General features: G+C 71.5%; 53 protein-coding genes (1 of these 53 only partly in view). 26 read left to right on the top strand and 27 right to left on the bottom strand.

Annotation, left to right across the window (positions count from 1 at the left end):
* Positions 1-964: the 5' portion of a 3-isopropylmalate dehydrogenase gene (locus tag HNR73_RS12115; protein ID WP_184787500.1), read on the bottom strand. The gene continues 77 nt to the left of window position 1, outside the view; the window shows 964 of its 1041 coding nt (coding positions 1-964); its start codon is at positions 962-964; its stop codon lies beyond the left edge, outside the window.
* Positions 965-1201: 237 nt separating this feature from the next.
* Here HNR73_RS12115 and HNR73_RS12110 point away from each other — a divergent pair, with 237 nt between their 5' ends.
* The 5 genes from HNR73_RS12110 (at position 1202) to HNR73_RS12090 (ending at position 5394) form a co-directional block, all read left to right on the top strand.
* Entirely contained in the window at positions 1202-2110 is a 909-nt protein-coding gene (locus HNR73_RS12110; RefSeq protein WP_184787499.1) for a hypothetical protein, read from the top strand.
* Between the two features lie 10 nt (positions 2111-2120).
* On the top strand, positions 2121-2489 hold the full coding sequence (locus HNR73_RS12105) for a YrdB family protein (protein ID WP_184787498.1): 369 nt from the start codon (positions 2121-2123) through the stop codon (positions 2487-2489).
* Positions 2490-2747: 258 nt separating this feature from the next.
* Positions 2748-3152, top strand: coding sequence for a VOC family protein (locus HNR73_RS12100; RefSeq protein ID WP_203687034.1), 405 nt, complete (start codon positions 2748-2750; stop codon positions 3150-3152).
* The gene (locus HNR73_RS12095) at positions 3149-3685 is read left to right on the top strand and encodes a hypothetical protein (RefSeq protein WP_184787496.1); all 537 of its coding nucleotides are present in this window, start codon (positions 3149-3151) and stop codon (positions 3683-3685) included. Before HNR73_RS12100 ends, HNR73_RS12095 begins: the two co-directional genes overlap by 4 nt.
* Positions 3686-4158: 473 nt before the next feature.
* Positions 4159-5394, top strand: coding sequence for an amidohydrolase (locus HNR73_RS12090; protein WP_184787495.1), 1236 nt, complete (start codon positions 4159-4161; stop codon positions 5392-5394).
* A gap of 10 nt (positions 5395-5404) precedes the next feature.
* Here HNR73_RS12090 and HNR73_RS12085 read toward each other — a convergent pair whose 3' ends face one another.
* Positions 5405-7498 (bottom strand): RecQ family ATP-dependent DNA helicase, encoded by a 2094-nt coding sequence (locus HNR73_RS12085; protein WP_184787494.1) that lies wholly within the window; start codon positions 7496-7498, stop codon positions 5405-5407.
* A 77-nt stretch (positions 7499-7575) separates the two neighbouring features.
* On the bottom strand, positions 7576-8004 hold the full coding sequence (locus HNR73_RS12080; RefSeq protein WP_184787493.1) for a hypothetical protein: 429 nt from the start codon (positions 8002-8004) through the stop codon (positions 7576-7578).
* A gap of 73 nt (positions 8005-8077) precedes the next feature.
* On the opposite strand from HNR73_RS12080, the gene HNR73_RS12075 reads away from it, so the two are divergent.
* Positions 8078-8227: a hypothetical protein gene (locus HNR73_RS12075; RefSeq protein WP_184787492.1), complete on the top strand. Its 150-nt coding sequence runs from the start codon at positions 8078-8080 to the stop codon at positions 8225-8227.
* A gap of 34 nt (positions 8228-8261) precedes the next feature.
* Here HNR73_RS12075 and serA read toward each other — a convergent pair whose 3' ends face one another.
* Both serA and HNR73_RS12065 read right to left on the bottom strand, forming a co-directional pair.
* A complete protein-coding gene (gene serA / locus HNR73_RS12070; RefSeq protein WP_239122416.1) occupies positions 8262-9911 on the bottom strand; it encodes a phosphoglycerate dehydrogenase in 1650 nt (549 codons plus the stop codon).
* 199 nt (positions 9912-10110) lie between these two features.
* The gene (locus HNR73_RS12065; protein WP_184787490.1) at positions 10111-10797 is read right to left on the bottom strand and encodes an SDR family NAD(P)-dependent oxidoreductase; all 687 of its coding nucleotides are present in this window, start codon (positions 10795-10797) and stop codon (positions 10111-10113) included.
* Between the two features lie 43 nt (positions 10798-10840).
* Between HNR73_RS12065 and HNR73_RS12060 the strand changes: the two genes are divergently transcribed.
* Positions 10841-11281, top strand: a complete 441-nt coding sequence (locus tag HNR73_RS12060) for a hypothetical protein (protein ID WP_184787489.1) — start codon at positions 10841-10843, stop codon at positions 11279-11281.
* A 1-nt stretch (position 11282) separates the two neighbouring features.
* Here the strand turns inward: HNR73_RS12060 and HNR73_RS12055 are convergent, their stop codons facing one another.
* The gene (locus tag HNR73_RS12055) at positions 11283-12497 is read right to left on the bottom strand and encodes a cytochrome P450 (protein WP_184787488.1); all 1215 of its coding nucleotides are present in this window, start codon (positions 12495-12497) and stop codon (positions 11283-11285) included.
* A 116-nt stretch (positions 12498-12613) separates the two neighbouring features.
* The gene (locus HNR73_RS12050) at positions 12614-12982 is read right to left on the bottom strand and encodes a nuclear transport factor 2 family protein (RefSeq protein ID WP_184787487.1); all 369 of its coding nucleotides are present in this window, start codon (positions 12980-12982) and stop codon (positions 12614-12616) included.
* A gap of 98 nt (positions 12983-13080) precedes the next feature.
* On the opposite strand from HNR73_RS12050, the gene HNR73_RS12045 reads away from it, so the two are divergent.
* Positions 13081-13647, top strand: coding sequence for a TetR/AcrR family transcriptional regulator (locus HNR73_RS12045; RefSeq protein WP_184787486.1), 567 nt, complete (start codon positions 13081-13083; stop codon positions 13645-13647).
* On the opposite strand, the gene HNR73_RS12040 is transcribed toward HNR73_RS12045, so the two are convergent.
* Both HNR73_RS12040 and HNR73_RS12035 read right to left on the bottom strand, forming a co-directional pair.
* Positions 13641-15188 carry an MFS transporter gene (locus tag HNR73_RS12040; RefSeq protein ID WP_184787485.1) on the bottom strand — a complete coding sequence of 516 codons (1548 nt, stop codon included), beginning with the start codon at positions 15186-15188 and terminating at the stop codon, positions 13641-13643. The two genes, HNR73_RS12045 and HNR73_RS12040, sit on opposite strands and share 7 nt — an antisense overlap.
* Positions 15189-15226: 38 nt before the next feature.
* Positions 15227-15787 carry a TetR/AcrR family transcriptional regulator gene (locus HNR73_RS12035; protein ID WP_184787484.1) on the bottom strand — a complete coding sequence of 187 codons (561 nt, stop codon included), beginning with the start codon at positions 15785-15787 and terminating at the stop codon, positions 15227-15229.
* A gap of 160 nt (positions 15788-15947) precedes the next feature.
* Here HNR73_RS12035 and HNR73_RS12030 point away from each other — a divergent pair, with 160 nt between their 5' ends.
* The 6 genes from HNR73_RS12030 to HNR73_RS12005 all read left to right on the top strand — a co-directional run bounded on the left by HNR73_RS12030 (position 15948) and on the right by HNR73_RS12005 (position 18732).
* Positions 15948-16391, top strand: coding sequence for a YbaB/EbfC family DNA-binding protein (locus HNR73_RS12030; protein ID WP_239122417.1), 444 nt, complete (start codon positions 15948-15950; stop codon positions 16389-16391).
* Positions 16391-16720, top strand: a complete 330-nt coding sequence (locus HNR73_RS12025) for a hypothetical protein (RefSeq protein ID WP_239122418.1) — start codon at positions 16391-16393, stop codon at positions 16718-16720. The genes HNR73_RS12030 and HNR73_RS12025 overlap by 1 nt, the downstream gene beginning before the upstream one ends.
* A gap of 5 nt (positions 16721-16725) precedes the next feature.
* A complete protein-coding gene (locus HNR73_RS12020; RefSeq protein ID WP_184787483.1) occupies positions 16726-17220 on the top strand; it encodes a WXG100-like domain-containing protein in 495 nt (164 codons plus the stop codon).
* A 3-nt stretch (positions 17221-17223) separates the two neighbouring features.
* Entirely contained in the window at positions 17224-17760 is a 537-nt protein-coding gene (locus HNR73_RS12015) for an EndoU domain-containing protein (protein WP_239122419.1), read from the top strand.
* Positions 17761-17774: 14 nt separating this feature from the next.
* On the top strand, positions 17775-18233 hold the full coding sequence (locus tag HNR73_RS12010; RefSeq protein ID WP_184787482.1) for a hypothetical protein: 459 nt from the start codon (positions 17775-17777) through the stop codon (positions 18231-18233).
* 253 nt (positions 18234-18486) lie between these two features.
* Positions 18487-18732, top strand: a complete 246-nt coding sequence (locus tag HNR73_RS12005) for a hypothetical protein (protein ID WP_184787481.1) — start codon at positions 18487-18489, stop codon at positions 18730-18732.
* A 1-nt stretch (position 18733) separates the two neighbouring features.
* Here the strand turns inward: HNR73_RS12005 and HNR73_RS12000 are convergent, their stop codons facing one another.
* On the bottom strand, positions 18734-21142 hold the full coding sequence (locus HNR73_RS12000) for an ABC transporter permease (protein ID WP_184787480.1): 2409 nt from the start codon (positions 21140-21142) through the stop codon (positions 18734-18736).
* A 150-nt stretch (positions 21143-21292) separates the two neighbouring features.
* Here HNR73_RS12000 and HNR73_RS11995 point away from each other — a divergent pair, with 150 nt between their 5' ends.
* The 4 genes from HNR73_RS11995 to HNR73_RS11980 all read left to right on the top strand — a co-directional run bounded on the left by HNR73_RS11995 (position 21293) and on the right by HNR73_RS11980 (position 24787).
* Entirely contained in the window at positions 21293-22483 is a 1191-nt protein-coding gene (locus HNR73_RS11995; protein ID WP_184787479.1) for a sensor histidine kinase, read from the top strand.
* Positions 22483-23172 (top strand): response regulator, encoded by a 690-nt coding sequence (locus HNR73_RS11990; protein ID WP_184787478.1) that lies wholly within the window; start codon positions 22483-22485, stop codon positions 23170-23172. The genes HNR73_RS11995 and HNR73_RS11990 overlap by 1 nt, the downstream gene beginning before the upstream one ends.
* 378 nt (positions 23173-23550) lie before the next feature.
* Complete coding sequence (locus HNR73_RS11985) at positions 23551-24468, top strand: hypothetical protein (RefSeq protein WP_184787477.1); 918 nt, start codon at positions 23551-23553, stop codon at positions 24466-24468.
* 136 nt (positions 24469-24604) lie between these two features.
* Positions 24605-24787 carry a hypothetical protein gene (locus tag HNR73_RS11980; protein ID WP_184787476.1) on the top strand — a complete coding sequence of 61 codons (183 nt, stop codon included), beginning with the start codon at positions 24605-24607 and terminating at the stop codon, positions 24785-24787.
* 92 nt (positions 24788-24879) lie between these two features.
* Here the strand turns inward: HNR73_RS11980 and ilvC are convergent, their stop codons facing one another.
* From ilvC to HNR73_RS11925, 11 genes are all read right to left on the bottom strand, one after another.
* Positions 24880-26019, bottom strand: a complete 1140-nt coding sequence (gene ilvC, locus HNR73_RS11975; RefSeq protein ID WP_275414602.1) for a ketol-acid reductoisomerase — start codon at positions 26017-26019, stop codon at positions 24880-24882.
* Positions 25950-26465, bottom strand: a complete 516-nt coding sequence (gene ilvN, locus HNR73_RS11970; RefSeq protein ID WP_184787474.1) for an acetolactate synthase small subunit — start codon at positions 26463-26465, stop codon at positions 25950-25952. Before ilvN ends, ilvC begins: the two co-directional genes overlap by 70 nt.
* 3 nt (positions 26466-26468) lie before the next feature.
* Positions 26469-28319 (bottom strand): acetolactate synthase large subunit, encoded by a 1851-nt coding sequence (locus tag HNR73_RS11965; protein ID WP_239122420.1) that lies wholly within the window; start codon positions 28317-28319, stop codon positions 26469-26471.
* Between the two features lie 521 nt (positions 28320-28840).
* On the bottom strand, positions 28841-29041 hold the full coding sequence (locus HNR73_RS11960; RefSeq protein WP_184787472.1) for a hypothetical protein: 201 nt from the start codon (positions 29039-29041) through the stop codon (positions 28841-28843).
* An 82-nt stretch (positions 29042-29123) separates the two neighbouring features.
* Positions 29124-32321: an AfsR/SARP family transcriptional regulator gene (locus tag HNR73_RS11955; protein WP_184787471.1), complete on the bottom strand. Its 3198-nt coding sequence runs from the start codon at positions 32319-32321 to the stop codon at positions 29124-29126.
* A gap of 59 nt (positions 32322-32380) precedes the next feature.
* Positions 32381-34999: a putative bifunctional diguanylate cyclase/phosphodiesterase gene (locus tag HNR73_RS11950; protein WP_184787470.1), complete on the bottom strand. Its 2619-nt coding sequence runs from the start codon at positions 34997-34999 to the stop codon at positions 32381-32383.
* A gap of 263 nt (positions 35000-35262) precedes the next feature.
* Positions 35263-35448 carry a hypothetical protein gene (locus HNR73_RS11945; RefSeq protein WP_184787469.1) on the bottom strand — a complete coding sequence of 62 codons (186 nt, stop codon included), beginning with the start codon at positions 35446-35448 and terminating at the stop codon, positions 35263-35265.
* Between the two features lie 232 nt (positions 35449-35680).
* Positions 35681-37525 carry a dihydroxy-acid dehydratase gene (gene ilvD, locus HNR73_RS11940; protein WP_184787468.1) on the bottom strand — a complete coding sequence of 615 codons (1845 nt, stop codon included), beginning with the start codon at positions 37523-37525 and terminating at the stop codon, positions 35681-35683.
* A gap of 25 nt (positions 37526-37550) precedes the next feature.
* On the bottom strand, positions 37551-39029 hold the full coding sequence (locus HNR73_RS11935) for an amino acid permease (protein WP_184787467.1): 1479 nt from the start codon (positions 39027-39029) through the stop codon (positions 37551-37553).
* Positions 39030-39282: 253 nt separating this feature from the next.
* A complete protein-coding gene (locus HNR73_RS11930; RefSeq protein ID WP_184787466.1) occupies positions 39283-39567 on the bottom strand; it encodes a ubiquitin-like small modifier protein 1 in 285 nt (94 codons plus the stop codon).
* Positions 39568-39569: 2 nt separating this feature from the next.
* Entirely contained in the window at positions 39570-40649 is a 1080-nt protein-coding gene (locus tag HNR73_RS11925) for a WD40/YVTN/BNR-like repeat-containing protein (RefSeq protein ID WP_184787465.1), read from the bottom strand.
* A 110-nt stretch (positions 40650-40759) separates the two neighbouring features.
* Between HNR73_RS11925 and HNR73_RS11920 the strand changes: the two genes are divergently transcribed.
* The 5 genes from HNR73_RS11920 (at position 40760) to HNR73_RS11900 (ending at position 46052) form a co-directional block, all read left to right on the top strand.
* Positions 40760-41167 carry a PH domain-containing protein gene (locus HNR73_RS11920; protein ID WP_239122422.1) on the top strand — a complete coding sequence of 136 codons (408 nt, stop codon included), beginning with the start codon at positions 40760-40762 and terminating at the stop codon, positions 41165-41167.
* A gap of 62 nt (positions 41168-41229) precedes the next feature.
* On the top strand, positions 41230-42144 hold the full coding sequence (locus tag HNR73_RS11915; protein ID WP_184787464.1) for a 2-hydroxyacid dehydrogenase: 915 nt from the start codon (positions 41230-41232) through the stop codon (positions 42142-42144).
* A gap of 91 nt (positions 42145-42235) precedes the next feature.
* Positions 42236-43366 (top strand): PQQ-dependent sugar dehydrogenase, encoded by a 1131-nt coding sequence (locus HNR73_RS11910; protein WP_239122423.1) that lies wholly within the window; start codon positions 42236-42238, stop codon positions 43364-43366.
* Positions 43363-45126, top strand: coding sequence for a metallophosphoesterase family protein (locus tag HNR73_RS11905; RefSeq protein WP_184787463.1), 1764 nt, complete (start codon positions 43363-43365; stop codon positions 45124-45126). Before HNR73_RS11910 ends, HNR73_RS11905 begins: the two co-directional genes overlap by 4 nt.
* Before the next feature lie 11 nt (positions 45127-45137).
* Positions 45138-46052, top strand: coding sequence for a GNAT family N-acetyltransferase (locus HNR73_RS11900; protein ID WP_221330876.1), 915 nt, complete (start codon positions 45138-45140; stop codon positions 46050-46052).
* A gap of 64 nt (positions 46053-46116) precedes the next feature.
* Here the strand turns inward: HNR73_RS11900 and HNR73_RS11895 are convergent, their stop codons facing one another.
* The 3 genes from HNR73_RS11895 to HNR73_RS11885 form a co-directional block, all read right to left on the bottom strand.
* The gene (locus tag HNR73_RS11895; RefSeq protein WP_184787462.1) at positions 46117-46752 is read right to left on the bottom strand and encodes an NUDIX hydrolase N-terminal domain-containing protein; all 636 of its coding nucleotides are present in this window, start codon (positions 46750-46752) and stop codon (positions 46117-46119) included.
* 69 nt (positions 46753-46821) lie between these two features.
* Positions 46822-48327, bottom strand: a complete 1506-nt coding sequence (gatB, locus tag HNR73_RS11890) for an Asp-tRNA(Asn)/Glu-tRNA(Gln) amidotransferase subunit GatB (protein WP_184787461.1) — start codon at positions 48325-48327, stop codon at positions 46822-46824.
* A gap of 117 nt (positions 48328-48444) precedes the next feature.
* Positions 48445-48939: a MarR family winged helix-turn-helix transcriptional regulator gene (locus HNR73_RS11885; RefSeq protein ID WP_184787460.1), complete on the bottom strand. Its 495-nt coding sequence runs from the start codon at positions 48937-48939 to the stop codon at positions 48445-48447.
* 129 nt (positions 48940-49068) lie between these two features.
* Between HNR73_RS11885 and HNR73_RS11880 the strand changes: the two genes are divergently transcribed.
* The 3 genes from HNR73_RS11880 to HNR73_RS11870 all read left to right on the top strand — a co-directional run bounded on the left by HNR73_RS11880 (position 49069) and on the right by HNR73_RS11870 (position 52870).
* On the top strand, positions 49069-50886 hold the full coding sequence (locus tag HNR73_RS11880; RefSeq protein ID WP_184787459.1) for an ABC transporter ATP-binding protein: 1818 nt from the start codon (positions 49069-49071) through the stop codon (positions 50884-50886).
* 188 nt (positions 50887-51074) lie between these two features.
* A complete protein-coding gene (locus tag HNR73_RS11875; RefSeq protein WP_184787458.1) occupies positions 51075-51794 on the top strand; it encodes a dienelactone hydrolase family protein in 720 nt (239 codons plus the stop codon).
* 5 nt (positions 51795-51799) lie between these two features.
* On the top strand, positions 51800-52870 hold the full coding sequence (locus HNR73_RS11870) for an NADAR family protein (protein WP_184787457.1): 1071 nt from the start codon (positions 51800-51802) through the stop codon (positions 52868-52870).
* Here HNR73_RS11870 and HNR73_RS11865 read toward each other — a convergent pair.
* The 3 genes from HNR73_RS11865 to gatC form a co-directional block, all read right to left on the bottom strand.
* Complete coding sequence (locus HNR73_RS11865; RefSeq protein ID WP_184787456.1) at positions 52845-53741, bottom strand: DUF1444 domain-containing protein; 897 nt, start codon at positions 53739-53741, stop codon at positions 52845-52847. The two genes, HNR73_RS11870 and HNR73_RS11865, sit on opposite strands and share 26 nt — an antisense overlap.
* Before the next feature lie 80 nt (positions 53742-53821).
* On the bottom strand, positions 53822-55300 hold the full coding sequence (gene gatA, locus HNR73_RS11860) for an Asp-tRNA(Asn)/Glu-tRNA(Gln) amidotransferase subunit GatA (protein ID WP_184787455.1): 1479 nt from the start codon (positions 55298-55300) through the stop codon (positions 53822-53824).
* 6 nt (positions 55301-55306) lie between these two features.
* Positions 55307-55606 (bottom strand): Asp-tRNA(Asn)/Glu-tRNA(Gln) amidotransferase subunit GatC, encoded by a 300-nt coding sequence (gatC, locus tag HNR73_RS11855; protein WP_184787454.1) that lies wholly within the window; start codon positions 55604-55606, stop codon positions 55307-55309.
* Between the last annotated feature and the right edge of the window lie 848 nt (positions 55607-56454).

Below are 56454 nucleotides of genomic sequence, written 5' to 3'. Positions count from 1 at the left end.
GCTCGGCGAGGTCGGCGGCGACGGCCCGGGTCACCGCGGTCGCGGCTTCCCCGTGGCCGAGGTGTTCGAGGAGCAGTCCGGCCGACATGATCGCGGCGACGGGGTCGGCGACGCCCTTGCCCGCGATGTCGGGGGCCGACCCGTGCACCGGCTCGAACATCGAGGGGTGCGTGCGGTCGGGGTTGACGTTGCCGGAGGCGGCCAGGCCGATGCCCCCGGTGACGGCGGCGGCGATGTCGGTGAGGATGTCGCCGAAGAGGTTGTCGGTCACGATGACGTCGTAGGCCTGCGGCCTGGTCACGAGGAACATGGCGGCGGCGTCGACGTGCTGGTAGTCGGTGGCGACGTCGGGATAGTCGGCCGAGACGTCGGCGAAGGTCCGGCGCCACAGTCCGCCGGCATGGGTGAGCACGTTGGTCTTGTGGACGCAGGTGACGTGCTTGCGGTCGCGGCGGCGGGCGCGCTCGAAGGCGTCGCGGATGACGCGCTCGGTGCCGTAGCGGGTGTTCAGGCTCTCCTCGGTGGCAATCTCGGCCGAGGAGCCCTCGTGGAGGGTGCCGCCGGCGCCGGCGTAGAGGCCCTCGGTGCCCTCGCGGACGACGACGAGGTCGATCTCGCCGGGCTTGACGTCGGCGAGCGGGCTGACCGTGCCGGGCCACAGGCGCGACGGGCGCAGGTTGACGTACTGGTCGAAGTCGAAGCGGAGCTTGAGCAGCAGCCCGCGCTCCAGGACGCCCGGCGGGACGCTCGGATCGCCGATGGCGCCGAGGAGGATGGCGTCGTGCCCGTCGAGTTCGGTGACGACCGACTCGGGGAGGATCTCACCGGTGGCGTGGTACCGGCGGGCGCCGAGGTCGTATTCGGTGGCGGTGTATCCGGGCAGCGCGACGTCGAGGACCTTGCGCGCCTGCGCGACGACCTCCGTGCCGATGCCGTCGCCGGGGATGACCGCGATCGCTGTCACCGAATGACCTCCTCGTCGGGGTGCACCGTGATGGTGCGGAGTGCGCCGGGCGGCCGGGGCCGTCTTAACGCGGATTCAGGCGGCTGAATCTACTGCACCATATCGAGTCGTCCCGAATGGCGGCCATGCCGTCCCATGATGTGGTCGTCGATGGTGGGTGCTCGCCGCTCTGCTCACAATTCGGTCACGGCGGCCTGAACCCGGAACCGGTCCCGCGTGATCTCCGTCTGAAGCGGCATGAAGCGTGCCATCGTCCTCGTGCCCCTGCTGTTCGCCGCCGGTCTCCTCGCCGCGTGCGACGCCGGAACGCCGCCCTGCGGCGCGTCGGGAGCCGTCAACACCCTCTCCTGCGAGCCCCCGGCGGAGCGAAAGGTGAACGCCGAAGTCGCCGAGTTCGTGCCCGACACCGCCGAAGGTCCCTTCCCCGCCGCCCGCGACGACGTACCCATCGACGTCGCGCTCCTCCGGGGATGGAACACCGGATCGAGTGGCGGCGACACCGAACCCCGCGACCCCGCCACCGCGTTCACCATGGAGGACACGCCCGCCGTCGACTACGTCGCCGTCTCGGCGAACACCGGCTGCCGCCTGGCCGAAGGCGCCGAACTGTACCTGCGCGGGAGCGACCTGAGGGTCCGCTTCACCGGTGGCCTGGACCGTCCCGAATGCGCGCGCTCCTACACCGCCTACGCCCAGTTCGCCGTGCCCGCCACCGAGATCGCCGCGGTGTCCACGATCGAGGGCGAGGACCCCGCCAACACCGCCGGACCCGGCACGCTGACCGACTTCGTCGCCATCGGCGTGCTCGACGGCGACACCGGCGGCCTCGCCCCGGTCCGCCTCGGCGACGGCCGCGGCGCCGAGCTGTACGAGGAGCTGATCGCCGCCGGCGCGGGCGAGTCCCCCAAGCTGCGCGAGGCCCTGCGCGACGAGTCGCCCGACGGCACGACGGCGGTCGCCTTCGTCTTGAGCGGCTGCGCCGAGGACGGCGCGAAACTCGTGGTCACCCCGGCCGTCGTGAGCGCCGAACTGACCGGCGGTGAGCGGACCGCCTGCGAGTCGGAGTCGTGGTTCGCGGCCACCTTCGCCGTCGGGAACGCGTATCTGCCGGGGGACGCCCGCCTGGCGGTGTTCGGCCGGGAGTAGCTTCTCGATCATGTCGCTGAACCCCGTCATGCTCGGCGTGCGCCTCGTCCTTGAGTTGTGCGCGCTGGCCTCCTTCGCCGCCTACGGCTGGCGCGAGTTCCCCTCGCCGTGGCGGTGGGGCCTGGTCGTGCTGCTACCGGCGATCGCCGGGGCCCTGTGGGGCACCTTCGCGGTGCCCGACGACCCCAGCCGCAACGGCAAGGCGCCCGTCCCGGTGGCGGGGTGGGTGCGGTTCGGGGTCGAGTTCGTGGTGCTGTGGGGAGGCGCGGCGGCGCTGTGGTTCGGCGGGCTGCCGAAACTCGCGCTGGTGTCGGCGGCGGTGCTGGCGGTGTACTACGTGCTGGCGTGGGACCGGATCGGGTGGCTGTTCTCGCGCTGACCGGCGGGTGCCCCGCCAAGGCGGACCGCCACGGCGAGCGGCCGGAACGCGACGGCCCACGACGTGGCGACCGGCATCGCCGACCGCGACGGCGAGCGGAACCCGTCGGCCGTCGGCACCGTTTCCCGGCCGACCGTCCGGCTTCCTCAAATGGCGGCGAGGTCACTGATCCGCCCTCCCGCCCACGGGGCTTCGAGGGCCATGATCGCCGGAGTAAGGTTTCGCACGTTTCGGCCGACGCCGCGAGTAGGAGTCCACATGGGCGGTTTCCATCACGTTGAACTCTGGGTCCCCGACCTCGCCGCCTCGCGCGAGAGCTGGGGCTGGCTCCTCGGCGAACTGGGCTGGTCGCCCTACCAGGACTGGAAAGGCGGCTGCTCCTGGCGCTTCGGCGAGAGCTACCTCGTGATGGAGTGCTCGGTCGCCATGACCGACTGCGGCCACAACCGGCTGCGGCCGGGCCTCAACCACCTCGCCTTCCACGCCGAGGACACCGCGACCGTCGACCGTCTCGTCGAGGAGGCCCCCGCGAAGGGCTGGGAGCTGCTCTACCCCGAGCGCCACCCCTACGCCGGCGGCCCGGAGCACTACGCGGCCTACATCGCCGACCGGCACGGCTTCGAGGCCGAACTGGTCGCGGGCACGAGTCTCGAACCGGCGTGACCGCGCTCCTCCCCCGCCTTCTCCCGCCGGTGGTCACCGTCTGCGCCGCCGTCGTCCTGCTCGGAGGCTGCGGCACCGACGCCGCCTGCGAACCCGCGCCCGCGGGCGCTGCCGACACCCGGACGGCGGTCATGCGCGGCGACGGCGACGACCAGCACCTCACCGCCGAGGTCACCGAGTGGCACACCGCGCCCCACCCGCAGGTGCCCGGCGAAGGCGACCACGTCTTCCTCACCGTCGACGTCACCCCGGTCCCCGGGTTCCACGTCGTCGACGACGGCGTCGCGCTCCAGGTCTGCGCGATCGACGCCGAACGTGTCGTCCTGATCTGCGGCGAGGTCTTCGCCGAGGTCGCCGCCGACGGCTCGGCGACCACCGCCGAAGGCGACCTGCGGCCCGCCGACCCGGCGGCCACCGCGCGGGTCGTCGTCCTCGCCAACCGCCTCGACGGCGGCGTCCACGGCTGCGGCGACCGGAAGGACTTCGACGGCTACACCCCGCCACGGATCCTCTCCCCGGGAACGCGGGTCTGACGGCGACGGCCCGTACGCCGTCACCGGCGATCACCCGGCCGCGTCGCCACCCGCTCCACGCGACCCCGGCGCAACCGCGCCGACGGCCGTCGCCATCGGCGGCCACGGCGACGTGGACGGCGGCCCGGTGCGTCCGTACCGGCGCCTCGGTTTCGTTGGCACGCCAGAGAAGTACGGGAGCCCCGCGAACGCGGGTCTGACGACGACGGCCCGAAGCTCACGGCCCCCCTGCCCGCGAGGCTCCAACGCCGTCACCGGCGATCACCCGGCCGCGTCGCCGCCCGCTCCACGCGACCCCGGCGCAACCGCGCCGACGGCCGTCGCCATCGGCGGCCACGGCGACGTGGACGGCGGCCCGGTGCGTCCGTGCCGGCGCCGCGTCCCCCGGGTACGGCCTGACCCGCGAAAGCCACCTGGGGCCCGTGTCGCGGTGTTAGCGTCACCGCAGCCGACACCGAGAACGGAGGGCCGCCATGGGCTCCCTCGACCTCGCCGGAACCTACCGTGACCTGCACGCGCACCCCGAACTCTCGCTACAGGAGACCCGCACCGCCGCGCTGGCCGCCGGATACCTGCGGGCCTTCGGCTACGCGGTCACCGAGAACGTCGGCGGCACCGGCGTCGTCGCCGTCCTGCGCAACGGGCCCGGCCCGACGATGCTCCTGCGCGCCGACATGGACGCCCTGCCCGTCGAGGAGAAGACGGGCCTGCCCTACGCCAGCACCGCCCGCGCCACCGACGACCTCGGCAACGACGTCCCCGTCATGCACGCCTGCGGACACGACGTCCACGTCACCTGCCTGCTCGGCGCGGCCGAGGCGCTCGCCGCCGACACGTCCACCTGGCGCGGCACCCTCCAGCTCGTCTTCCAGCCCGCCGAGGAGACCGGCGACGGCGCGCGGGCGATGCTCGACGACGGCTTCCACGACCGCTTCGGCAGGCCCGAGGTCGTACTCGGGCAGCACGTCTCGCCACTGCCCGCCGGGATGATCGGCCTGCGGGCGGGCCCGTCCTTCGCGGCGGCCGACTCGCTGCGGGTCGTGCTGCACGGCCGCGGCGGGCACGGCTCACGGCCCGAGGCCTGCGTCGACCCCGTCGTCATGGCGGCGGCGACCGTCCTGCGGCTCCAGACCGTGGTGTCCCGTGAGGTCCCCGGCGGCGAGACCGCAGTGCTCACCATCGGTGCGCTCAACGCGGGCACGAAGGACAACGTCATCCCCGACGACGCGGTGCTGCTGCTGAACATCCGGACCTACGACGACGACGTCCGCGCACACGTCATGGGCGCCGTCGAGCGCATCGTCAACGGCGAGGCGGCCGCCGCCGGGGCGCCGAGGCCACCCGAGATCGAGCCGACCCTCTCCTTCCCGATGCTGGTCAACGACGCCGCCGCGGTCGAGGTGATCGGGCGCGGTTTCACCGAGGAGTTCGGTGCCGGAGCCGTCGCCGACCCCGGGCCGGTCACCGGCAGCGAGGACGTCGGCTTCTTCGCCACCGCCGCCGGGGTCCCGTGCGTCTACTGGCTCCTGGGCGGTGCCGACCCGAAGGCCTTCGCGGGCGCGACCGACCTGGCCTCGGCGAAGAAGATCGCCTTGAGCCTGCCCTCGAACCACTCGCCGCTGTTCGCGCCCGTCATCGAGCCGACGCTCCAGGTCGGCGTGGCCGCGCTGGTGCGCGCGGCACGGACCTGGTCGGCGCGAACGGACTGAGCGAGCCGGACTACCCCGCCAGCGCCAGGGCCAGCGGCACGACCTCCTCGGCCCCGGCCTCGCGCAGCAGGCGCGCGGCGACCGTCAGCGTCCAGCGGGTGTCCACGACGTCGTCGATCAGGAGCACGCTTCCGCGTACCTCCGGCAGGGCCGCGGCCAGCTCTTCGGGCACGGTGAGCGTCCCCCAGACCGCCGACACGCGACGGGCGCTGTTGAACTGGCTGCCCGGCGAACCGGCGCGATAGGCCAGGGAACCCAGGTACGGAACGCGGCCGACCTCGGCGATGCGGCGGCCGGCCGAGGCGAGCAGTTCGGGTCTGCGGCCGGAGGCCATCGACGCGACCGCGCCGGGCCTGCCGATCCCCCAGCCCTTGATGAGTTCGAGGAGGGCGCCGAGGACGTCGTCGGGCAGTTCGCCGTCGGGCGCGTCGGGCTCGACGAGCGAGCGGATCCGCTGGCCCCAGCCAACGTAGAGGTTCGGCGCGAGGGCCCGCCCCTCCGCGGCCTGCGACTCGGGCTTGATCTTCCCGCTGAGCCCCAGCTCGCCGAGCCCGGAGGGCCACATGCGGCGGGGGGCGATCTCGGCGCCGGGCTTGTACAGGCGCCCACGGGCGGCCTCCGCCGCGGCCTCGCTGACACCGGCCTCGACGCGCGTGCCGGTGCAGTTGTCGCAGCGGCCGCAGGGCGCGGCCTGTGGGTCGTCGAGCTGGCCGCGCAGGTAGGCCATGCGGCATTCGGTGGTGTCGAGGTAGGCGAGCATGGCGTCCTGCTCGGCACGGCGTTCACCGGCGATGCGGGCGTAGCGCTCGGCGTCGTAGACCCACGGGTTGCCGGTGGCCTCCCACTTGCTGCGCGGGAGGCGCCGGACGGCGCCGTCGACGTCGAGGACCTTGAGCATCATGTCCAGGCGGGAGCGGCTCAGGTCGAGGTGGGTCTCCAGTTGCGGAACCGACATCGGCTCGGTGAGCAGCGACAGGGCCGAGGTGACGATCCGCTCGGGCGGGAAGGCCATCGAGGCGAAGTAGGCCCAGATGTCGGTGTCCTCCTTGCCCGGCAGGAGGATGACCTCGGCGCGGTCGACACCGCGCCCGGCGCGGCCGACCTGCTGGTAGTAGGCCACGGGCGAGGACGGGGCCCCGAGGTGGACGACGAAGCCGAGGTCGGGTTTGTCGAAGCCCATGCCCAGCGCCGAGGTCGCCACGAGCGCCTTGACGCGGTTGTCGAGCAGCTCGCGTTCGGCGAGGAGGCGTTCGTCGGCGTCGGTCTTGCCGGTGTAGGCGCGGACCTCGTGGCCCTGTTCGCGCAGGTACTCGGCGGTCTGCTCGGCACCGGCGACGGTGAGCGAGTAGACGATGCCCGACCCGGGCAGCTCCCGCAGCCGCTCGGCCAGCCAGGCCAGGCGGGTCGGCGCGTCCGGCGTGCGCACGACCGCCAGGCTCAGGCTCTCGCGTTCGAGGGTGCCGCGCAGGACGAGGGTGTCGGAGCCGAGTTGCTCGGCGACGTCGTGCGAGACGCGGGCGTTGGCCGTGGCGGTGGTGGCCAGGACCGGGGTGTCCTCGGGCAGACCGTCGAGCAGGTCGCGGATGCGGCGGTAGTCGGGCCGGAAGTCGTGGCCCCAGTCGGAGACGCAGTGGGCCTCGTCGACGACGATGAGACCGGCGTCCTTGGCCAGCCCGGGCAGGATCGCCTCGCGGAACTCCAGGTTGTTGAGCCGCTCGGGACTGACCAGGAGCAGGTCGACCGAACCGGCGGCGACGTCGTCGCGGACGCGGTCCCAGTCGTCCACATTGGACGAGTTGATGGTGGCGGCGTGCACGCCCGCCTTGGCCGCGGCGTCGATCTGGTTGCGCATCAGGGCCAGCAGCGGCGAGATGATGACCGTCGGCCCGGCGCCGGCGGCGCGCAGCAGCGCGGTCGCCACGAAGTAGACCGCCGACTTTCCCCATCCCGTGCGCTGGACCACCAGCGCCCGTTTTCGCTTCACGACCAGGGCCTCGATGGCGGTCCACTGGTCGGGCCGGAGGACGGCGTTCGGCCCGGCGAGGTCGCGCAGGTGGGCTTCGGCGCGGGTACGGAGGTCGTTTTGCGGCGAGATGTCAGTCATGCGGTCCTTGATAGCAGTTGGCTACGACACTTTCGCGGAGCGTGACGCCCGGGGCGGTGAAGTCCAGCATGCCACCGCTACAGCGACCACCAGCAGTAGAGGTGGCGGCCGGAGGAGACGGCCCTCCGGGCGAGCGCCGAGAGGTCGGTGACGAACCACTCCATGTCGGGGCCGTTGACGCCGCCACCGAACTCCTCAATCGTCACCCAGGTCGCCGCGACCGCCGGGACGTCGGCGGGGTCGATGGCCGCGAGCGCGTCGCGCATGGCGGTGGTGAGCCGCTCGACGCTGTGCTCCGGGCCCCCGCCACAGCGGTCGGAGCCGCCGATCTCCAGGAAGTCCACGCCGGTCAGCTGCTCACCGAGCTGCCCGAGCATGACGACGGGGTCGATGCCCTTGGCGATGAGCTTGTCCTCTTCGGGGAGAAGCCCGTACGGCCCGTGCTCGATGAGTTCGGGCGTGACGGCGTCGTCGTCGACGGTGAAGTACTCGGTGAGGATGCCCATGCGCGGCACCATAGGGCCCGTGTGCGACGAAACGGGGACGGCGGACGGATCTTTCCGGGGCTATCGTCGATCCATGAGCGAAGCTCCCGCAGATCCGCCGCCCGAGATTCCCACGCCGCCGCAGGAGGCGCACGAACTGACGGTCGACGTCGACGAGGCGACCGCCTACGACGGTGCGATCGTCTACAAGCGCAAGCCCGACGGCTCCCTCGAACTCACCTGACACGAGAACGGCCCCGGGACACCCGGGGCCGTTCTCACTTGCGACGTCCTAAGTCGTCCGACAGGGTGACCGTCGCCGCGCGCGTGCTGCCCACGGCGGAGGCGACCCGGTCGAGCAGGTCGGCGGGCAGGTCGGCGTCGACGGCCACGACCATCAGCGCCTCTCCCCCGACCACGCGGCGGGCGACCTGCATCGCGGCGATGTTGATCCCGGCGTCGCCCAGGGCGCCGCCGAGCACGCCGACGACGCCGGGGCGGTCGGTGTAACGCAGGAACAGCAGCGGGCCGTCGGCCTCCAGGTCGACGTCGAAACCGTCGATCTCGGTGAGCTTGAGGACCTCGCGCGGACCGGCGGTGATGGTGCCCGACACCGAGGTCGCGCGACCGTCGGTCAGGGCGCCGCGCACGGTCACCTGGCTGTGGAACTCGGCGCTCTCGGGGCTGGTGAACAGGCCGACGTCGACACCGCGCTCCTTGGCCAGGAGGGGCGCGTTGACGTAGGTGACCTGGTCGACGACACCCGCGAACAGGCCCTTGGTGGCGGCCAGCTGCAGCACGCTCACGTCGGCGGCGACGACGACCTCACCGCGGACCTCGACGGTCACCGACTGGGCGGCACCGCCGGAGACGGCGGTGAAGACCTTGCCGAGGCGCTCGGCCAGCGGCAGCATCGGCCGGACCTCCTCGGCGACCACGCCGCCGGTCTGGACGTTGACCGCGTCGGGCACGAACTCGCCGTTGAGGGCCAGGCGCACGCTCTTGGCGACGTCGAGGCCGGCGTTGTCCTGCGCCTCGACGGTCGAGGCCCCCAGGTGCGGGGTGACGACGACCTGCTCCAGCGCGAACAGGGGCGAGTCGGTGCAGGGCTCGGTGTGGAACACGTCGATGCCGGCACCGGCGACGCGGCCCTCGGTGATCGCGTCGGCGAGCGCCTGCTCGTCGAGGAGACCGCCGCGGGCGGCGTTGATGATCCGCACGCCGGGCTTGACCTTGGCCAGGGCCTCCTTGCCGATCAGCCCGACGGTCTCGGGCGTCTTTGGGAGGTGGATGGAGATGAAGTCGGAGACGGCGAGGAGCTCGTCGAGGCTGAGCAGCGTGATGCCCATCTGAGCGGCGCGCGCGGGCTGCACGTAGGGGTCGTAGGCGACGACCTTGGTGTCGAAGGCGGCGATGCGCGCGGCGAACAGCTGCCCGATGCGCCCGAGGCCGACCACGCCGACGGTCTTACCGGCCAGTTCGACGCCGGTGAAGCGCGAGCGCTTCCACTCGCCCTTTTTCAGGGAGGCGTTGGCGTTGGCGGTGTGCCGCGCGGAGGCCAGCAGCAGCGTGACGGCCTGTTCGGCGGCCGAGACGATGTTGGAGGTGGGCGCGTTGACGACCATGACACCGCGCTCGGTGGCGGCGGGGACGTCGACGTTGTCGAGGCCGACACCGGCCCGCGCGACGACGGTCAGTTTCGGCGCGGCGGCCAGGGCCTCGGCGTTGATCCGGGTGGCGCTGCGCACGATCACGGCGTCGGCGTCGGCGAGGGCGGCGTGCAGGGCGGGAACGTCGGTGCCGTCCACGTCGCGGACGTCGAACTCGGCGGTGAGGGTCGCGACCGCGGAGTGGGCGAGCGGGTCGGCGATCACGACGACGCGACGACCGTCACGGGGAGCATCAGGGGTCAGGGGAGCTTTAGACACGGCGTACCTCGCGGCCATAGACGCTGCAATAGAAACGGGGCGCGACGCTGCGCGAACCCATCGTACGGTCATTGGTAACAGGCCTCTGAACGGGTTAACCCGCCGGACATCTCCACAGTGGAGGTGGTCACGGGTGGTATGGGGCGGTTTGGGTGCGCCTGATACCCCTGGGTGGAACCTGTATCCCAGTGACTGGGACTCACCAGGGCACGGGCCGTCCGTCGCGGAAGAAGCCCCCGGTGGGGCCGTCGTCGGGCAGCCGGACCGCCCACAGCACGCTCGCGCCGCCTTCGGCGACCGGGCGACCGCCCGCGCCGCCCATGTCGGTGGCGACCCAGCCGGGGCAGACCGCGTTGACCAGGACGCCTTCGCCGCGCAGCTCGGCGGCGAGCATCCGCGTCAGCGCGTTGAGCCCGGCCTTGGTGACCGCATAGGCGGGTGTGCCGCCGCCCATGCTCGCGAGCGAACCGCTCTCGCTGGAGACATTGACCACGCGCGGGTGCGCGCTGCGACGCAAGAGCGGCAGGAGGGCCTGCGTCAGGCGCCACGGCCCGTACAGGTTCGTCTCGGCGGCCTCGCGGACGACATCGAGGTCGGCGGTGATCGCGCGCTGCCAGGTGTCGTAGAGGACGGCGGCGTTGTTCACCAGGACGTCGAGGCGGCCGTAGGCGCGGTCGAGGTAAGCGGCGAGAGGGGCGGGATCGCCGGTCACGTCGAGCGGGAAACCCCGCACGCCGAGCTCGGCGGCGGCCTTCTCCGCCTTGGCCCCGTCGCGCGCGGTCAGGACCACCTCGTAGCCCTCGGCTGCCAGCTGACGGCAGACCTCACGGCCGATCCCCCTGTTGGCCCCGGTCACGACCGCGACGGGCCCGCTGTGTGTCGGCACGTGATGACGTCCCTTCGGCCGCGCGAAATGGTACAGATGGTCCGTGGTGAATCTACCGGCCGCGCCCCGTCCCCCGTGGACGGTCACGTCCGCCGCCCGCGTCTGCCGGCTCCTGGTGGTGCCGATGGCCGGTGCCGCCGGGGTGGCGCTGACGAAGATCGACGCGGGACGGGTCGCGCTCGCCTTCTGCGCGGCGGCGCTGATCCTGGTCGTCGCGTGCTTCGCCGGCCCGATGTGGATGTACCGCACGGGCAGGCCCGGCGGTGTGGTCGCGGTGGCCGTCGCGCAGCTGGTGGGAAGCCTGTGCGCGATCCCGGGGACGGTGCCGCCGTCGGTGCTGTCGCCGCGGACCTTCGAGATCTGGCTGCTGTTCGCGCCGCTGTCGCTGTTCGTGCTGATCGTGCTGTGGCTGCCGTCGAGCCGGGACTGGCTGGACGGGCGGAAGGAGCGGTGGCGGTCGCCCGCCACCGCCCAGAAGGTCTAGCTCACCAGGTCACCGGCAGTCGTTCCAGTCCGCCGACGAGCATGCCCTCGCGTTTCGGCAGTTCCTCGACGGGCACGGCCAGCGCCAGCTTCGGCAGCCGGCGCAGGACCACGTCGAGGACGGCCTGGAGTTCGGTGCGCGCCAGGGCCTGGCCGATGCACGAGTGCGGGCCGACACCGAAGGCGATGTGCGTGTTCGGCGAGCGGTCGAGGCGGATCTCCCCCGCGCCGTCGAAGGCCTCCTCGTCGCGGTTGGCGGCGGCGAGACTGTTGATCACCGTCGTCCCGGCGGGCAGGACCTCCCCGTCGATCTCGACGTCCTCGGTGAGGAAGCGGGGCAGCCCGAACGGTGACATCGAGTCCATCCGCAGGGTCTCCTCGACGGCGGTGCGCACCAGGCCGGGGTCGGCCAGCAGGCTCGCGTAGCGGGAGCGATCGGACAGCAGCTGGGCGAACATCTTGCCGAGCTGGTTGGAGGTCGTCTCGTGCCCGGCGATGAGCAGGCCCTGGCCGGTGGCCAGCAGTTCGATCTCGGACAGGCGGCCGTCGTCGGCGTCGACGACGGTGATGAGTTCGCTGAGCAGGTCGTCGCCGGGGTTCGCGCGCTTGGCCGCGATGTGCGCGGTGAAGTACTCGGCGTACTCGGCGGTCGCGGTGTCGATCTCCTCCTGGCTGTACTTGCTGATGCTCATGCGGGTGCTCGACCAGTGGGCGAACCTGTCGCGGTCGCCGTCGGGGACGCCGAGGATCTCGCAGATCACCCACACGGGGAGGGGGAAGTTGAGACCGGCGACCATGTCGGCCGGGGGCCCTTGCTTGGTCATGCCGTCGATGAGGTGCCCGGCCATCGCCTCGATGCGCGGCTTGAGCTCGGTCATCTTGCGGACGGTGAACCAGCGGGTGACCAGGCGGCGCCAGCGCAGGTGACCGTCGCCGGAGGTCGGGATGGGGTTGCTGTCACCGTCGAAGACGCCGCCGGTCGTCCTCGACATGCGGGCCGAACCGGGGCCGCTGCGAGTGAAGCGCGGGTCGGCGAGCATGCCCCGGACATCGTCGTAGCGGGTCAGAAGTCTGGCCTGGTCACCACTGGGAAGGCGGACGTGGGCGACGGGACAGCCCTGCCGCAGCTCGGCCCATTCGGCCGGCGGATCGATGCCCTGGGGTGTGGCGAAGGGGTAATCGACGGGGTCGGGCGGGGTCTGTGCGCGGTCGCTCATGGTGAATCCCCTTTCGACGCGGAGTGTTGCCCTCACCCTAGGCGCGCCGTCCGGGGATGTCCATTGTGGATCGTTTTGGCCGTGGGCGGCGGCGGTGCCCGCCGCCACCCGCGGGCTCAGGCGTCGGCGAAGACGGCCGTGTCGAAGGCGACCAGGGTCTCCTTCACGAGACCGTCGACCAGGAGCATGCGGTCGACGCCCTCGAAGGTGCGGACCTCCCCGGCCAGGGTCGCCGTACCGCGCCAGCTGATGAACATGTAGCCCTCGTCGTTGGAGGCGGCGTGGGTGGGTTCGAGACGCAGGTCGGGAAAGCGGGCGAGCAGACCGGCGACGCGCTCGCGCCAGCCGTCGACGCCGCTGATCGGCGCGGCCTGGCCGGGGAAGCTCATCACGAGTTCGGGGTGAGCGAGCGTCCCCGCACGCTCGGGGCTGGGGTCGGCCCAGAAGGTGCGCCAGTTGGCGAGGAAGGCGTCGTGGTGACTCATGGGTGTTCCTCTCACAGCAGATAGACCGGTCGGTCTATCGTTAGGTGAAGTAAACCGAACGATCGGTCTACCGTCAAGTCCGTGGGAGACTGAAGCCCATGACCGCCGTTGCCCGCCCGGGGCCCCGCGACCGCCTGCTGGCCGCCGCCCGCGACCTGACCTACCGCCACGGCGTGTCCGTGGGGGTCGACGCGATTCTCAAGGAGGCCGAGGTCGCGCGCCGCTCGCTGTACCAGCACTTCGGCGGCAAGGACGAACTCGTCGCCGAGGTCCTGCGCACCAGCGCCGCCGTCGACGAACGCCGCTACGCCGATGGTCTCGACTCCGGCGGGGACGAGCCGCGCGCCCGGCTGCTCGCCCTCTTCGACCGGCTCGGCGAGTTCACCGGCCGGGAAGGTTTCCACGGCTGCCGCTACATCGCCGCGCACTCCAGCCTCACCTCACCCGAGCACCCCGCCTACGCCGAGATCATCGGACACAAGGACAGGGTGCTGGCGATGCTGCGCGCCGAGCTGGACGCGATGGGCCATCCCGGCCCCGAGGGCGCCGCGATCCGGCTGCAGTTCCTGGTCGACGCGATATTGGTCGAGGAGGCGGTCCGGCCGGGCCTGGGGGCGGCCGCGATCGCCCGCCCCCTCGTGGAGGCCGTGCTCGACGCTCAGTGAGCGCCGGTGACCGACATGCCCTTGGGCGTCAGCAGCCACACGGCAGCCGCGCCGATCAGCATGAGGACGCCGCCGGCGACGCCGAAGATCTCCAGTGCTCCGGTGAAGGAGTCCCGCGCCTGTTCGGCGAGGGCCGCGGCACCGGCCTGGTCGGCGATGGCGACGGCCCCGCCGAGCGACTCACGGGCCGCTTCGGCGGCGTCACCGGTCACGCCCATCCCGGCGAGGTCACCGGTGGAGAGCCCGGCACGGTAGACGATCGCGGCGACACTGCCGAGGATCGCCACGCCGAGGGCGCCGCCGAGTTCGAAGGCGGTCTCCTCAAGGGCGGCGGCGCTGCCCGACTTCTCCGCCGGGCTGCTCGACATGACCGCGGCCGAGCCGATCGCGAGCGAGGCCATACCGATGCCGACGAGGGTCAGCGACAGCGCGACGGTCGCGTAGGTCAGGGGCGCGGGCATGACGAACAGGGCCAGGAAGCCCAGGCCGCCGAAGGCGAGCCCGCCGGCCATGACGGTCCGGGCGCCGACGACCGCGGCGATGCGCGGCGCCAGCGGCGACAGGATGCCCGCCGCGATGGCGGCCGGGAGCAGGTGCACACCGGCTTCCAGCGGGGTCATCCCGACGACGAGCTGCATCCACTGCGCCACCAGGAGGAGCATCGCGGCCAGGGCGATGCTGGTGGTCAGCGCGGCGATGAGGCCGGCCGACAGCGCGCGCCGCTTCATCAGGCGGATGTCGAGCAGCGGGTCGGGCCGATGCAGGCTGCGGTGGACGAACCAGCCGAGCGCGCCGACGGCGACGACGGTCGCGATCAGGGCGGCCGGGTCGGTCAGGCCGTGCTTTCCGAAGTTCTTGATGGCGAGCATCAGCGCGACCATCCCGACGACCGACAGGACCGTGCCGAGGACGTCCCAGCGGCCCGCACGGTGCGAGCGGGACTCGGGGAGCACCAGCCAGGCCGCGACCAGCGCGATCGCCATGACCGGCACGTTGACGAGGAAGGCGGAGTGCCAGCTGAAGTGCTCCAGCAGCGCGCCACCGGCGATCGGGCCGAGGCCGGTGCCGACGGCGGCCATCGAACCCCAGACACCGAGCGCGACGGCGCGTTCCCTGGCGTCGGTGAACAGGTTGCGGATCATCGACAGCGTCGAGGGCATGATCAGCGCCCCGCCGATGCCGAGCAGCGCGCGGACGGTGATCAGCCCGGGAGCCGAATCGATGAACAGCACCAGCGCCGAGGCGACGCCGAAGGTCGCGAAACCGGTCATGAGCATCCGCTTGCGGCCGAACTTGTCGGCGAGGCCGCTGGCGGTGACGAGGAGTCCGGCGACGACGAGCGGGTAGATGTCGACGATCCAGAGCAGCTGCACCGAGCCGGGCCTGAGCTGCTCGGAGATCGCGGGCAGCGCGACGTTGAGGATCGTCATGTCCATCGCGACGATCAGGAGGCTCGCGCAGAGCACGGCGAGCCCGGCCCAGCGTTTCGGGTCGAGCTGCGGCGCCGTATGTCGGCGCGCGGAGTCCAGGGTGGTGGTCATGGTGAGAGTCCTTGCGTTTGTTGCGAGTGGGTGAGGTCTCAGGCGGCGCAGCCGCGCAGGAAGGATTCGCGCAGGAGGCGTTCGCCGTCGCGGACGGCGATGTCGCCGCGGCGGAGGGCCTCGCGCAGGCCGACGAGGAGGCCGAAGGCGGCGTGGGCGATCCACACCGCGGACATGTCGCCGCGGACGACGCCGGCGTGCTGCGCGGCGGCGTAGAAGGCGTGCTCGCGGGCGTGCTGCTCCTCGACGGCGATGAGCAGCTCGTCATGGCCGTAGGCGCCGGTCTCGGTGAGGGCGAAGCCGAACTCCTCGACATCGCGGATCCAGTGGTGGCACAGCGCGTCGAGGGCGGCGGTGATCGCCGCCGCCGAGCCTTCGGCGACGGCCTCGTCGACGCCGGCGTCGTCGAGCACCTGCCGCCAGCTCGCGACCGACAGGCGGCCGAGCTCCCCCATCAGCTCCTCGCGGCTGGCGAAGTGGCGGTGCAGCGTGGCCCGGCTCACACCGGCCGATTCGGCGATCTGGGTCATCGACGCGACGGGATCGGCGTTGAGCCGCCGGATCGCCGCCCGGGCGATCTGCTCACGATTGGCGACCATGAGACCCCTCCGTTCGATTTGATACATGACTGTCTCAAACGATACGGCAAGGTCTCAGCCTTGGCGAGGCGTGGTGATCAACTCCACCCCCACAGGTGAAAGTCCTTTTGCGTACGACTCCTACAATTCAGCGACGTTTCAGTACCAAGGAGGCAGCAACGTGACCGGAGCAGTGGACCCCTCGGGCCTCACTCGCATGCTCTCTCAAACGATGTCGGCGCTGGGACGGTTCCAGGAAGGGGGCGGTCGGGCCGACTCGGACCGGACCGCCGAACCCGCCGAGCCCCTGGAGGGTTACGCCGAGGCCGCCGAAGGCCAGATCATCGTCCGCACGGCCCCTCCCGGCCGGGTCAGCGGCATGGTCATCGACCCCAGGGCCGTACGGCTCGGCTCGGAGGTCCTCGCCGAGGAGCTGACCAGCGCGGTCAACGCCTCCCTCGCCGACCTCCAGGCCAAGTCCGCCGAACTCTCCGGCGACACCGACTTCAGCGAACTCAACGAACAGCTCAAGGGCATCCAGGAGACCGCCGGCGCCCAGCTCACCGCGTTCACCAACGCCCTCGTCGACGCCCAGGAGCGCATCGCGAACCGGGGCGGCCGCTGATGACGGGCTTCCAGGTCGACATCGGCGGCATCGACGGCGCCGGGAAGGTCCTCCAGGACGTCGCCACCTCCTTCGGGGAGGCGCTCTCCCGTTTCCAGGCCGAACTGAACGGCTACAACCGGCCCTGGGGCGACAACGACGACCTCGGCGGGCTCATCGGAGCCGCGCACGACGAGGTCTCGGAGTACGCCTTCGAGTGCTACCAGGACGCCCTCGACGAGATCAGCTCGGCCGGGGTCGACCTGAGCGAGATGGCCGAGAAGTACCGGATCGTCGAAGAGGCCGCCGACGGCGACTTCACGAGGTTCCACCAGAAACTCGGGGGCTGACACCGGTGGGCATGCAACTGCCGGGAGAGCTGCGCAGCCTCCTGGAGATCCTCGGCTACACCTGGCCCGAGGGCGACGAGATGAAGATGTTCGAGATGGGCGGCGCCTGGGTCTCCTTCTCCGGTGAGATCAACGGGATCGTCGCCGAGGCCAACACCGGGGCCCAGCAGGTCTGGACCGTGAACAAGGGACCGAACGCCGAGGCCTTCCAGAAGTGGTGGACCAAGGAGGACAGCCCGGCCGACAGCCTCACCGACGGCGCCACCGCGGCCGTCCTGACCGGCACCGGCCTGATCATCTGCGGCGCCATCATCCTGGCCTTGAAGATCGCGGTCATCGTGCAGCTGATCGTCCTCGCGATCCAGATCGCCCAGGCCATCGCGACCGCGGCGGTCACCTTCGGCGCCTCCCTGGCCGAGATCCCGATCTTCCAGCAGCTGTCCCGCACGATCGTCGGCAACCTGGTCACCGAGGCCATCTTCAAGCTGATGGAGGGCTGATCGGTGGCGAAGAAGGCCAGCCAGCGCAAGTCCACCGGAACGCTGATGCGCAAGGCGCTGCGGTACCTGCGCAAGAACGACGGGCGCAAGGTCAAACGCGCCAAGGACCCCAACCGCATGTCCCCGGAAGCCCTGCGCCACACCATGGAGGGCAACCGGACGAAGACCGACGACTACAAGAAGCGCACCGGCGGCCACTACCGGCCGGGCGGCAAGGACTTCCCCGGCCGCCGTACCGACCCGCCGACCAAGACGCACCCCAGCGGCGCCTACGAGGCCCGGACGGAGTTCCTGGTCCACGACCCCGGGCCACCGCCGACCGACACGTGGAAGGTCAAGGCCGGTAACGGCGGCAAGAGCACCTTCTTCCCCGACGACTGGACCCCGGGCAAGATCGACAACGCGATCTCCGACGCCTTCAAGAACGGCACCAAGAACGCCGACGGCTCCTGGTCGGGAACCGGGCCGGACGGTCTGCCGATCGTCGGCTTCTGGGACACCGCCAGCGGGGCGATCAAGCACGGTTACCCGAGCATCTGATAGGAATGCCCACCATGGACGTCATCCGCTTCCACATCGAGAACCGCCGCCCTCGCTACGAGGTCAGCGACCCGGCCTACACCGCGCTCGGCGTGTGGCTCGTCATGGACGTGGGGCACTCGGCGACGATGTGCCTCGACGCGCTCGCGATCGTCGACGACACGCTCCACCAGCGCGAGGCCGAGGAGTGGGAGGGCGAGGGCTTCCACGTCGACGTCTCCCTCGACGGGGTCTCACTGCGCAACATGTACAACCCCGACCAGCAGGGCGAGTACCCGCTGGACTTCGTCCGGCAGACCCTCGAACGCTACTGGGCGTTCGTCATCGGGCTCCCCGGCGACCCGCAGGTCACCCGCCTCTACCGGCCCGACCTGCCCGAGTGGCAGGCCGACCTGCTGGAGTGGGAGGCGGCGTGGAAGCGCCCCCACCCCTACCGTGGGCGGCTCGGCATCCCGGTCTCCGGACCGGCGTAGGCGACGGGCGGGGCTCCCACGGGCGCCCCGCCCCTCCTTTCGCGGCCATCACCGTGACCCCGGACGATCTCGCCGAGGAGATCGACGCCGTCGCGACCCGGCTCGACGCCAGGCGCGCCTCGGCCGGCGTCTTCTGGATCGACCGCGCGGCCCGGTCCCCGCCGCACCCGGCCCGAACGCCGCCACCGACGCGATCTACGGCCGGTACTCGCGGGTCATCGCGCTCGACGCTCTCGACGAGGAGTGGGCCGGGGTGTTCCTGCGGGCCGCCCGCTCGATGGGCGCGTTCGACGGGCTCTTCCCGACGAGGGCCGCCCGCGCCGAACCCGAGTTCCTTCTGTCCTGGACGGTCCTCCTCATCGAAGACGCCCTCGGCCCCGTGCGCGGCGCCTGGCGGGTCAGGCGCGAACCGGCGTCCTGGTACGCCGCCCTGTGGACCGACCTCCTCCTCGTCACCGACGACTGGGCCGCCGTCCTCAGCCTCACCAACGACAGTTGACTCACTCCCGCGACAGCGCGTCGACGATCGGCGCGCGCACGGCCCGGCGGGCGGGGAGGACCGACGCGGCCAGCGCCGCCAGCACGACCGTGCCGAGCACCCCCGCGACCTGCCCGGCGGGCACGGTCAAGGTGACCGGGCCGTCGGCCTTCAGCGCCTCGACCGCCGCCCACGCGACCCACAGCCCGAGCCCCAGTCCGAGCACCGCGCCGACCACGGCCACCAGCATCGCCTCGACGGCGAGCATCCCCCGCACTCCCCTGCGCCCGACGCCCAAGGCCCGCAGGACCCCGTGCTCACGAGCGCGCTCGACCACCGACAGGCTCAGCGTGTTGGCGATCCCGACCAGCGCGATGAGCGCGGCCAGCGCCAGCAGCGCGATCACCGCGGCCAGCAGCCGGTCCAGCCCGGCGGTGCGGGCGTCACGGTAGGCGTCGACGTCCATCAGACTCAGCGCCGGATGGGCCGCGATCGCGTCCCGGACGACGGCCGAGGCCTCCTCCAGCGACCCCGAAGCGGTGATCATGAGCGCGGTGACCGGAGCGTCGGGCAGCAGCAGCCGCGCGTCGGCCTCGGTGAACACGGCGAAGTCGCCCGGCTCGGTGAGGACCGCCACGACGGTGAAGTCGTGCCCGCGAAGGCGCAGCGTGTCGCCGACGTGCCCGCCGAAGTCGCCGGTCACCACGACCGTCCCGTCCCGCAGGTCACCCGGGAAACCCTCCTTCGGCCGCGGGTTCGCCTGGTCGAGGATCGCCGGATCGCCGGTCTGCACGACCGTCCCGTCGACCTCCCCGGAGCGCTGCGCGAGAACGGTGCCCAGCTCCGGCCGGGCCGCCAGCTCGGAGACCAGCTCCGCCGGGACCGCACCGTTGACGGTGAAGTCGGCCGGGAAACTCGTCGCCATCTCCGCGTCGATCCCGGCCTCGATGCTCTTCGCGCCGATCATCACCGCCGACACCAGACTCACGCACAGCACCAGCGTGGTCGTCGTCGCCGCGACCCGCCGCCGGTTGCGCGCCGAGTACACCACGGCGAGCCTCGCCCACCCGCCGAGGCGCGCGACGGGCCAGCCCACGACCCGCGCGAGCGCCGGGATGTAGGCCGGGCCGAGCGCGACGAGCCCGAAGAACCCGAGGATCCCGATCAGCGCGACCTGCGGAATCGACGCCGGAAGCGCCAGACTCGCCACCGCCGCGGCCAGCAGGAGCACACCGGACGCGATCCGCGCCCGCCCGATCGGCCGCGCGACCTCGGTGGCGGTCTCGGCGAGCGCGGCGATCGGCGGGACGCGTGTGCCCCGCCAGGCGGGCAGCGCGGCCGAGCCGGTCGTGACCAGGACGCCGGTGACGAACGCGACGACGAGGGTGCGCGGCTCGATGACGAAGGCACCGCCGAAGCTCGTGCCGAGGCCGGTGAGGACCGCGCGGAGCCCGGCGGCCACGCCGATCCCGGCGGCCAGCCCGAGCAGCGAGGCGCCACCGCCGACGAGACCGGCTTCGAGCAGCACCCCGCGGAAGATCTGGGCCCGCGAGGAGCCGACCAGACGCAGCAGGGCGAGCTGGCGGCCGCGCTGGGCGAGGACGATGGTGAAGGTGTTGGCGATGACGAACCCGGCGGTCAGGACGGCGATCAGCGCGAAGAGGAACAGTCCGGCGCGGATGATGTCGAGATTGCGGTAGGCGTCGCGGAGTTCGAGGTCGACGATCTCGTCGTGGGTGAGAATGTCGGCGTCGGCGCCCAGCGAGGTCTTGAGGGCGGCGACGAGCGTGTCGGGGCTCGTACCCGGCGAGGCGGCGACCAGGAGCCGGTCGAAGGAGTCCTGCCCGAACGCGGCCAGGGCGTCGTCGGGAGACAGGCCCACCATCGGCCGGTCGGCGAAGCGCGTCCCCTCCGTGTCGATGGTCCCGACCAGCGTGTACGTCGACGTGGGCCGGTTGTCGCCCGCCGACGCCGCCAGCGCCGACCCGAGAACGTAGCCGTTGCTCTCGGCGGTGGCCGCGTCGATGACGGCCTCACCGGCCCCCGGCAGCCGCCCCGAGACGACGTCGAAAGGCTGGAAAGGCGCGGACTGCACCGCCGACAACCAGCCGATCTCCGGCAGTCTCGCCGACTGCGAGGCCGTCGAGCGGATCGCGCCCGGCCCGAACACCGCCCCGGCGACGGCCGCCACGCCCGGCGTGGCGCGGATCCGGTCGAGTGCGGCGCCGGTGAAGCCCTCCTCGTCGAAGACGGCGGCGGCACTGCCCCGGTACTGACCCGAGGTCTGGGTGTTCATCGCGTCGCGCGCGCCGTCGGTGACGATGAAGGTCGCGGCGATGAAGGCGACGCCGATGATCACGGCGAGCGCGGTGAGACTCTGCCGCAGGGCGTGCGCCCAGGCGAGCCGGAATGAGGGTGGGAGTTTCGGCACGATACCGACGCTATGGGCGCGTGATCGGCCCGGCCTCGGGTCGCGGAGTGAGCTTTCGGGCCGATCTTGCGCCCTAGGGCGTAGGTCCGCCGGCGGCGGACCATCCTGAACACGCACCTCAGGCCCCTTTTCCACGGATACCCTCGATCAATGCCGACCTCGACCCGCAGCCGCCTCTTCGACCTCGCCGTGTGCGCGGTCGTGCTGGCGGCGACGGCCTTCGACATGTCGGTCGGCCGCTCGCCCGTCGTCGGCGCGATCGGCCTCGCGATGGCCGCCGCGCTGCTCGTCCGGCGCCGCCATCCACTGTGGACCGGTGGGATCGTCTTCGCCCTCGGCCTCCTCCAGGTCGTCCTCGCCTACACCCTGTCGACGTCCGAGACCGACATGCGCTTCACCGCGCCCGTCCTGTTCGACCTCGCCGTCCTCGTCGCCGTCCACGCCCTGGCCAAGTACACCCGCCACCTGTGGCAGGCCCTCCTCGCCTGCGCCGGCGGACTCTTCGCGGCCCTCCTCGTCTCCACCTTCTCCGGCCCCCACTGGTGGCGGCAGGCCCTGCTCCTCGGTGCCGTCGCCACCGCCGCCTGGACCATCGGCTTCTCCGCCCGCACGCACCGCCTCTACATCCAGGGCCTCGAAGAACGCAACACCGCCCTCCAGCGCGAACGACTGCGCCTCGCCGAGGCCGCCGCCGCGAGCGAACGCGAACGCATCGCCCGCGAGATGCACGACGTCATCGCCCACGCCCTCGCCGGGATGATCGCGCAGGTCGACGGCGCCTCCTACGCCATCGACGCCTCCCCCGACCAGGCCCGCCGCGCCCTGCTCACCGCCGGCGACTCCGGCCGCCGGGCCCTCGCCGAACTCCAGCAGCTCCTCGCCGTCCTGCGCGAACCCGCGGAACCCGGCCCACGCCGACGGCCCCTCGACGTCGACCGCCTCGACGAACTCGCCGTGTGGGCGAAGACCGTCGGCCTCGACCCGGCCGTGCACACCACCGGCGACACCGCCGCGCTGCCCGTCGGCGTCGCCCTCGCCGTTCACCGCATCGTCCAGGAGGCGCTCACCAACACCCTCAAACACGCCGGCCCCGGCACGCACGTCACCGTCGACGTCCACGCCGGCTCGGACGCCACCGGCGTCGAGATCACCGACGACGGCAACGGCCGTCCCCTCCCCGCCGTCCCCGACGACGGCGGCCACGGCCTGGCCGGGATGCGCGAACGCGTCGCCGTCTACGGCGGCGAGTTCACCGCCGGTCCCCGGCCCGGCGGTGGCTGGCGCGTCACCGCACTGATCCCGACCCCCAGCCAACCGACACCCGAGCCGAAAGGCACGTGATGACCGCCGAAGCACTCGCCGCAGCCGTCCGCGTCGTCCTCGTCGACGACCAGGAACTCGTCCGCACCGGCCTGCGCCTCGTGGTGGACTCACAGCACGACATGACCGTCGTCGGCGAGGCGGGCAACGGCGCCGCCGCGCTGCAACTGCTGTCCGGCGTGCACGCCGACGTGGTGGTCATGGACGTGCGCATGCCCGTCATGGACGGGATCGAGGCCACCGCGCACCTGACCGGCGGTGTCCTCAACGGCTCCACGCCGAAGGTCCTGGTCCTGACGACCTTCGAGGAGGAGGAAGAGGCCTTCGCCGCGCTGCGGGCCGGCGCCAGCGGCTTCCTGCTGAAGAACGGGACACCGGAGGACCTGCTCAGCGCCGTGCGCGTCATCGCCAGCGGCGACGCGATCGTCGCGCCGAGGATCACCAAACGGCTGCTCGACCGCTTCGCCCCGCAGTTCACCGCCTCGGCGGTGCCCGACCGGCGCCTGTCGGACCTGACCTCGCGCGAACACGAGGTGGTCCTGCTCATCGCGCGCGGCCTGTCGAACCTGGAGATCGGCGACCGCCTCGGCGTCGCCGAGGCGACGGTGAAGAGCCACGTGCGGCGGATCCTGACGAAACTGGCGCTGCGGGACCGCGTGCAGATCGTGGTCCTTGCCTACGAGTCGGGGCTGGTCAGGCCGCACCGGTGAGGGTCGCCGGGCCGTGGACGCCCGACGGCCACGTGCCACAGGATCAGCCGGCCGCCGAGAGGTTCCGGTGCTCGCCGTGCGTGTGCGGGTGCGGCACCGACACCGCGTGGGAGTCCCTCGTTCGCTGAAGTCGCCCGTCCGGAGCGCCCTGACGTGACGCCCCGACGGCCCTCTCAGCTGCGCGACTGCGCCCGCACGCGCAGCACAAACGGGCAATACCCGCACTACACGGCGCAGTACGGTGAAAACACACCGTCCATTGTGCTGCCCCGCGCCGCCGGCCCGCGCCGGCCGCGCTCCCCCACCCCACAGGGCCGAGCCGCCCACATCGCGGCCGCGCCTCACGAACAACCGCGCGCCACTCCCTAAGGAGCCGCCATGGCCGCGAAGCCCAACCCCGACCCGTCCCGCATCACCGCGGCGATGTGGCGACTGTGGTCGGAGTTCGACGTCCATCACCCAAAGACGCAGCTCGGTGGGATATTCGCGCCGAAATCGGGATATCACAACACCCGCAACGCCAATGTCCCCGGCGACTACAGCCGCCAGTTCGCCGCCGACCGCAGAGGCCCCGCCGACAAGGCCGCCGCGCTCGACCTCACCTTCCCCAACGCGCAAGGCGGGGACTTCTCCACGATCATCCTCTACTCCCGGCGCCTCGACGCCGCCGCCAAGGCGCGCGACCCTCGGCTCTACGTCGGCCGGACGCCGGTCCTGCGCGAGTTCATCGGCACCATCGACGGCGAGCGGCCCTACGCCTATGACCTGCAGCGACGCGGCAGCGACCACGACCGCGACGACAGCCACATGTGGCACATCCACCTGTCGGTCACCCGCCAGTTCGTCACCGACTGGGACATCCTCGCCGGCGTCCTGTCCGTCCTGATAGGAGACTCCATCGTGGCCATCACCAAAGACGACATGAAGACGATGATGCAATGGGACCCCGGCGACGACACCGGCATCCCCAACTGGGAATGGCGCGGCGACTTCACCGCCAACAAGACCGTCCGCGCCAGTTTCGCCTGGTGGCTCGGTCCCGAACTGGCGCACGCCGCCAAGGTCGAGGCCGCCGCCGCGCGCGCCGACGTCGCCAAACTCGCCGGTGAGCTCACCGAACTGCGCAAGCGCGTCGACGGACTGCCCAAGACCCTCGCACCGGCACTGGTCAAGGCCGTCGGGCAGGCGATCGCCGAGGGCATCGCCGACGACGTCCTCACCAACGCCATCAAGGAAGGCGTCCGCGACGTTCTCGGCTCCCTCGACTCCGACCAGCTCAAACCCGCGGAGGGCTGACGCGTCCGGCCGGCACACGGGCCGCCGCCACGCCGGCGAAGGCGGCGGCCCGAGACGACCGTGCCCGAACGCGCGCGTGGGAAGCGGCAACCGGGCAACGGCTCGCCGGGCGGCGGGCGCTCGCTACCGTCGGCCCATGAGCGACATCACCGACGCCGCGGCCAACGGCCCCGGCTGCGACCAGCCGCACTTCGGGACCCGGCCACGCCCCCGCGCCACCCACAGGATCCTTCGCGAGAACGGCGCCTACCTGCTCGTGTGCGACTCCTGCGCCACCGAACTGTCGTCCTTCGGCCGCGTGCTGCCCTACCGCCCCTGAGCACGAGAAACGCGACCCCGAGCGCGGCCCGGTGAGGGCCGGCGCTCGACGTCGCGTCGGTGGTCAGGCCGGGCGGATCGCGCCCGGACCGGTCACGCCGTCTCGGTGATCCGGCGCTTCACCCACGGCATCATGTCCCGCAGCTGCTCGCCGACCTGCTCGATCCGGTGGTTCTTCTGCTCCTCGCGCAGCTTGGCGAAGTTCTCGCGGCCCGACTGGTCCTCGGCGACCCACTCCTTGGCGAAGGAGCCGTCCTGGATCTCGGTGAGCACGCGGCGCATCTCCTCGCGCACGCCGTCGTTGATGATGCGCGGTCCGCGCGACACGCCGCCGTACTCGGCGGTGTCGGAGACCGAGTACCACATGTTCGACAGGCCGCCCTCGTAGATCATGTCCACGATCAGCTTCAGCTCGTGCAGGCACTCGAAGTACGCGGCCTCGGGGGCGTAACCGGCGTCGACGAGGGTGTCGAAGCCCGCGCGCACCAGCTCGGCGACGCCGCCGCAGAGCACGACCTGCTCACCGAACAGGTCGGTCTCGGTCTCCTCCTTGAAGGTCGTCTTCAGCACGCCGGCGCGGGTGCCGCCGATGGCCTTGGCGTAGGACAGCGCGAGCGCCTGCGCCTGCCCGGAGGCGTCCTGCTCGACCGCGACGAGGCAGGGCACGCCCTTGCCGTCGACGTACTGGCGGCGCACGAGGTGGCCGGGGCCCTTCGGGGCGACCATGGCCACGTCGACGCCTTCGGGGGCGGTGATGAGGCCGTAGCGGATGTTGAAGCCGTGGCCGAAGAGCAGCGCCTTGCCCTCGGTGAGGTTGGGGGCGATCTCGTTGGCGTAGAGCACCGCCTGGGCGGTGTCCGGCACGAGCACCATGATCACGTCGGCCTCGGCGGACGCCTCGGCGGGCGTGAGGACCCGCAGCCCTTCGTCCTCGGCCTTCGCCGCCGACTTCGAGCCGGGCTGCAGGCCGATCCGCACGTCCACCCCGGAGTCGCGCAGGGACAGGGCGTGAGCGTGCCCCTGGCTGCCGTACCCGAGCACGGCGACCTTCTTGCCCGAGATCAGGCCGAGGTCGGCGTCGTCGTCGTAGAACACTTCAGCGGACATGTGTTTGTTGCCTTCCTTAAGAACTTCGCGGTTGTTCGTGCTGGCGTGCTGTTCGGCTACGCGGCGCTGCGCAGAGCCGGGGTCGTGATGGCCTTGCTGCCGCGCCCGACGGCGACGAGTCCCGATTGGACCATCTCCTTGATCCCGTAGGGCTCCAGGAGCCGCAGCAGCGCGCCGAGCTTGTCGGCGGTGCCGGTGGCCTCGACGATCACGCTGTCGGGCGCGACGTCGACGATCCGGGCGCGGAAGAGGTCGGCGGCCTCGACCACCTGCGACCTCGTCGAGGCGTCGGTGCGGACCTTGACGAGCAGCAGTTCGCGCTGCACCGAGGCCGACTGCTCCAGTTCCACGATCTTCAGGACGTTGACGAGTTTGTTGAGCTGCTTGGTGACCTGTTCGAGGGGCCGTTCGTCCACGTTGACCACGATGGTGATGCGGGAGACGCCCGGCTGTTCGGTCTCACCGACGGCGAGGGAGTCGATGTTGAAGCCGCGCCGGGAGAAGAGGGCAGCCACGCGCGCCAGGACGCCGGGCTTGTTCTCGACCAGGACCGAGAGGGTATGCGTTGTCATCGGTCAGCACTCATCCTCGTCGAAGATCGGGCGCACGTCCCGGGCGAACATGATCTCGTCGTTGCCGGTTCCGGCGGCGACCATGGGCCAGACCTGGGCGTCGGCGCCGACGATGAAGTCGATGACGACGGGCCGGTCGTTGATCTCCATGGCCTTGTTGATGACGTCGTCGACGTCCTCGTAGGTCTCGCAGCGCAGGCCGACGCAGCCCAGGGCCTCGGCGAGTTTCACGAAGTCGGGGATGCGCCCGACGCCGTGGGTGCCGAGGTTGGTGTTCGAGTAGCGCTTGTCGTAGAACAGGGTCTGCCATTGACGGACCATGCCCAGGTTGCCGTTGTTGATGACGGCGATCTTGACCGGGATGCCCTCGATGGCGCAGGTGGCGAGTTCCTGGTTGGTCATCTGGAAGCAGCCGTCGCCGTCGATGGCCCACACGACCTTGTCGGGCCGCCCGAACTTCGCGCCCATCGCGGCGGGGACGGCGTAGCCCATGGTTCCGGCGCCGCCGGAGTTGAGGAACGTGCCCGGGTTCTCGTAGGAGATGAACTGGGCGGCCCACATCTGGTGCTGTCCGACGCCGGTGGCGTAGAGGGCGTCGGGTCCGGCGATCTCACCGATGCGCTGGATGACGTACTGCGGTGCCAGTGCCCCGTCGGCGGGTTTGTCGTAGCCGAGGGGGTAGCGACGGCGGAGGTCGTCGAGCTGGGCCCACCATTGCGCGAGGCGGGGTTCGTCGGGGCCGAGTCCGGCCGCGCCTTCGGCGAGGTAGTCGACGAGTTGCCCGATGGCGGCCTTGGCGTCGCCGACGATCGGCACGTCGGCGTGGCGGTTCTTGCCGATCTCGGCGGGGTCGATGTCGACGTGCACGACCTTGGCGTCGGGCGCGAAGGAGTCGAGTTTTCCGGTGACGCGGTCGTCGAAGCGGGCGCCGAGGGCCACGATCAGGTCGGAGCGCTGGAGGGCGTAGACCGCCGAGACCGTGCCGTGCATGCCGGGCATGCCCAGGTGCTGCGGGTGCGAGTCGGGGAAGGCGCCGCGGGCCATCAGGGTCGTCACGACCGGTGCGCCGGACTTCTCGGCCAGTTCGTGGAGTTCGCCGGTGGCACCGGCCTTGAGGACGCCGCCGCCGACGTAGAGGACCGGGCGGTCGGCCGCGGCGAGGAGTTCGGCGGCCTGGCGGACCTGCTTGCCGTGCGGGTGGAGGGTCGGCTTGTAGCCGGGCAGCTCCTTGCGCGGCGGCCAGCTGAAGACGGTCTCGGCCTGGAGGACGTCCTTGGGGATGTCGACCAGGACGGGGCCGGGGCGGCCGGTGGAGGCGAGGTGGAAGGCCTCGGCGAGCACCCGGGGGATGTCCTCGGGGTCGGTGACCAGGTAGCTGTGCTTGGTGATGGGCATCGTGATGCCGACGATGTCGGCCTCCTGGAACCCGTCGGTGCCGATGAGGTTGCGGGTGACCTGACCGGTGATGGCGACCAGGGGCACGGAGTCCATGTAGGCGTCGGCGATGGGGGTGACGAGGTTCGTCGCGCCGGGACCGGAGGTCGCCATGCAGACGCCGACCTTGCCGGTGGCCTGGGCGTAACCGGTGGCGGCGTGGCCGCCGCCCTGCTCGTGCCGGACCAGGATGTGGCGGACCTGGGTGGAGTCCATCATCGGGTCGTAGGCGGGAAGGATCGTGCCGCCGGGAATGCCGAAGACCACCTCGACGTCGAGGGCCTCAAGGGACTTGATGAGCGATTGCGCGCCGGTTACCTGGACGCCCGCCTGGCGCTGCGCGGGGACGGCGCGGCCCGCGAGGGCGAGCGGCGACGCAGGCGGCGGTTGTGGGACTGGATGCTTGACGGGATCTGTCATGACCTTCATCCGGTTCGCTCGGTCTTGTCGTTGTCGGTCGGGCTTCTTGGTGGTCTTGCGGCGTTTTGGGCTCTTTTGGCAACAAAAAACGCCCGCGTGCAAGACGCACGGGGGCGGGCGCACCGTCGCAGTCGGACTGCGGCGGTGCGCTAGATAAGTACGAGGTGCTGCGCGTTGGCGCTCACCGGGTGGCTCGAATGCACGCCGTAAGACTGCCGCATCTCAACGCCCGAGTCAACTTGTTCCGGATGCTGGGATGTCGTCGCGGTGGGCGGGATTGTGCGCGGGCACCTGGGGATTCACCGTCGCGGGGGGCGGATTTCCTCATGCGACCTGGGACGCTGAAGGGCCGTTCAGGGGGCGGGAGGACACCCAGGGTGACGGCGTGGAGTGACAGGGGTCACCGACGGTGCGGCGGTGCGCTGCGGTCCTGGCGTGCTGTTCGCTTCGGTGGCCGGGGGCGGACGGCCCGGGTGCGGCGGCGCGCCCTGAATGAGGACGCACCGCCGCCGAACCGCCGATCAGGGGCAGGTCGAGGGGCGGGTCCAGGGACCGCAGCTGAGGTTGCAGGACGAGGTGAAGCAGCAACGGCGGTACCGGCAGTTGCCACTGGACAGCTTCTGCCGCTCCGTGTAGCAGTCGGACGGGCACCCGGCGGTGGCGTTCTTCGCCGGAACCAGGGCGGACAGGACCTTGTCGCCGATCTTCCCGATGATCTTCATGTGGACTCCCGAGCCGAGGGCCCCGCCCGGTGCGGGGCGGCCGCATCGAGCTTGCGGCCGAGCCCGCCCGCTCAGCGCCCGCTCAGCGCCCGCCGGAGGCCAGCAGTCCCCACGCTTCGGCGATCTCGGGGAAACCGGTCCCGGTGAGCAGGCGAAAGGCCTCCGACCAACGCGCCTCCGCGGCGGAGTGGTCGGCGCGCCGGGAATGGGCGCGTCCCAGAATGAGCAGCGTTCGGGCCTGTTCCAGTCGGCGTCCGGCGCGCAGGTGTCCGGTGAGGGCCGCACCGGCGTCGTCGATGCACCTTTCGACGTCGCCGCGACACAGGTGCACCTCGGCGAGCAACCCAAGGGCGACCGACTCGTGCTGGCCGCCGCGGCTGAGTCGCAGGGCGGTGCTCGCCCTTTCGAGTGCCTCGTCGAGTTCGCCGCGTTCGAGGGCGATCCGTGCCCGGATGGCCGCGAGCAGGTAGCGGCCGTACCCGAACCGGGCGTCGCCGAGATGCTCGGCGGCCACGTCGAGGTGCCCGGCCGCCGCGCCGAGGTCGCCGACGGCGCACGCGGCCCTGGCCAGGCCACATCCGGCGAGAACGGTCAACCGCAGATCGCCGAGGCGAGAGGCCTCGTCGAGGACCGCTTGGAAGTAGGCGCGCGCCTTGTCGTGGGCGCCCGCTTCGTAGTGGACGGAGCCGAGACCGCACCACACGTTGATCTCCTCGTCGAGGCGACCGAGTTCGCGGTACAGCCCGGCCGACTCCTCAAGGATCGCGACGGCCTCGGGCAGGTCGGCGCGCATGCTGTGCGCGTAGGCGATGTTGGTGAGCACCTGCGCCTCGGCGTGACGATCGCCGCGGCCGCGGGCGAGGGCGAGCGCTCCGGCGAGATCGGTGAGGGCCTCGTCGAGGTCCCCGATCTGTGCGCGGGTCATGGCCAGGTTGTTCAGGCCCTCGATCTGGGACTCGGTGTCACCGGTGTCGCGGTCGACCGCCAGCGCCTCGCGGGCGAGTCCGATCGCCGTGGTGAGATCCCCTTCCATGTGCCGAACGGCGGCCAGTCCCTGCAGGGACAGCGATTCGCCCCGGCGGTGTCCGGCGGCGCGGTAGGCCGACAGCGCGCGGGTGTGCTCCGTGCCGGCGGCGGTGAGGTCGCCGATGCGCTGTTTGACGACACCGAGGGCGTGTCGCATGGCGGCCTCGCCGAGCGGGTCGCCGTCCTTCAGCGCGGCGGCCAGGCCCGTCTCGGCGACGGCGAGCCTGGTGGAGGCCGCCGTTCGGCCGGTCATCGGAACGAACAGCGCGTCGGCGAGCCGCCAGGCGGTCTCGCCGTGGCCGGCGGCACCGGCGTAGTGGACGGCGGCCACGAGGTTGGGCAGTTCGGCGGCGAGGCGGCGTTCGGCCTGCTCGGCGGTGAGTGGTGGGAGCGGCCGCGCGGGCGGCGGGAGCGGTGGCACGCGGTGGGAGCCGCCGACGGTGGCGAGGGTGCGGTGGAGGAGGTGGTCGAGCAGCGCGGTCACCATGGTGTCGCGCTCGGGGTCCGCGGTGGCGAGCCGGTGGCCGTACTCGCGGACGAGGTCGTGGTAGACGTGCAGGCCGTCGGCGGCCGGTTCGAGGAGGTGGCGGGCGGCCAGGTCGTCGAGCAGCGCCTCGGCGTCGGCGTGTCCGGTGCCGGTGATGGCGGCTGCGGTGTCGACGGAGATCCCGGCCGGAGCGTTGACGAAGGCGGCGAGCCGGAAGAGGCGGCGGGCGGGTTCGGGCGTCGACGCGTAGGAGAGGTCGAGAGCGGCGCGCAGGTCGGCGCTGCGGTCGCCGCGGATGCGCAGGCGGCCGATGCGGTCGGTGGCGAGTTCGGCGACGTGGTCGGCGATGGTGCGGCGTGGGCGGTCGGCGAGCTGGGCGGCGGCGATGCGCAGGGCGAGGGGAAGCCCGCCGCACAGGTCGGCGAGTGCGGCGGCGGCGCCGGGTTCGGCGTGGACGCGGTCGGCGCCGATGACGTGGGTGAGGACGGTGACGGCGGCGGTGGCGTCGAGGGAATCGAGGGCGACGCGGCGAGCGCCGTCGATGGCGACGAGGCCGCTGAGCCGGTCGCGGCTGGTGACGAGCACCAGGCAGCGTGGCTCGCCGGGCAGGAGCGGGCGGATCTGGGCGGCGTCGGTGGCGTTGTCGAGGACGATGATCAACCTGCGGTCGTGGGTGACCTCGTGCAGGAGGGCGCGACGGGCCTCAGGTTCGTCGGGGATCTCGATGGGCGGTACGCCGAGTCCGCCGAGGACGGTGGGGGTGTGGTCGTCGTCGGTGGGTTCGGGGTCGAATCCGCGGAGGTTGACGAGGAGCTGCCCGTCGGGATAGTCGTCGGCGAGGCGGTGGGCCCAGCGCACGGCGAGGGCGGTCTTGCCGGTCCCGGCGGCGCCGGTGATGGCGACGAGGCCGCCGTCGATGCCGTCGAGGGCGGTGAGCAGTTCGTCGCGGCCGGCGAAGACGCCGGTCGCGGGCGGAAGGCCCGACAGGCGTCGGGCGGGCCGGGGCGCGACCACGGTCAGCGCGGGGTCGGCGGAGAGGATGTCCTTGTGGAGTCGCCGGACCTCGGGTGAGGGTTCGAGTCCCGACTCGGCGGCCAGGCGGGTGCGCAGGGCGCGGTAGACGCGGAGCGCGTCCTCGGTGCGGCCGCAGCGGAAGAGGGCGAGCATGAACTGGGCGTGGAGGCGTTCCCGGTCGGGACGTGTCGCGGTCAGCGCGGTCAGTTCCGGCAGGAGGGTGTGGTGGCGTCCGAGGGCGAGCATCACCTCGGCGCGTTCCTCCTGGACGCAGGCGTGCAGCTCGTCGAGGCGGGCCGCGTCGGCCTGCGCGGCCAGGCTGTAGAGGCCGTCGAGGGCCGGTCCGCGCCAGAGGGCGAGGGCCTCGTCGTAGTGGGCGAGGGCCGTCTCGGGTGCCGTGACGGTCCGGGCCGCCGTTAGGGCGGTGTGGAAGACGTCGACGTCACACTGCCCGGGTGAGACTTCGATGAGGTATCCGGGCGCGCGGGTGACGATCGCGCCCGGCGCGACGCCGCCGAGGGTTCGGCGGAGTTCGGCGACGAGGGTCCGCAGCCGCGAGGCCGGGTTCGCCGGGAGGTCGGTGCCCCAGACGTAGTCGGCGAGGGTGCCCGCCGCGACGACCTCGCCGGCGCGGAACAACAGGCCGGCCAGGACGAGCGCCTGCTTCGGGCCGAGGGCGACGGTCTGCTCGGGGGTGCGCAGGTCGGGTGGGCCGAGGAGCCGGTAGAGCGGTCCGGACGAGACGGTCGGCATAGTCGCGATCATCGCAGAGTTCCCTTGGCGCGCAAGGCTTCCGCGACCGTGTCGCCCGATCAGGACTCGCGCGGAACCGCGGTCTCTTCGGCGGGTTCGCCCTCGATCGCGAGGCGTGCGGCGGGGACGGTGGCGGCTTTCGCGGCCTGCGCGTCGAGCCGCGACTCCAGGTCTTCGGCGAGGAGGGGACGGTCGAAGAGGTAGCCCTGGCCGAGGGGGCAGCCGGCCTCTTCGACGAAGGCCAGCTGGTTCTCGGTCTCGACGCCTTCGGCGATCACGTCGAGGTTGAGGCGCTGACCGAGTTTCACGACGACGTCGGACAGCGGCGCCGAGCCGTCCTCGGCGCCGACGACGAGCGCACGGTCGATCTTGATGATGTCGACGGGCAGCCGGTGCAGCTGCCCGAGCGAGGAGTAGCCCGCGCCGAAGTCGTCGAGGGCGATGCGGACGCCGGTCGCGCGCAGCCCGAGGAGCTGGGCGACGAGCCGGTTGATGTCGTAGGCGACGTCGTGTTCGGTGATCTCGACGACGAGCTGGTTGGGCGGGACACCGCGCTCCACCAGCGATTGCGCGACCTCGACGGCGAAGTTCGGGGAGTGCAGCTGGCGCACCGAGACGTTGAGCGACACCCAGAGCAGGTGCCCGGCCGCGCGCCAGTCGCTGAGCCGGCCCGCCGTCTGCCGCAGCGACCAGGCGGTCAGTTCGTCGACGATCCCGGCGGTCTCGGCGGCCGGGATGAACTCGCTGGGCGGGACGATCCCGAGCACGGGGTGGGTCCAGCGCAGCAGGGCCTCGGCGCCGACGATCGCACGGTCGGGCAGCGACACGACCGGCTGGTAGACCAGGTGCAGCTCGTCGCGCTGCATGGCGCCGCGCAGTTCCTGTTCGAGGGTGGTGCGGCGGCGCACCATCTGCTCGAAGTCGGCGTCGTAGCGCTCGATGCGGTTCTTGCCCTTCTCCTTGGCGAAACGCAGGGCGAGGTCGGCGTTGCGCAGGAGCGTCTCGACGTCGTCGGCGGTGCCGCAGCCGGCGACGCCGATGCTGATCGACAGGAACACTCGCGAGCGCCCGCACTCGTAGGGCTCCGACAGGGCCGCCAGGAGCCGTTCGGCGATGTCGCCGGCGTCCTTGGCGCTGCACCACAGCAGGACGGCGAACTCGTCGCCGCCGAGGCGGGCGCCGAGGTCGGTGGGGCGGAGGTTGGCGCGCAGGCGTTCGGCGACCTCGACGAGGACCTCGTCACCGACGTCGTGGCCGTGCAGGTCGTTGACGTTCTTGAACTCGTCGAGGTCGATGGCCAGCATGGTGCAGGGGATTCCCGACCCGGCGACGTCGCTGTCGAGTTTGCGCAGCAGTTGCCTGCGGTTGGCCAGGCCGGTCAGCGGGTCGGCGTAGGCCATGCGCGCGAGTTCGCGTTCGAGCTGTTTGCGGTCGCCGACGTCGCGGGTGTGCACGACGAGGCCGCGGACCTGCGGTACCCCGCGGTGGTCGGCGACGGTCGACTCGGTGTCGCGCCATTCGCCGTCGCGGTCCTTGATCCGGCCGTCGAGGAGGACGCGTTCGCCGTCGAGGGCGCGGGTGAGCTGTTTGCGGACCGGCGCGGCGTCGTCGTCGTGGACGAGGTCGACGAAGGGGCGGCCGAGGACCTGGTTGCCCGACCAGCCCAGCTGCCAGTTCGACGACGGCGACTGCCAGCGGACCACGAAGTCGGAGTCGAGGACGGTGATGACCTCGGAGGAACCGGCGACGATGGACCGGAAGTAGGCCTCGCGGTCGGCGAGCTGCTCGGCGACCCGGCGCACGTCGAAGCGGGTCAGCACCTGGCGGCAGGTCAGCGCGGCGACGACGAAGACGGCCGCGATGACCGTGTCGAGTTTGAGCGGGCTCATGTCGGAGGCGTGGTAGATCGCGGCTCCGCCGGCGATCGCGGTCGGCACGAGGGTGACGACGAGTCCGATGTGCGGGATCGGGGGCGCCTTCGGCTTGCCGGGGTTGCGGACGGCGAGCCACACCGATCCGGTGACGAGCAGCGAGGAGAAGCCCCAGGTGAGGGCGTAGGCGCGGCACATGTTGAAGTTGTCGAGCTGGACGCCGACGCTCATCCCGGTCGCGGTGACCATGAAGCCGGACAGGCCGATCATCAGCAGGCCGTGGGCGCGCCGGTGCCCGGTGGCGCGGACGGCGGCGACGAAGCCGATGCCGACGACGACGGCCGCCGACAGCGCCGAGGCGAGGATCGCCGCGTACTCCCAGGTCGGCCGGGGATCGAGCGGATCCGGTCCGTGGTCGGCGAAGTAGAGCATCCAGGCGGTGAAGGCCAGGCAGGCCGCGACGATCAGGCCGTCGAGGGCGAGGCCGAGGCGGGGCGCGTTGCCGGTGACGCCGCCGGGGAGCCGCAGCAGGCCGGAGACGCAGAAACCGGCCGCGCCGACCGAGCCGAGCGCGATGAGCCAGGTTCCGTGGCCCTGGATGAGGACGGCGAGGCCGACCGAGAAGGCGGCGACCTCCAGGCCGATGGCGATGCGGCGGTAGGCCGAGCGGCCGGGGACGGTGTCACCGGCCATCCCGGTGAGGACACCGGCGACGGCGACGACCACCGCCACGGATGCCGAGCCGAGGCTGGGCATGCGTTTGGTGTCGTCGAAGAAGGCGAGTCCCACGGCGCTGAGCAGGGTCACGGCAAGGATGGCATGCCGCACGGGACCCATTAAGGTCTCGGCTCGCCACTCTCCCCAGGTGCGCCACACGACTTCTACTGTGCCCGATCTGATCTCGACGGTCGCCTCGTGCCGGTCGGTGGACCGTCGCTTGTGGACGAAACCAGCCGGCTCGGTCGCACGGCCACCTTAGAAATTAGCACCGAGGGGGTGGGTGGGGGTAAGGAGTGGTCCCGGGACGTCCGAAAGGCGACGCCGGGGACCACCGTCGAGGCGGGAGGCGGCTAGCAGCAGCCGGTGACGACGCAGACCCGGGCGCTGCAGTCCGGCTTGGTGTAGCAGTGCTTGCGCGTGTGCAGCCCCGGGCAGACGCCGCTGATGACACAGGGGTAGGTGTGCTCGGGCGGGCAGGCGGCGTGGGCGCGGGTGCGGCCGACGAGCCTGTCGAGAACCTTGTCGATGAGCTTCATGGGGAATTCCTCCAGTTCGCACGACGTAGCCGGGCAACGATCTTGTAGGGAAGATTCGTGGCTTTTCTCCGGCATGGTGATCGTGGCAGCGCTCCTACGCCCGGTCAACACGTCACCTCTCGGAAGAGCCCGAACAGTGCGCTCGTGTATGCGGTCCGGTATGCGCCGCCGGTCGCCCTGAACGCGGTGAGGCCCCGGCGGGAACCCGCCGGGGCCTCACTCGCTCGTCAGATCACGGCACCAGCCGGATCGCCCCGTCGCTCGCCGAGGTCGCCATCGACGCGTACGCCCGCAGCGCCGCGGTGACCGGACGGTCCCGGTTCACCGGCGTGTAGGGCCGCTCGCGCGCCTCCTCCTTGGCCCGGCGGTCGGCGAGCTCGTCGTCGCCCACCTCCAGGCGGATGGAGCGGGCGGCGATGTCGATGCTCACGACGTCACCGGGGTGGACCAGCGCGACCAGGCCGCCCGAGGCCGCCTCGGGCGAGATGTGGCCGATGGACAGTCCCGAGGTACCACCGGAGAAGCGGCCGTCGGTGATCAGCGCGCAGGCGCGGCCGAGGCCCTTGCCCTTGAGGAAGGACGTCGGGTGCAGCATCTCCTGCATACCGGGTCCGCCGCGCGGGCCCTCGTAGCGGATCACGACGACGTCGCCTTCGACGACCTCGTCGTTCATGATCGCCGCGGCGGCGTCGTCCTGCGACTCGTAGACCTTCGCCGGGCCGCTGAAGACGAGGCACTCGTCGGGGACGCCGGCGGTCTTGACCACGCAGCCGTCGGGCGCGATGTTGCCGAAGAGGACGGCGAGGCCGCCGTCGGCGGTGTAGGCGTGCTCGACGGAACGGATGCAGCCGTTGTCGGCCGAGGTGTCCAGGCTCTCCCAGCGGTTCTTCGTGGAGAACGGCTCGATGGTGCGGATCCCGCCGGGCGCGGCGTGGAACAGCTCGACGGCCTCCGGGCTGGCCTTGCCTCCGCGCACGTCCCAATCGTCGAGCCAGGCGCGCAGGCCGGTCGAGTGGACGCTGCGGACGTTGGTGTGGAGCAGGCCGCCCCGGTCGAGTTCGCCGAGGATGGCGGGGATGCCACCGGCGCGGTGGACGTCCTCCATGAAGTACTTCGGCGAGTTCGGCGCGACCTTCGCCACGCACGGAACCCGGCGCGAGATCGCGTCGATGTCGCTCACCCCGAAGTCGATCTCGGCTTCGCGGGCGGCGGCCAGCAGGTGCAGGATCGTGTTGGTCGAGCCGCCCATGGCCACGTCGAGGGCCATGGCGTTCTCGAAGGCCTCACGGGTGGCGATGTTGCGGGGCAGGACCGAGGTGTCGTCGTTGTCGTAGTAGGCGCGGCAGAGGTCCATGACGGTCGTCCCGGCGCGCTCGAAGAGTTCGCGGCGGAAGGCGTGGGTCGCCAGGGTCGTGCCGTTGCCCGGCAGGGACAGACCGATGGCCTCGGTGAGGCAGTTCATCGAGTTGGCGGTGAACATGCCCGAGCAGGAACCGCAGGTCGGGCAGGCCTCGCGCTCGATGATGCCGAGGCTCTCGTCGTCGACGGAGGCGTCGGCGGAGGCGACCATCGCGTCGACGAGGTCGAGGCGGGGTTTGACGACGCCGCTGACGGCGAAGGTCCGGCCGGCCTCCATCGGCCCGCCGGAGACGAAGACCGTCGGGATGTCCAGGCGCAGCGCGGCCAGGAGCATGCCGGGGGTGATCTTGTCGCAGTTGGAGATGCACACGAGGGCGTCGGCGCAGTGCGCGTTGACCATGTACTCGACGCTGTCGGCGATGAGTTCGCGGCTGGGCAGCGAGTAGAGCATGCCGCCGTGACCCATGGCGATGCCGTCGTCGACGGCGATGGTGTGGAACTCGCGCGACACTCCCCCGGCCTCACGGATCGCCTCGGCGACGATCTCACCGAGGTCCTTGAGGTGCACGTGGCCCGGTACGAACTGGGTGTAGCTGTTGGCGATGGCCACGATGGGCTTGCCGAAGTCGCCGTCGGTCAGCCCGGTCGCGCGCCACAGGGCGCGCGCCCCGGCCTGGTTGCGGCCGTGCGTCGAGGTGCGGGAGCGGAGTTGCGGCATGCGACCCAGTCTCCCACTTTCCACATCATGGGATTCGTTGCCCAAGGACTGAGTGACGCTTGCCGTAGATGAAGTAGATGATCACACCCGCGGCCATCCAGACCAGGAAGCGGATCCAGGTCAGCACCGTCAGGTTGATCATCAGCCAGGCGCAGGCCAGGATCGCCAGCACGGGCACCACCGGCACCCACGGGGTCCTGAAGCCGCGCGGCAGGTCGGGGCGGGTCCGGCGCAGGATCAGCACACCGGCCGAGACCAGCACGAAGGCGAACAGCGTGCCGACGTTGACCATCTCCTCCAGCCGGCCCGCCGGGAAGAACCCGGCCGCGACGGCGACGACCACGCCGACACCGATCGTGATCCGGACGGGCGTCCCGTGCTCGCCGGTCTTCGACCACGAACGCGGCAGCAGCCCGTCGCGGGCCATCGCGAAACCCACCCGGCTCTGGCCGAGCATCATCACCATGACCACCGTCGTCAGTCCGGCGAGCGCGCCGAGCGAGATGATCGTCGCCGCCCAGTCCGCGCCGTGCGCCTCGAAGGCCGTCGCGAGGGTCGCCTTGGAGCCGTCCGGACCGGTCTGGAGCTCGGAGAAGGGCACCATGCCGGTGACGACGAGCGCGGTGGCGACGTACAGGATCGTCACGATCACCAGGGAGCCGATGATGCCGCGCGGCAGGTTGCGCTGCGGGTCCTTGGTCTCCTCGGCGGTGGTGGCCACGACGTCGAAGCCGATGAAGGCGAAGAACACGATCGAGGCCCCGGCGAGCATCCCGAACACGCCGTAGGTGCTGCCGACGTCGCCGAACATCGACGACAGCAGCGACTGGTTGACCCCGCCGTGCCCGGCGGCCGGTTCGGCGGCTGGCGGGATGAACGGCGAGTAGTTCGTGGTGCTCACGTAGCCGATGCCGAGGATGATCACAAAGAGCACGACGGCGACCTTGATCGCCGTGATGACCTGGCTGACGCGCGAGGAAAGGCGCGTGCCGACCGCCAGCAGGACGGTCAGGACCGCCACGACCAGGATCGCGCCCCAGTCGACCTTGAAGCCGCCGATCGAGGTCGTCGACACGTCGGTGCCGAAGAGACTGAAGGTCTCCCCCAGGTAGGACGACCAGCCCTTGGCGACCACGGCCGCGGCCAGCGCGAACTCCAGGATCAGGTCCCAGCCGAGGATCCAGGCGACGAACTCGCCGAAGGTCGCGTAGGAGAAGGTGTAGGCGCTTCCCGCGACCGGGACGGTCGAGGCGAACTCGGCGTAGCAGAGGGCGGCCAGGCCGCAGGCGATCGCGGCGATGACGAAGGACAGCGAGACCGCCGGTCCGGTGATGTCCCCGGCGGTGCTGGCGGTGAGCGTGAAGATGCCGGCACCGATGACGACGGCGACACCGAAGACGATGACGTCCCAGACGCCGAGCTCCCGCCGGAGGCGATGACTCGGCTCCTCGGAGTCGGCGATGGACTGCTCGATGTTCTTCGTACGCCAGAGCTGGCTCGTCATGGTCACCTGCCCGTTCGTGGGGTCCTTCGAGGATTTTATCACATATCAACGCATTCCCGAGCGAACGCTGTCGGGGTGTCGGGACCGGGTACCCGACGTGGCGGCGTTCATGCATGCGCCCGTACAGGACGCGCCCGACCTCGACGGGCACGCACGACGAGGCCCCACCGCCCGGAAGCGATGGGGCCTCGAACGGCCTTCGGCGAACCGTCCACAGTGGCCTGTCTCCGGCCCTCGTGGACGATCCGTCCGCTCAGCCGCCGGCGACCGACGGCAGGATCTGCACCTCGGAGGTCTCCCCGACGGGCGTGTCGAGGCCGCCTGCACGGCGGCACTCCTCGCCGTCGACGTAGACGTTGACGTACCGGCGCAGCTCGCCCCGCTCGTCACGCAGCCTGCGGTCGATCCGGGGATGACGCTCGGCGAGGGCGTCGAGGACGTCGCGCAGGACGCCGCCGTCACCGAGTTCGACGCTCACCTTCGACTCCCCGGCGGCGTCGACCCGCAGCGCGCCCGGGATCAGCACCGACACGGCCATGCTCAGACCTCCGCGGCCCGGACGCACAGCACGTCCGGCAGGTGACCGACGACCTGGCGGTAGGAGTCGCCGTCGTCGGTGGAGACGAACACGTCGCCGACACGGGTCCCGACGTAGATGCCGGGCCGCTCGGCGGCGTCGGTGCACAGCGCGTCGCGCAGCACGATCCCGTAGTAGGGCTCGTCGAGGACGTCGTGCGCCGTCCAGCTCGCGCCGCCGTCCTCCGTGCGGTGCACCCGCAGGGTGCCGTCGACCGGGAAGCGGTTGTCGGAGAAGGCGACCGGCGCGTTGTAGGCCACGTTGGCGCGGCCGGGGTGCGCCAGGATCGAGAAGCCGAAGTCGGTGGGGAGCCCACCGGCGATGTCGTTCCAGGTGGCGCCGCCGTCGTCGCTGCGGTACACACCTCCGTGGTTCTGCAGGAAGACGCGCTCGGCGACCTGGGAGTCGCGCGAGACCTTGTGGATGCACTGCCCGTGGTCGGGGAACTGCTGACCCTCGGGCATGAACTCGGCCTTGATGCCGGTGTTCGACGCCGTCCAGCTCGCGCCGCGGTCGGTGGTGGAGTAGACCCCGCCGGTGGACATGGCGATCAGCATGCTCGCCGGGTCGGTGGGGTGCGGGACGATGGTGTGGATCGCGGGGCCGCCGGCGCCTTCGTTCCAGTCGGGTTTGTCGGCGTGCTCCCACAGCGGGCGGTTGAGTTCGTAGGTGCGGCCGCGGTCCTCCGACCGCCACAGCGCCCACGGTTCCGACCCGGCGTAGACGACGTCCTCCTCGGGGCCGAAGGCGAACTGCCAGGCCCGTTTGAAGCTCGCGTCGGTGTCGGCCGGGAACGCGATCGGGGCCGAGTCGTGCGACTCGTCCCAGTTCTTACCGAGGTCGTCGCTGAGGTAGACGCTCGGGCCGTAGTGGGCGCTGTCGGCGCTCACCAGCAGCCGCGGCGTCGAGCGCCTGGTGTCGATGCCGACGGCGTACACGCCGCTGACGGCGAAGATGGGGTTCGACACCTCCCAGTTCTCGCGGTCGGAGGATGTGGCCAGGAACAGGCCCTTGCCCGTGCCGATGGCCAGCAAATAGGTCATGATCACTCCTTTCGGCAGAAGTCCGCCATGACGCAAGCACGACGGTATGACAAAACAAGTGCCGGACGTGGCCGGACGGGCCGGGACGGCACTGTGGGACCATCGACGGCGTGACCACCGTGAACATCACCCCCTCGCGCATCCGCTTCCGCCACACCGGCGCGCTGTGGGTCGCCGCGATGCTCACCTTCGTCGGCGGTGTGCCGCTGGCGCTGTCGGAGTGGTGGCTGGCGCCGGTGCTCCTCATCCCCGTCGCCATCGCCGTGTGGGCCTGGCGTTCGGGCGTCGACGCAGGTGACGAGGGCATTCGCGTGCGCGGGCTGATCGGCAGCCGCAGATTCGCCTGGTCGGAGATCGAGGCCTTCGGCGTCGCCCGCCGGCAGGCCTTCGCGATCGTGGCGCAGGGCGTGCGCGTCCCGCTGCCCTCGGTCCGCCGCGAAGACCTCCCACGGCTCATCGCCGCCTCCGGCAGCGAACTCGTCGCCGCCGAGGACGAAGACGACGACACCGAGGACTAGCCCGTCCGGGTGACCTCCCCTCCGCCCCGCCCGCCGGAACCCGGCGAGGCAGTATGGGCGGCATGAAGATCTGGATCGCGCACGAAGAAGGCCTCGCCGAGATGGGCGCCGTCCCCGAGGGCGTCACCGTCGAGGTTTTCCCCGGCGGTGAGGCCGAGTTCCCTTCCGACCCTTCCGGGGTCGAGTTCTGGGTCCCGCCGTACATGGCCGAGCACGGCGCCACCGGCACACTCGCGCGGATGACGTCCCTGAAGGTCGTGCAGCTGATGTCGGCCGGCGCCGAGGTGTGGGAGCCGGTCGTGCCGGAGGGCGTGACCTTGTGCGATGCCAAGGGCGTCCACACCATCGCGACGGCCGAGTGGGTCCTGACGGCGATCCTGTCCCATCTGCGCCGTTTCCCGCATTTCGCCCGGGCTCAGGCCGAGGGCCGCTGGGATCGCCGTGAAGGCGAGTCCCTGTACGGCAAGAAGGTCCTCATCGTCGGCGCGGGCGACATCGGTGAGACGATCGCCCGCCGCGTGGAGTCCTTCGAGGCCGGGATCACCCGGGTCGCGCGGACCGCGCGCGACGGCGTGCACTCCGTCGACGAGCTGCCGGTACTGCTGCCCGAGGCCGACATCGTCGTCATCGTGGTACCGCTGACCGATGCGACGACGGGTCTCGTGGACGCCAAGTTCCTCGCCGCGATGAAGGACGGCGCGATGCTGGTGAACGTGGCGCGCGGGAAGGTCGCCGACACCGACGCGCTGCTGGCGGAGACGTCGAGCGGCCGCCTCAACGCGGCCCTGGACGTGACCGACCCGGAACCGCTCCCCGAGGGCCACCCGCTGTGGGCACTGGAGAACGTGCTGATCACCCCGCATGTGGGCGGCAACGTCCCCGGCATCACCGGCCGCGCGTACAAGCTCATCGGCGAACAGGTCCGCCGCTTCGCGGCGGGTGAGCCACTGGAGAACGTGGTCCGCGACGGCTACTAGGACGCGGATGCGGGCTGTGCCGCGCACCGCGGCGCAGCCCGCCGAAATGTGGCGGACGGCATCCCGCGCCTTCCCTGACTACTCTGGTCCCGTGACCTCACGGCCTGTCCGCTCCCGCGTCCTGCGCGCCGCCGCCGTCCTCGCCGCGGCCTCATTGCTGTCCGCCTGCGCGTTCGGCGATCCGCCCCCGAACGATCCCGGTGAGCCCCCGAACCTCCCGCAGCCTTCGCAGAGTGAGGGGCAGGAGAGCGCGGTCGCGGAGATCGTGGCGGACAACCTTGAGGTCCCGTGGGGGATCGCGTTCCTGCCGGACGGGACGGCGTTGTTCACCGAGCGGGACACCGCGAAGATCCGGTCGATCGGCACCGATGGCGCGGTGAGCGACGTGCAGACCGTCGACGAGGCCGAGCCGGCCGGTGAGGGCGGGTTGCTGGGCATCGCGGTGTCGCCGAAGTACGCCGAGGACGAGCTCGTCTTCATCTACTACACGGCGGCCGACGACAACCGCATCGCCAGGTTGAAGCTGGGCGGGACGCCGGAGCCGATCGTGACGGGGATCCCGAAGGGTTCCAACCACAACGGCGGCGGTCTCGGCTTCGGCCCGGACGGTTTCCTGTACGCCTCGGCCGGGGAGACCTATCACACCGAACTCGCGCAGGACAAGAAGAGCCTCGGCGGGAAGATCCTGCGGATGAAGCCCGACGGGAAACCCGCGCCGGGCAATCCCTTCGACTCGCTGGTGTACTCCTACGGCCACCGCAACGTGCAGGGTTTCGCCTGGGACGAGGCGAAGAACATGTACGCGATCGAGTTCGGCCAGGACACGTGGGACGAGCTGAACCTGATCGAGCCCGGCGGGAACTACGGTTGGCCCGAGGTGGAGGGCGTCGGCGGAGACGCGAAGTACGTCGATCCGCTGGTCACCTGGGCCACCGGCGACGCGTCCTGCTCGGGTGCGGCGATCACCGGGAACCTGCTGATCACGTCATGCCTGCGCGGTGAACGGTTGTGGCTGGTCACCCTCGACGGTGAGGGCGGCGTGACGGGCGAGCCGCAACCTGTGCTGGAGGGCCAGTTCGGTCGCCTGCGGGCGGCCGTCGCCGCTCCGGACGGATCGGTCTGGGTGAGCACGTCCAACAAGGACGGCCGGGGCGAACCGCAGGCCGGGGACGACAAGATCCTGCGCATAGTCGCGGGAAGTTCGGGTATCGGCAAGGCTTGAGTCTCCAGCGCGGAACGGGTGACGACGTGGACGAGGTGGGCGAGCACGACGGCGGACGACCGCGGTCGGCGGTGGCGCGTGTCCGCGGCAGCCGCCCGGCGCGGGCCGTGTCGGCGATGTTCGCGTGGCTCGGTTCGCTGATCGCGCGCCTGTGGCGCGGTGACCTGTCCCGGTGGGCGCGCGAGTTCGGCGAATGGCGTTACACGGCCTGGGAGCGCTTCAAGGCGGGCCCGGTCGCGGGCGGGCTGGCGGCCTTCGGCCGCGGCTGCCGACGGGCGTGGCGGTGGCTGCGCGGCAATCGGGCGGCGCGGCGGACCCTCGTCGGGCTGGCCGTGGTCGCCGTCGCGGTGTGCGGTTCGGTCCTCGGGGTGACACTCGCGGGGAAGGCGTCGATCCCGATCGGGCCGTTCCAGTCCTCCATGGAGGTCCAGCCGTCGGTCACGGGAGAGACGCGGGTGGCGTTGCCGCCGCTGGGTTCGCTGACCCTCGACAGCCACACCGGTCCCCTGAAACTCAACGTCAGCCTCGATTCGCTCGACCAGGCCCGCACACAGGCGCTGGTCGCCGACCCCGAAGGGCTGAGCAAGGCCAGTGAGACCGTCGCCGAGGACCTCATCACGGGCTTGATCTCGGTGGCGCTGCGGGCCGCCGCCGGCGCCGCGCTGGCCGGGCTGCTGCTCGGCGGCGTGCTGTTCCGTTCGGTGCGGCGGGCCGCGGTCTGCGGCGGGCTGTCGCTGGCGCTGACCATGGGCGTCGTCGGGCTCGCCGCGGCGACGCTGCGACCGCAGTCGATCGAGGAGCCGCGTTACGACGGGCTGCTGGCCAACGCGCCGGCCGTCGTCGGTGACGCGCGCCAGATCGCCGACCGCTACGAGGAGTACCGCGCGCAGCTCCAGCGGATGGTCACCAACGCCGCCCAGCTGTACACGACGGCGAGCACCCTGCCGACCTTCGATCCCGACCCCAACACCGTGCGCATCCTGCACGTCTCCGACCTGCACCTCAACCCGGCGGCCTGGTCGGTGATCGCCACGGTCGTCGAGCAGTTCCAGATCGAGGCCGTCGTCGACACCGGCGACATCACCGACTGGGGCACCGAGCAGGAGGCGAAGGCCTACACCTCGGCGATCGGGACACTGCCCGTCCCCTACATCTACATCCGCGGCAACCACGACTCGCAGGCCACCGCCAAGGCCGTCGCCGCGCAGAAGAACGCGATCGTCCTTGACGGCGACACCGTCACCGTCGGCGGCCTGACCTTCGCCGGGATCGGCGACCCGCGCTTCACGCCGGACAAGAGTTCCGCGCCGGGCGACCTGCGCGAGGAGCAGGTCATGTACAACTCCGGCGCCGAACTCGCCGACGTGATCGCCGACTCCGACACACCCGTCGACGTCGGGCTCGTGCACGACCCGGTATCGGCCGGGCCCCTCGCCGGGCTGACGCCGCTGGTCCTCGCCGGGCACCGGCACCAGCGCGAGGTGTCGATCCTGCCGGACTCGACGACCCGGCTCATGGTCGAGGGCTCGACCGGCGGGGCCGGGCTGCGCGGCCTCGAAGGCGACGACCCGACACCCCTGGAACTGTCGGTGCTGTACTTCGGCAAGGACGACCACGCGCTCCAGGCCTACGACGACATCACCCTCGGCGGAGCCGGGCAGACCGAGGTCACCCTGCAGCGCAACGTGATCGACGGGATCGCCGACGAGATCGAACCGCCCGCGGCGCCGTCGGACGTCCCGGACCCGTCGGCGAGCTGACTACTCTGGCGGTGATCAACTCCCCACCCCAGACCGGAGCCACCTTGCCGATCCAGATCACCGCGCTCACCGACCCCGAGCCGCGCCCCTCGTCCTTCCGCCTCGCCTGGCTGGCCGCCGGCACCGACGGCGCCCCCACCGGCTCGGCGTACCTGCGTCTCTTCACCCGCGAAGGCCAGGATCACCTCGCCGAACTCGACGTCGCCGTACACCCCGCCGAACGCCGCCGGGGCGTCGGCACGGCACTGCTCGAACGGGCCCTGGACGGCGCCCGCGGCGAAGCCCGCCGGTCGGTGACCGCCTCGGCCGAAGCCGACTCGGACGGCGCGGCCTTCCTCACCGCGCGCGGCGGCCGCAAGGTCCTGGCGATCACGTACGCGCGGCTCGCGCTCGCCGACGCCGACCTGCCCGCCATCGCCGCGCGGGCGGCGCGGCCCCACCCGGGCTACCGGCTGGTCTCCTGGGACGGGACGGTGTCCGACGAGCTCGCGCGGACCTTCGCCGACTCGCGCCGGGCGATGGACGACATGCCCATGGACGACACCGACTACGGCACGGTCGTGTGGGACGTGGCACGGGTCCGCGAGATCGCCGCGGCGATCGAGAAGCGCGGCGAGGTCCTGCACACCGTGGCCGCCGTCGCCGAGTCCGACGGGACGATCGCCGGTTTCACCGAGCTCGTCGTGGCCGGTGACGGCGAAGGCGACGGTCAGCACTACGGCACGGGCGTGCTGCCCGAGCATCGCGGGCACGGGCTCGGTTCGTGGATGAAGGCCGAGGCGATCCGGCTGGCACGTGAGGCGCACCCGAACCTGTCGGGCCTGCTGACCGACACCGCCGACAGCAACACGTACATGCGCGCGGTCAACGACCGGCTCGGCTACGCCCCGACCCACAAGACGGTGACGTACCAGTTCGACCTGTGACCGGCCGTCTCGCCCACCTGTGCGGGACGCTCTTCCGGCGCGCGGTCACCACGCCCCGCCCGGGTCAGTGCAGGACCGGGCGGGCCAGTTCCCCGCGCCGGAAGCGGAACGCGTCGGCGATCTTGGTGGGATAGCCGCGGAACAGCGGCAGCGCCGTCGCCTCCGCCTCGGTGAACCAGCCGAAGTCGAGGGTCTCGTGCGTCAGGCCCGGCTCGCCGCCGACGACCTCGCAGTGCACGACCGGGATGTACAGGTGCCAGGCCGGGCGGTGGTCGTAGATGAGCCGGTTGTCGTAGAGGCCGATGAGCGCGCGGGGCTCGACCCTCAGGCCCGTCTCCTCGAAGCACTCGCGGACGGCCGCCTCGGAAGGCGACTCCCCCACGTCGCAGATCCCGCCGGGCATGCACCACGTCGCCGAACCGTCGGCACGCTGCACGAGCAGCAGACGGTCACGGTCGTCGAAGACCGCGGCGTCGGCGGCGGTGTTCGGCGTGCGCAGACCGACCGCGCCCCGGTACTCCTCGGTGATCCGTGCGGCCGTGCGGGGATCGGCCAGCGTCAGCAACTCCGCCGATATCTCCAGCAGCCGCTCGAAGCGGGCCTTGTCGTAGGGATCCCCGGCGAAGTGGAGCCCGTTGGCCGCGAGGGCCCGAACCTCGGCGGACAGTTCGGCGAGCGCGCGGCCCGGGTCTGCGGTCATCTCGTCTCCCATGCGGTGAAGACGCGACGACCGGCCGCGCGGGTTGCGCGGCCGGTCGTCGGGTGCGGACTAGGAGAGGCGGGCGATGACCAGTTCGCGGACGGCCTTGGCGTCGGCCTGTCCCCTGGTGGCCTTCATGACCGCGCCGATGAGGACGCCGGCGGCGGCGTGGTTGCCGCCGCGGATCTTCTCGGCGACGGCGGGGTTGGCGGCGATGGCGTCGTCGATGGCGGCGGTCAGCGCGCCGGTGTCGGACACGACTTCGAGGCCGCGCGCGGCGACGACCTCGGCCGGGCCGCCCTCACCGGCGAGGACGCCTTCGATGACGGTGCGGGCGATCTTGTCGGTGACCTTCCCGCCGTCGACGAGGGACTGCAGTTCGGCGACCTGGGCGGGCGTGATCGGGAGTTCGGCGAGTTCGGTGCCGGTCTCGTTGGCGCGGCGGGACAGTTCGCCGAGCCACCACTTGCGGGCCGATTCGGAGCTCGCGCCGGCGGCGATGGTCCGCTCGATCAGCGGGATCGCGCCGGCGTTGATGACCGAGGCCATGTCGTGGTCGGAGAGCTTCCAGTCGGCCTGGAGGCGCTTGCGGTGGACGCGCGGGAGTTCCGGCATCGCGGCCTTGAGCTCGGCGACCCACGCCGGGTCGGGCGCGATCGGCGTCAGGTCGGGCTCGGGGAAGTAGCGGTAGTCGGTCGCGGTCTCCTTGCTGCGCCCGGAGGTGGTGTCGCCGGAGTCCTCGTGGAAGTGGCGGGTCTCCTGGACGATGCGGCCGCCGTCGTCGAGGATGGATGCCTGGCGCAGCATCTCGCTGCGGACGGCGCGTTCGACGCTGCGCAGGGAGTTGACGTTCTTGGTCTCCGAGCGGGTGCCCCATTCCGCGCCGGGCTTGTTCAGGGAGAGGTTGACGTCGCAGCGCAGGGAGCCCTGCTCCATGCGCACGTCGGACACGCCGAGGGAGCGGATGACGTCGCGCAGTTCGGCGACGTAGGCGCGGGCGACCTCGGGTGCGAGCGCGCCGGTCCCGGCGACGGGCTTGGTGACGATCTCGACGAGCGGGATCCCGGCCCGGTTGTAGTCCACGAGGGATTCGGTGGCGCCGTGGATGCGGCCGGTGGAGCCGCCGACGTGGAGGCTCTTGCCGGTGTCCTCTTCGAGGTGCACGCGCTCGATCGGGATGCGGAAGGGAATCGGACCGTCAGCGCCCGGGACTTCGATGTCCAGGTAGCCCTCACCGCACAGCGGTTCGTCGTACTGCGAGGTCTGGAAGTTCTTGGGCATGTCGGGGTAGAAGTAGTTCTTGCGCGCGAAGCGGCACCACTCGGCGATGTCGCAGTTGAGCGCGAGCCCGATGCGGATCGTGGCCTCGATCGCGGCGGCGTTGGCCACCGGGAGGCTTCCGGGCAGCCCGAGGCAGACCGGGCACACCTGGGTATTGGGGTCGGCGCCGAACTCGGTGCGGCACCCGCAGAACATCTTCGTGCGGGTACCCAGCTCCACGTGCGTCTCCAGCCCGATGACGGGCTCGTAGCGGGAGACGACGTCGTCGTACGACGGCAGGGTGCTGGTGCTCATCTTCGGCCTTCCGGTGAGTTGCAACGCGTCGCGGTTCCAGCCGACCCCGCGCGCGCGGCGAGACCACCGGGGGCTCACCCCCGCGCGTGCGGGGAGGACAAGGAGCCCCCAGCCTAATTAGCCGGGTTTCTGCTCGCCCTGCTGGGGCGCGCACTCCTGCCTGGAGGCGGCCTCCAGCTCGGTGAGGAGGGCCAGCAGGTCACGCTGCTTGCCGTCGGGGAGCGTCGTGAAGATCTCCTCGGCGCCTTCGCGGCGGAGCTGGCGGAGTTCGTCGGCGCGGCGGGCGCCTTCGGGGTTGACCGAGACGCGGATGGAGCGGCGGTCGTCGGGGTCGGGGTTGCGTTCGACGTAGCCGCCGTCGACGAGCATGTCGACGATGTCGCCGGCCGAGCGGGCGCCGATGTCGAGTTTGCGCGCGAGGTCGACGATGCGCAGCGGGCCGTGGAAGTCGATGATGCGCAGGGCACGTGCCTGGGAGGCGGTCATGCCGGTCGGCGCCAGCTGTTTGTTCGCGCGGTGCCGGACCCGCCGCCCCAGCCGGAAGAAGAGGTGGGTGAGATCGCCGATCACGTCCTCTTCGACGTGCGGCTGCGTTGCGTCTGTGGTCGGCATCGCTGGCTCCTGTGGTGGGTCTGGGCCGAGAGTACGGGATGGGTGGTGGCGGGCCCGACGGTGACAGCCGGTGCGTTGTACGCCACGCCCTATTGCGAGGTTACCTCGTAAAGAGCTAAGCTCCTAGTCATGACAGCAGACATCACAAAGCCCAGCGGAGCGAAATCCGCACGCAGCCCGGGACAGCTGCGCCGCATAGCGCGGCTGTTCATCCCGTACCGGGGCCGCCTGGCCCTCATGCTCCTCATCATCGCGGTCACCTCAGCGTTCACCGCGGTCTCCCCATTCCTTCTCCAGCAGATCCTCGACGTCGCCATCCCCGAGGCGAACGTCCGTCTGCTCACGTGGCTCACCATCGCCACCCTCATCGTCACCGTCGCCGGCGCGGCGGGCAACGTCCTCCAGTCCTGGATCGCCAACATCGTCGGCCAGCGCGTCATGCACGATCTGCGCGTCAGCGTGTACGACCGGCTGTCGCGGATGTCACTGGGCTTCTTCACCCGCACCCGCACCGGTGAGGTCCAGTCGCGCATCAACAACGACATCGGCGGCGTCGACTCGGTGGTCACCAACACCGTCGGCAACCTCGTCGGCGACACCACGACCCTCATCGCGGCCGTCGCCGCGATGCTCCTGCTCGACTGGCGCCTGGCCCTGATGTGCCTGGCGACGATCCCGCTGTTCGTGTGGATCGCCCGCAGCGTCGGCAAGCAGCGCCGCGCGCTGGCCGCCCGCCGCCAGGAGCAGCTCGCCGACGTGACCTCGCTCGTCGAGGAGTCCATGTCGGTCTCGGGCATCCTGCTCGGCAAGACCCTCGGCCGCGGACCCGCCCAGGTCCGGCGCTTCACCGGCGAATCGGCCCGCCTCGCCGAGCTGGAGGTCAACACCCAGCTCGCCGGCCGGTGGCGCTTCGCCAGCATCCAGGTCTTCTTCGGGGTCATCCCCGCCCTGGTCTACTTCGCCGCCGGACTGGCCGCCGCCTCCGGGGACGCGCTGGTCTCGATCGGTACCCTCGTCGCCTTCACCACCGTCCAGGTCCGGATGTTCCGGCCGCTGATGTCGCTGATGTCGGCGGGCGTGCAGCTGCAGAGCTCCATGGCCCTGTTCACCCGCATCTTCGGCTACCTCGACCTGCACATCGACATCACCGAGAAGGCCGCGCCGAAGACCCTCGGCGAGGTGCGCGGCGAGGTCCGCTTCGACCACGTCGGCTTCGCCTACCGCGAGGAGAGCCCGACACTGCGCGACATCGACCTGACCGTCGCGCCCGGCACGAGCATGGCCGTCGTCGGCGCCACCGGCTCGGGCAAGACCACCCTCGGCTACCTCGTGGCCCGTCTCTACGACGTCACCGAAGGCACGGTCACCATCGACGGCGTCGACGTCCGCGACCTGTCCTTCGAGAGCCTCACCGACACCGTCGGCGTCGTCTCCCAGGAGACCCACCTGTTCCACGCGACCGTCGCCGAGAACCTCCGCTTCGCCAAGCCCGACGCCACCGACGCCGAGCTGGAGACCGCCGCCCGCGCCGCCCGCATCCACGAGCACATCGCCTCCCTGCCCGAGGGCTACGACACCGTCGTCGGCGAGCGCGGCTACCGCTTCTCCGGTGGCGAGAAGCAGCGGCTGGCCATCGCCCGGATGGTGCTGCGCAACCCGCCGGTGCTGGTGCTGGACGAGGCGACGAGCGCGCTCGACACCCGGACCGAGCAGGAGGTCCAGGCCGCCCTGGACGCCCTCGCCGAGGGCCGGACGACGATCGCGATCGCGCACCGGCTGTCCACGATCCGCGACGCCGACCAGATCGTCGTCCTCGACGGCGGCCGTGTCGCCGAGCGCGGGACGCACGCCGAACTGGTCGCGCTGGGCGGGAAGTACGCCGACCTGCTGGCGCAGGACGCGATCGAGGACTGGGCCGGTGACGTGGAGGAGCCGGTCGCGGGCTGAGCCCGCGGCGGCCCGCCGTCCGCTGAGACGCCCGAACGTCACGCGGACCGCGACGCCTCGCCCCGCCCCGCCCCGCCCCGCCCCGCCCCGCCCCGCCCCGAGTGTGATCTCCGTTCACCTCCCACCCGTCACCTCCCGCGCGCGTCGCGGGTTACCGTTTCCTCCCATCCGTGTCCCGAGGAGACGACATGCAGGAGTTCACCACCGCCTGGACCGCACTCGGCGAAGGCCGCTCGGCCTACGTCGCCACGCCCGCCGAGTCGCGCGGGACGGTCCTGGTCGCGGCCGAGATCTTCGGCGTGAGCGGGCATGTCCGGGACATGTGCGATGGCCTCGCCCGCGAAGGCTTCACCGCCGTCGCCCCGGACTTCTACTGGCGCGACGGGACGCGACTCGAATTCGGCTACGACGACGCCGGCCGCACCGAGGCCATGGCCCACATGCGCCGCCTCGACCGCGACGGCGTCCTCGCCGACCTCGCCGCCGCGCGCACGCTCGCCGGCGACACGGTTCCGGCCATCGTCGGTTTCAGCCTCGGCGGGCACATCGCCCTCCTCGCGGCCACGGAAGCGCCCTACGCCCTCGCCGTCGACTTCTACGGCGGCTGGACCATCGACGGCGGCGTCCCCCTCGCCGAGCCCGCACCGCCGTTGGCCGAGGCCGCCTCCATCGCCGCCCTCGGCACGCCCGTCCTGCTGCTCGCCGGCGCCGAGGACCACCTCATCGGCGACGACGAGTGGGAGCGCATCGGGCGGCGCCTGACCAACTACGGCGTCTCCCACGAGCGCGTCCGCTACGCCGGGATCAAGCACGGTTTCATGTGCGCCGAGCGCCCCGAATGGGACGAGGCCATCGCCCACGACGCGTGGCAGCGCATGACCGACACCCTGCGCAAGCGCCTGGGCTGAACGCGATGACGTCGGACAAGCGCACCTGGCGGACCGTCGACGGCGTCCGGATCGAAGGCACCCGGCGTCCGGTGTTCGTCGACAACGGTGGCGCCCACCTCCTCACCGACCTCACGATCTACGCCGACGGCGTCATCGACTGCCAGTCGGCGCACCTCGACCTCGACGGCCTGGCCGCCGCACTGGAATCCGGCCGCGTCGCCATCGCCCCTCCCCCGGGCTCCACGGTGTCGATCCACCACCTCGCGACCTGGACATGCGGCGAGACGCGCGCCGTCGTGACACCCGCGACCCTGCTCGCCGAGATCGCCGACGAGATCGACCGCCTCAACGGGCGGCCCGGCTCCCGCGAACGCTGCGAAGCCGCGGCCCACGCGTGGGCCGCCGACCCGGGCGAAGCCGAACGCCTCGCCCTGCGCGAGGCGTTCCTCGCCGTACCCGAACACAGGCGCCGGTACTTCGGCGCCCGGCTCTGGCACTACCTCTCGGCCATCACCCCGGTCGGAGAGGAGGCCGAATGCGACGGAACGCGCAGCCTCATCACCGGCGAACGCAGGGACAAGGCCAGGAAGTCCTTCGCCGAACAGGCCGCCGGACACCGGGCATCGCAGCGGGACACACCCGCCGACGGGCCGAGAGAACCCGCCTCCGCACCCATCGGAACCGGCGAGGCGGCGACCTGGGCCCTCCAGATCGACCACCCCGCACCGATCCACTACCGCGGCCGCGACTACCGCAGCGTCGCCCACGCCTACTGGGCCCTGTCCACCCCCGACCCCGCCGCCCACGACCGCATCGCCGCCGCCGAGAAGGGCTACGACGCGCACCGGCTCGCCAAACACGCCCCGCTGCGCCCCGGATGGCCCGAGGCACGACTGGCCGTCATGGCCGAACTGCTCCGCGCGAAATTCAACACGCACCCGGCGCTCGCCGAGATCCTGCGCGCGACCGGCGACGCGCGCATCGTCCACCACGGCCTCGAAGGCGCCCACTGGACCTCGGAGGGCACCAACTGGATCGGCCGCCTCCACGAGCTCCTTCGAGCCGAGCTCAGACTCCGCGAAGGACTGCGCTGAGCGGATAGGCCAGCGGCGAGACGGGCTCGCGCTCGCCGTGCCTGCCGTGCAGGTGATGTTTGTAGGCGCGTTGCGCGACGACCATTTCGGGGGCGATGAACAGCTCGTCGATGAGCGGGATGCCGACCGCCAGCGTGTCGGGAACGCCCGGGGGCAGGATCTCGTCGAGGAGCAGGATCCAGCCCGACGCGGGGGTGCCCTCGTCCTCGTCCTGGTCGCGGGCCTCGGCGACCAGCGCGCGGGCCGGGCGCTTGACGCCGTCGCGGTCGCGGGCGGTCAACTCGCGCTTGTGCCAGATCGGCGGGTCCTGCCGCCGCAACCGCGCGCGAACCGCCTCCAGCAGCTCTTCGGCCGAGACGCCCCAGGCCTCGACGACGGCGTTCGACACCCAGGTGCGCAGCTGGTCGGTGACGTCGTTCTCCGGGGCGAGGACGGTGAAACCGACGTGGAGGTTCTCGGCGAAGGGAACGGAGTAGGGGTCGTCGGGATGAAGGTCGTAGCCCTCCCTGGGGATGAACATCTCGTGCGGCTTGGTCTGGAGCCACGGTTCGATCGTCTCGGCGGCCCCGGCGAACCCGGCCTCGATCATCCACTCGCGCTGCGGGTCGTTGTTGACCAGCAGGCTGATCTCGCTGTCGCAGACGCCCGGCCACTCCTCGCGAGGGGTGCCGGCGAGCCGGTCGGCGAGACCGCCCAGGTCGAAGTAGTGGATGTCGACGGGCTGGCCCGAGGCGAGTTCGACACCCCCGTCGATGGACTGCTCCTCGGCGCCGTAGGCGTACAGGGTCGAGCGGACGGCCTCCTCGAAGGCCTCCCAGTCCGCGGGGGTGAACGACGAGCGGTCCGGGGCGGCGGGCGATTCATCCGACATGGTCGGCGAGGTTAGCCGATCAATGCGACAGAAAAGCCGCCCGGGCGTGCGCCCGGGCGGCTTCGCGAGTTCACACCGGCTCAGCGAGCGGGCGCGACCAGCGCGGCCTGAGTCGTCTCGAACGCGGCGGCGACCTTGTACATCACGTCGTCGCGCATCGTCGGGGCCATGACCTGCATACCGACCGGCAGGCCCTCCGACAGTCCACAGGGGACGGAGATGGCCGGGCCGCCGTAGAGGTTCGACGGGATCGTGTACAGGTCGGCCAGGTACATCTGCACCGGGTCGCCGGTGCGCGAGCCGAAGGGGAACGCGACGAACGGCGTCGTCGGCGAGACCAGGGCGTCGACCTGCTCGAAGGCCGCGGTGAAGTCGCGGTTGATGAGCGTGCGGACCTTCTGCGCCTGACCGTAGTACTCGTCGACGTAACCCGACGACAGGGCGTAGGTGCCCAGGATGATCCGGCGCTTGACCTCGGCGCCGAAACCGGCCTCACGGGTGAGGGCCATGACCTCTTCGAGGGAGCGCTGGCCGTCGTCGCCGACGCGCAGACCATAGCGGACACCGTCGAAACGCGCGAGGTTCGAGGAACACTCGCTCGGGGAGATCAGGTAGTAGGCCGGCAGCGCGTAGGAGAAGTGCGGGCAGGAGACCTCGACGACCTCCGCGCCCAGCTTCACCAGCGCGTCGACGCCCGACTGGTAGGCCGCGATGACGCCGGGCTCGGCGCCCTCGGTCGTGCCGAACTCGCGGACGACGCCGATGCGCATGCCCGACAGGTCACCGCGGGCGCCCTCCCGGGCCGCCTCGACGACCGGCGGGACCGGCTGCGGGATCGAGGTCGAGTCGCGGCGGTCGTGCCCGGCGATGACCTCGTGCAGCAGCGCCGCGTCGAGGACGTTGCGGGCGAACGGGCCGGGCGTGTCCAGCGAGGACGAGAAGGCGATGAGGCCGTAGCGGCTGGTGCCGCCGTAGGTCGGCTTCGACCCGACCGTGCCGGTCACCGCGCCCGGCTGACGGATCGAGCCGCCGGTGTCGGTGCCGATGGACAGGGGCGCCAGCCCCGCCGCGACCGCCGCCGCGCTGCCACCCGACGAGCCGCCGGGGATGCGGTCGAGGTCCCAGGGGTTGCGCGTGGGGCCGTAGGCGGAGTACTCGGTCGACGAGCCCATGGCGAACTCGTCCATGTTCGTCTTGCCGAGGATGACCGTCCCGGCGGCCTTGAGCCGCTCGACGACGGTCGCGTCGTAGGGCGGAAGCCACCCTTCGAGGATCTTCGAGGCGGCCGTCGTCGGCACGCCCTTCGTCGCCATGACGTCCTTCACCGCGACGGGCACGCCCGCCAGCGGACCGAGCTCCTCGCCCGCCGCCCGCGCCGCATCGACCGCGGCGGCCGCCGCACGGGCACCGTCGGCGTCGATGTGCAGGAACGCGTGGACGTCACCGTCTTCGGCGGCGATCTTGTCGAGGTACCGATCGGCGACCTCGACCGCCGAAACGCTCCCGTCGGCGATCAGCGCGGCGATCTCACTCGCGCTCAGCTTCGTCACATCACTCATCGGGTGCTACTCCTCCTCGTCCAGGATGCGCGGCACCCGGAAACGGTCCTCGGCGGAATCCGGCGCGGCCGCGAGCACGGCGTCACGCCCCAACGAAGGCTCCGGCTCATCGGCCCGAAGCACGTTCGTCAACGGCACCGAATGCGAGGTGGGCGGAATATCATCGGCGGCCACCTCACCGATCCGAGCCACGGACTGCAGGATGCCGTCCAGCTGCCCGGCGAACCGGTCGAGCTCGTCCTCGGTCACGGCAAGCCGCGCGAGCCGCGCCAAGTGCGCTACCTCGTCACGGGAGATGGCAGACATCGGTGGTCCCCTTGGGTGATGGTTTGCGGTTGGGGTGAGTTTATGGGGAGGGGACGGTGGGGGTGGGGGTGGGGGCGAGAGGGGGGTGGGTGGGGTGAGGGCGAGCGGGGGGTGAGGGCGAGCGAAGCGAAGGCGTGGGGGCGAGCGCGAGCGAAGCGAAGACGCGGGAGGCAAGCACGAGCGAAGCGAAGCCGTGGGGGGGCGAGCGCGAGCGAAGCCGCGGGAGGCGAGCGCGAGCGAAGCCGTGGGGGGCGAGCGCGAGCGAAGCCGCGGGAGGCGAGCGCGAGCGAAGCCGCGGGAGGCGAGCGCGAGCGAAGCGAAGACGCGGGAGGCGAGCGCGAGCGAAGCGAAGACGCGGGAGGCAAGCACGAGCGAAGCGAAGGTGTGGGGGCGGAGTGGGACGTGTGGACTCGTAGGGCTGGTGGGGCGCGGCGAGCGAAGCGAGCACGTGAGCGAGTGGGTGCGAGCAGGCTCCGTGGTGGTGAGTGGTGGCGCGGCGAGCGAAGCGAGCACGCGCGGGCGGGGGTGAGAGCGTGCGAGCTGCGTGGGACGGGGTGGTGAGGCAGGCGTGAGCGGCGTGAGCGGCGTGGGTGGCGCGGCGAGCGAAGCGAGCACGCGCGAATCCACCCCCTGGAGTGCGCGAGTCACGAGCCTCCCCACCGAAGACCAAGCACCTCCCCCAGTTCGCCGCTCGCGCTCGCCCCTCACGGTGTCGTGCGTCCACGCGAGGCAGTGAGGGATCGCACGGACGGTGAGACCCACGGAGTCCCGGGTCCAGGGACGGAGTCCCTGGTGGGGTCTGGGGCGAAGCCCCAGCGGGGGTCTCGGGGGCGGAGCCCCGGAGTGGG

It is taken from the genome of Phytomonospora endophytica, assembly GCF_014202425.1.
Classification (GTDB): domain Bacteria; phylum Actinomycetota; class Actinomycetes; order Mycobacteriales; family Micromonosporaceae; genus Phytomonospora; species Phytomonospora endophytica.
This window is presented reverse-complemented; position numbering and strand designations above follow the sequence as displayed.

Coding starts and splice junctions, on each gene's coding strand:
- HNR73_RS12110 (WP_184787499.1), top strand. CDS start 1,202: ATGAAGCGTGCCATCGTCCTCGTGCCCCTGCTGTTCGCCGCCGGTCTC.
- HNR73_RS12105 (WP_184787498.1), top strand. CDS start 2,121: ATGTCGCTGAACCCCGTCATGCTCGGCGTGCGCCTCGTCCTTGAGTTG.
- HNR73_RS12100 (WP_203687034.1), top strand. CDS start 2,748: ATGGGCGGTTTCCATCACGTTGAACTCTGGGTCCCCGACCTCGCCGCC.
- HNR73_RS12090 (WP_184787495.1), top strand. CDS start 4,159: ATGGGCTCCCTCGACCTCGCCGGAACCTACCGTGACCTGCACGCGCAC.
- HNR73_RS12085 (WP_184787494.1), bottom strand. CDS start 7,498: ATGACTGACATCTCGCCGCAAAACGACCTCCGTACCCGCGCCGAAGCC.
- HNR73_RS12080 (WP_184787493.1), bottom strand. CDS start 8,004: ATGGGCATCCTCACCGAGTACTTCACCGTCGACGACGACGCCGTCACG.
- HNR73_RS12075 (WP_184787492.1), top strand. CDS start 8,078: ATGAGCGAAGCTCCCGCAGATCCGCCGCCCGAGATTCCCACGCCGCCG.
- HNR73_RS12055 (WP_184787488.1), bottom strand. CDS start 12,497: ATGAGCGACCGCGCACAGACCCCGCCCGACCCCGTCGATTACCCCTTC.
- HNR73_RS12050 (WP_184787487.1), bottom strand. CDS start 12,982: ATGAGTCACCACGACGCCTTCCTCGCCAACTGGCGCACCTTCTGGGCC.
- HNR73_RS12045 (WP_184787486.1), top strand. CDS start 13,081: ATGACCGCCGTTGCCCGCCCGGGGCCCCGCGACCGCCTGCTGGCCGCC.
- HNR73_RS12040 (WP_184787485.1), bottom strand. CDS start 15,188: ATGACCACCACCCTGGACTCCGCGCGCCGACATACGGCGCCGCAGCTC.
- HNR73_RS12035 (WP_184787484.1), bottom strand. CDS start 15,787: ATGGTCGCCAATCGTGAGCAGATCGCCCGGGCGGCGATCCGGCGGCTC.
- HNR73_RS12025 (WP_239122418.1), top strand. CDS start 16,391: ATGACGGGCTTCCAGGTCGACATCGGCGGCATCGACGGCGCCGGGAAG.
- HNR73_RS12010 (WP_184787482.1), top strand. CDS start 17,775: ATGGACGTCATCCGCTTCCACATCGAGAACCGCCGCCCTCGCTACGAG.
- HNR73_RS11995 (WP_184787479.1), top strand. CDS start 21,293: ATGCCGACCTCGACCCGCAGCCGCCTCTTCGACCTCGCCGTGTGCGCG.
- HNR73_RS11990 (WP_184787478.1), top strand. CDS start 22,483: ATGACCGCCGAAGCACTCGCCGCAGCCGTCCGCGTCGTCCTCGTCGAC.
- HNR73_RS11985 (WP_184787477.1), top strand. CDS start 23,551: ATGGCCGCGAAGCCCAACCCCGACCCGTCCCGCATCACCGCGGCGATG.
- HNR73_RS11980 (WP_184787476.1), top strand. CDS start 24,605: ATGAGCGACATCACCGACGCCGCGGCCAACGGCCCCGGCTGCGACCAG.
- ilvN (WP_184787474.1), bottom strand. CDS start 26,465: ATGACAACGCATACCCTCTCGGTCCTGGTCGAGAACAAGCCCGGCGTC.
- HNR73_RS11965 (WP_239122420.1), bottom strand. CDS start 28,319: ATGACAGATCCCGTCAAGCATCCAGTCCCACAACCGCCGCCTGCGTCG.
- HNR73_RS11960 (WP_184787472.1), bottom strand. CDS start 29,041: ATGAAGATCATCGGGAAGATCGGCGACAAGGTCCTGTCCGCCCTGGTT.
- HNR73_RS11955 (WP_184787471.1), bottom strand. CDS start 32,321: ATGCCGACCGTCTCGTCCGGACCGCTCTACCGGCTCCTCGGCCCACCC.
- HNR73_RS11945 (WP_184787469.1), bottom strand. CDS start 35,448: ATGAAGCTCATCGACAAGGTTCTCGACAGGCTCGTCGGCCGCACCCGC.
- ilvD (WP_184787468.1), bottom strand. CDS start 37,525: ATGCCGCAACTCCGCTCCCGCACCTCGACGCACGGCCGCAACCAGGCC.
- HNR73_RS11935 (WP_184787467.1), bottom strand. CDS start 39,029: ATGACGAGCCAGCTCTGGCGTACGAAGAACATCGAGCAGTCCATCGCC.
- HNR73_RS11930 (WP_184787466.1), bottom strand. CDS start 39,567: ATGGCCGTGTCGGTGCTGATCCCGGGCGCGCTGCGGGTCGACGCCGCC.
- HNR73_RS11925 (WP_184787465.1), bottom strand. CDS start 40,649: ATGACCTATTTGCTGGCCATCGGCACGGGCAAGGGCCTGTTCCTGGCC.
- HNR73_RS11915 (WP_184787464.1), top strand. CDS start 41,230: ATGAAGATCTGGATCGCGCACGAAGAAGGCCTCGCCGAGATGGGCGCC.
- HNR73_RS11895 (WP_184787462.1), bottom strand. CDS start 46,752: ATGACCGCAGACCCGGGCCGCGCGCTCGCCGAACTGTCCGCCGAGGTT.
- gatB (WP_184787461.1), bottom strand. CDS start 48,327: ATGAGCACCAGCACCCTGCCGTCGTACGACGACGTCGTCTCCCGCTAC.
- HNR73_RS11885 (WP_184787460.1), bottom strand. CDS start 48,939: ATGCCGACCACAGACGCAACGCAGCCGCACGTCGAAGAGGACGTGATC.
- HNR73_RS11880 (WP_184787459.1), top strand. CDS start 49,069: ATGACAGCAGACATCACAAAGCCCAGCGGAGCGAAATCCGCACGCAGC.
- HNR73_RS11875 (WP_184787458.1), top strand. CDS start 51,075: ATGCAGGAGTTCACCACCGCCTGGACCGCACTCGGCGAAGGCCGCTCG.
- HNR73_RS11870 (WP_184787457.1), top strand. CDS start 51,800: ATGACGTCGGACAAGCGCACCTGGCGGACCGTCGACGGCGTCCGGATC.
- HNR73_RS11865 (WP_184787456.1), bottom strand. CDS start 53,741: ATGTCGGATGAATCGCCCGCCGCCCCGGACCGCTCGTCGTTCACCCCC.
- gatA (WP_184787455.1), bottom strand. CDS start 55,300: ATGAGTGATGTGACGAAGCTGAGCGCGAGTGAGATCGCCGCGCTGATC.
- gatC (WP_184787454.1), bottom strand. CDS start 55,606: ATGTCTGCCATCTCCCGTGACGAGGTAGCGCACTTGGCGCGGCTCGCG.